Annotated in this window: 57 protein-coding genes (2 of these 57 cut by a window edge); 37 read left to right on the top strand and 20 right to left on the bottom strand. The window is 65.6% G+C overall.

Annotated features, from left to right (window positions below; all coding sequences use genetic code 11):
• The 3 genes from J7396_RS17805 to J7396_RS17795 all read left to right on the top strand — a co-directional run.
• On the top strand, nt 1-193 hold the end of the coding sequence (locus tag J7396_RS17805) for a class III extradiol ring-cleavage dioxygenase (protein WP_208596945.1). It extends 656 nt beyond the left edge of the window; 193 of the gene's 849 nt are visible here — the last part of the coding sequence; the start codon falls outside the window, past its left edge; it ends in the stop codon at nt 191-193.
• Nucleotides 194-399: 206 nt separating this feature from the next.
• A complete protein-coding gene (locus J7396_RS17800; protein WP_008573323.1) occupies nt 400-1,644 on the top strand; it encodes a putative DNA modification/repair radical SAM protein in 1,245 nt (414 codons plus the stop codon).
• Between the two features lie 260 nt (nt 1,645-1,904).
• A complete protein-coding gene (locus J7396_RS17795; RefSeq protein ID WP_209261822.1) occupies nt 1,905-3,341 on the top strand; it encodes a UdgX family uracil-DNA binding protein in 1,437 nt (478 codons plus the stop codon).
• A 517-nt stretch (nt 3,342-3,858) separates the two neighbouring features.
• Here J7396_RS17795 and J7396_RS17790 read toward each other — a convergent pair.
• Nucleotides 3,859-4,416: a fasciclin domain-containing protein gene (locus J7396_RS17790; protein WP_008573326.1), complete on the bottom strand. Its 558-nt coding sequence runs from the start codon at nt 4,414-4,416 to the stop codon at nt 3,859-3,861.
• A gap of 672 nt (nt 4,417-5,088) precedes the next feature.
• Here J7396_RS17790 and J7396_RS17785 point away from each other — a divergent pair.
• From J7396_RS17785 to J7396_RS17775, 3 genes are all read left to right on the top strand, one after another.
• A complete protein-coding gene (locus tag J7396_RS17785; protein WP_008573327.1) occupies nt 5,089-6,765 on the top strand; it encodes a Na+/H+ antiporter in 1,677 nt (558 codons plus the stop codon).
• A gap of 301 nt (nt 6,766-7,066) precedes the next feature.
• On the top strand, nt 7,067-8,011 hold the full coding sequence (locus tag J7396_RS17780; RefSeq protein ID WP_011348695.1) for an ABC transporter ATP-binding protein: 945 nt from the start codon (nt 7,067-7,069) through the stop codon (nt 8,009-8,011).
• The gene (locus J7396_RS17775; protein ID WP_011348694.1) at nt 8,008-8,769 is read left to right on the top strand and encodes an ABC transporter permease; all 762 of its coding nucleotides are present in this window, start codon (nt 8,008-8,010) and stop codon (nt 8,767-8,769) included. The genes J7396_RS17780 and J7396_RS17775 overlap by 4 nt, the downstream gene beginning before the upstream one ends.
• 414 nt (nt 8,770-9,183) lie before the next feature.
• Here J7396_RS17775 and J7396_RS17770 read toward each other — a convergent pair whose 3' ends face one another.
• Nucleotides 9,184-9,450 (bottom strand): DUF3297 family protein, encoded by a 267-nt coding sequence (locus J7396_RS17770; protein ID WP_041469831.1) that lies wholly within the window; start codon nt 9,448-9,450, stop codon nt 9,184-9,186.
• Nucleotides 9,451-9,614: 164 nt separating this feature from the next.
• Between J7396_RS17770 and J7396_RS17765 the strand changes: the two genes are divergently transcribed.
• Nucleotides 9,615-10,166 carry a hypothetical protein gene (locus J7396_RS17765; RefSeq protein WP_005911265.1) on the top strand — a complete coding sequence of 184 codons (552 nt, stop codon included), beginning with the start codon at nt 9,615-9,617 and terminating at the stop codon, nt 10,164-10,166.
• A gap of 432 nt (nt 10,167-10,598) precedes the next feature.
• Here the strand turns inward: J7396_RS17765 and J7396_RS17760 are convergent, their stop codons facing one another.
• The 6 genes from J7396_RS17760 to msrB form a co-directional block, all read right to left on the bottom strand.
• Nucleotides 10,599-10,883 carry a DUF4031 domain-containing protein gene (locus tag J7396_RS17760; protein ID WP_008573332.1) on the bottom strand — a complete coding sequence of 95 codons (285 nt, stop codon included), beginning with the start codon at nt 10,881-10,883 and terminating at the stop codon, nt 10,599-10,601.
• A gap of 8 nt (nt 10,884-10,891) precedes the next feature.
• Nucleotides 10,892-11,476, bottom strand: coding sequence for a hypothetical protein (locus J7396_RS17755; protein WP_057680897.1), 585 nt, complete (start codon nt 11,474-11,476; stop codon nt 10,892-10,894).
• A gap of 240 nt (nt 11,477-11,716) precedes the next feature.
• Nucleotides 11,717-12,874: a flagellar motor protein MotB gene (gene motB / locus J7396_RS17750; RefSeq protein ID WP_109291119.1), complete on the bottom strand. Its 1,158-nt coding sequence runs from the start codon at nt 12,872-12,874 to the stop codon at nt 11,717-11,719.
• 10 nt (nt 12,875-12,884) lie between these two features.
• Nucleotides 12,885-13,739, bottom strand: coding sequence for a flagellar motor stator protein MotA (gene motA / locus J7396_RS17745; RefSeq protein ID WP_008573335.1), 855 nt, complete (start codon nt 13,737-13,739; stop codon nt 12,885-12,887).
• A gap of 97 nt (nt 13,740-13,836) precedes the next feature.
• Nucleotides 13,837-14,325: an MliC family protein gene (locus J7396_RS17740; RefSeq protein WP_209261821.1), complete on the bottom strand. Its 489-nt coding sequence runs from the start codon at nt 14,323-14,325 to the stop codon at nt 13,837-13,839.
• 341 nt (nt 14,326-14,666) lie between these two features.
• On the bottom strand, nt 14,667-15,131 hold the full coding sequence (gene msrB / locus J7396_RS17735; protein WP_011348688.1) for a peptide-methionine (R)-S-oxide reductase MsrB: 465 nt from the start codon (nt 15,129-15,131) through the stop codon (nt 14,667-14,669).
• A gap of 240 nt (nt 15,132-15,371) precedes the next feature.
• On the opposite strand from msrB, the gene J7396_RS17730 reads away from it, so the two are divergent.
• A complete protein-coding gene (locus tag J7396_RS17730) occupies nt 15,372-15,800 on the top strand; it encodes a hypothetical protein (RefSeq protein ID WP_057680898.1) in 429 nt (142 codons plus the stop codon).
• Between the two features lie 140 nt (nt 15,801-15,940).
• On the opposite strand, the gene J7396_RS17725 is transcribed toward J7396_RS17730, so the two are convergent.
• Nucleotides 15,941-16,420, bottom strand: a complete 480-nt coding sequence (locus J7396_RS17725; RefSeq protein ID WP_007963043.1) for an Lrp/AsnC ligand binding domain-containing protein — start codon at nt 16,418-16,420, stop codon at nt 15,941-15,943.
• Nucleotides 16,421-16,568: 148 nt separating this feature from the next.
• Between J7396_RS17725 and J7396_RS17720 the strand changes: the two genes are divergently transcribed.
• Nucleotides 16,569-17,858, top strand: a complete 1,290-nt coding sequence (locus J7396_RS17720; protein WP_209261820.1) for a D-amino acid dehydrogenase — start codon at nt 16,569-16,571, stop codon at nt 17,856-17,858.
• Entirely contained in the window at nt 17,858-18,955 is a 1,098-nt protein-coding gene (gene alr / locus J7396_RS17715) for an alanine racemase (protein WP_209261819.1), read from the top strand. Before J7396_RS17720 ends, alr begins: the two co-directional genes overlap by 1 nt.
• Before the next feature lie 234 nt (nt 18,956-19,189).
• Here the strand turns inward: alr and J7396_RS17710 are convergent, their stop codons facing one another.
• Complete coding sequence (locus tag J7396_RS17710; protein WP_136733221.1) at nt 19,190-19,765, bottom strand: DUF3016 domain-containing protein; 576 nt, start codon at nt 19,763-19,765, stop codon at nt 19,190-19,192.
• A 249-nt stretch (nt 19,766-20,014) separates the two neighbouring features.
• On the opposite strand from J7396_RS17710, the gene J7396_RS17705 reads away from it, so the two are divergent.
• The 5 genes from J7396_RS17705 (at nt 20,015) to J7396_RS17685 (ending at nt 24,946) form a co-directional block, all read left to right on the top strand.
• Nucleotides 20,015-20,461 (top strand): hypothetical protein, encoded by a 447-nt coding sequence (locus J7396_RS17705; protein ID WP_008578031.1) that lies wholly within the window; start codon nt 20,015-20,017, stop codon nt 20,459-20,461.
• Nucleotides 20,448-20,738: a hypothetical protein gene (locus J7396_RS17700; RefSeq protein WP_008578030.1), complete on the top strand. Its 291-nt coding sequence runs from the start codon at nt 20,448-20,450 to the stop codon at nt 20,736-20,738. Before J7396_RS17705 ends, J7396_RS17700 begins: the two co-directional genes overlap by 14 nt.
• Nucleotides 20,739-20,843: 105 nt before the next feature.
• A complete protein-coding gene (locus J7396_RS17695) occupies nt 20,844-22,880 on the top strand; it encodes a PAS domain-containing sensor histidine kinase (protein ID WP_031424987.1) in 2,037 nt (678 codons plus the stop codon).
• Nucleotides 22,881-23,211: 331 nt separating this feature from the next.
• Nucleotides 23,212-23,520, top strand: a complete 309-nt coding sequence (locus J7396_RS17690; protein WP_071117580.1) for a DUF3247 family protein — start codon at nt 23,212-23,214, stop codon at nt 23,518-23,520.
• Nucleotides 23,521-23,608: 88 nt separating this feature from the next.
• Nucleotides 23,609-24,946, top strand: coding sequence for a sorbosone dehydrogenase family protein (locus J7396_RS17685; protein WP_209261818.1), 1,338 nt, complete (start codon nt 23,609-23,611; stop codon nt 24,944-24,946).
• A gap of 463 nt (nt 24,947-25,409) precedes the next feature.
• Here J7396_RS17685 and J7396_RS17680 read toward each other — a convergent pair whose 3' ends face one another.
• Complete coding sequence (locus J7396_RS17680; RefSeq protein WP_074053337.1) at nt 25,410-25,670, bottom strand: hypothetical protein; 261 nt, start codon at nt 25,668-25,670, stop codon at nt 25,410-25,412.
• Between the two features lie 147 nt (nt 25,671-25,817).
• Between J7396_RS17680 and J7396_RS17675 the strand changes: the two genes are divergently transcribed.
• From J7396_RS17675 to J7396_RS17665, 3 genes are read left to right on the top strand one after another with little or no spacing between them, the layout of a single operon-like run.
• Nucleotides 25,818-26,885, top strand: coding sequence for a class I SAM-dependent methyltransferase (locus tag J7396_RS17675; protein WP_065628584.1), 1,068 nt, complete (start codon nt 25,818-25,820; stop codon nt 26,883-26,885).
• The gene (locus J7396_RS17670) at nt 26,882-27,595 is read left to right on the top strand and encodes a pseudouridine synthase (RefSeq protein ID WP_065628585.1); all 714 of its coding nucleotides are present in this window, start codon (nt 26,882-26,884) and stop codon (nt 27,593-27,595) included. Before J7396_RS17675 ends, J7396_RS17670 begins: the two co-directional genes overlap by 4 nt.
• Nucleotides 27,592-28,272: an HAD family phosphatase gene (locus tag J7396_RS17665; protein ID WP_046939792.1), complete on the top strand. Its 681-nt coding sequence runs from the start codon at nt 27,592-27,594 to the stop codon at nt 28,270-28,272. The genes J7396_RS17670 and J7396_RS17665 overlap by 4 nt, the downstream gene beginning before the upstream one ends.
• Nucleotides 28,273-28,361: 89 nt before the next feature.
• Here the strand turns inward: J7396_RS17665 and J7396_RS17660 are convergent, their stop codons facing one another.
• From J7396_RS17660 to J7396_RS17635, 6 genes are all read right to left on the bottom strand, one after another.
• Entirely contained in the window at nt 28,362-29,168 is an 807-nt protein-coding gene (locus J7396_RS17660) for an SDR family oxidoreductase (RefSeq protein WP_014091135.1), read from the bottom strand.
• Nucleotides 29,169-29,571: 403 nt separating this feature from the next.
• Nucleotides 29,572-30,132: a DUF1415 domain-containing protein gene (locus J7396_RS17655; RefSeq protein WP_007962251.1), complete on the bottom strand. Its 561-nt coding sequence runs from the start codon at nt 30,130-30,132 to the stop codon at nt 29,572-29,574.
• A gap of 156 nt (nt 30,133-30,288) precedes the next feature.
• Entirely contained in the window at nt 30,289-31,116 is an 828-nt protein-coding gene (locus tag J7396_RS17650) for an alpha/beta fold hydrolase (protein WP_209261817.1), read from the bottom strand.
• Nucleotides 31,103-32,839: an ATP-binding protein gene (locus tag J7396_RS17645; RefSeq protein WP_039418446.1), complete on the bottom strand. Its 1,737-nt coding sequence runs from the start codon at nt 32,837-32,839 to the stop codon at nt 31,103-31,105. Before J7396_RS17645 ends, J7396_RS17650 begins: the two co-directional genes overlap by 14 nt.
• Nucleotides 32,832-33,293 (bottom strand): hypothetical protein, encoded by a 462-nt coding sequence (locus J7396_RS17640; protein ID WP_008578013.1) that lies wholly within the window; start codon nt 33,291-33,293, stop codon nt 32,832-32,834. Before J7396_RS17640 ends, J7396_RS17645 begins: the two co-directional genes overlap by 8 nt.
• Before the next feature lie 145 nt (nt 33,294-33,438).
• Entirely contained in the window at nt 33,439-33,924 is a 486-nt protein-coding gene (locus J7396_RS17635) for a YajQ family cyclic di-GMP-binding protein (RefSeq protein WP_008578012.1), read from the bottom strand.
• A gap of 107 nt (nt 33,925-34,031) precedes the next feature.
• Here J7396_RS17635 and J7396_RS17630 point away from each other — a divergent pair, with 107 nt between their 5' ends.
• From J7396_RS17630 to J7396_RS17615, 4 genes are all read left to right on the top strand, one after another.
• A complete protein-coding gene (locus J7396_RS17630) occupies nt 34,032-34,928 on the top strand; it encodes a DMT family transporter (protein ID WP_071118094.1) in 897 nt (298 codons plus the stop codon).
• Between the two features lie 197 nt (nt 34,929-35,125).
• Nucleotides 35,126-36,133, top strand: a complete 1,008-nt coding sequence (locus J7396_RS17625) for a methionine ABC transporter ATP-binding protein (RefSeq protein ID WP_008578010.1) — start codon at nt 35,126-35,128, stop codon at nt 36,131-36,133.
• On the top strand, nt 36,130-36,825 hold the full coding sequence (locus J7396_RS17620) for a methionine ABC transporter permease (protein WP_003489185.1): 696 nt from the start codon (nt 36,130-36,132) through the stop codon (nt 36,823-36,825). Before J7396_RS17625 ends, J7396_RS17620 begins: the two co-directional genes overlap by 4 nt.
• Before the next feature lie 146 nt (nt 36,826-36,971).
• Nucleotides 36,972-37,772, top strand: a complete 801-nt coding sequence (locus tag J7396_RS17615; protein ID WP_011348670.1) for a MetQ/NlpA family ABC transporter substrate-binding protein — start codon at nt 36,972-36,974, stop codon at nt 37,770-37,772.
• A 34-nt stretch (nt 37,773-37,806) separates the two neighbouring features.
• On the opposite strand, the gene xopAK is transcribed toward J7396_RS17615, so the two are convergent.
• A complete protein-coding gene (gene xopAK / locus J7396_RS22750; protein ID WP_280515048.1) occupies nt 37,807-38,595 on the bottom strand; it encodes a XopAK family type III secretion system effector in 789 nt (262 codons plus the stop codon).
• 468 nt (nt 38,596-39,063) lie between these two features.
• On the opposite strand from xopAK, the gene J7396_RS17605 reads away from it, so the two are divergent.
• The gene (locus J7396_RS17605; protein WP_057681137.1) at nt 39,064-39,621 is read left to right on the top strand and encodes a hypothetical protein; all 558 of its coding nucleotides are present in this window, start codon (nt 39,064-39,066) and stop codon (nt 39,619-39,621) included.
• Between the two features lie 276 nt (nt 39,622-39,897).
• Here the strand turns inward: J7396_RS17605 and J7396_RS17600 are convergent, their stop codons facing one another.
• Nucleotides 39,898-40,584, bottom strand: a complete 687-nt coding sequence (locus J7396_RS17600; RefSeq protein WP_209261816.1) for an OmpW family outer membrane protein — start codon at nt 40,582-40,584, stop codon at nt 39,898-39,900.
• Nucleotides 40,585-40,724: 140 nt separating this feature from the next.
• Between J7396_RS17600 and J7396_RS17595 the strand changes: the two genes are divergently transcribed.
• From J7396_RS17595 to J7396_RS17570, 6 genes are all read left to right on the top strand, one after another.
• On the top strand, nt 40,725-41,285 hold the full coding sequence (locus tag J7396_RS17595; RefSeq protein WP_011348664.1) for a DNA-deoxyinosine glycosylase: 561 nt from the start codon (nt 40,725-40,727) through the stop codon (nt 41,283-41,285).
• Between the two features lie 223 nt (nt 41,286-41,508).
• Nucleotides 41,509-42,273, top strand: a complete 765-nt coding sequence (locus tag J7396_RS17590) for a DUF2884 family protein (protein WP_209261815.1) — start codon at nt 41,509-41,511, stop codon at nt 42,271-42,273.
• A gap of 129 nt (nt 42,274-42,402) precedes the next feature.
• A complete protein-coding gene (locus J7396_RS17585; RefSeq protein ID WP_209261814.1) occupies nt 42,403-44,175 on the top strand; it encodes a dihydrolipoyllysine-residue acetyltransferase in 1,773 nt (590 codons plus the stop codon).
• Nucleotides 44,172-44,819: a hypothetical protein gene (locus J7396_RS17580; RefSeq protein ID WP_209261813.1), complete on the top strand. Its 648-nt coding sequence runs from the start codon at nt 44,172-44,174 to the stop codon at nt 44,817-44,819. The genes J7396_RS17585 and J7396_RS17580 overlap by 4 nt, the downstream gene beginning before the upstream one ends.
• A 16-nt stretch (nt 44,820-44,835) precedes the next feature.
• Nucleotides 44,836-46,659, top strand: a complete 1,824-nt coding sequence (gene lpdA, locus J7396_RS17575; protein WP_011348660.1) for a dihydrolipoyl dehydrogenase — start codon at nt 44,836-44,838, stop codon at nt 46,657-46,659.
• A 49-nt stretch (nt 46,660-46,708) separates the two neighbouring features.
• On the top strand, nt 46,709-47,008 hold the full coding sequence (locus J7396_RS17570; protein ID WP_127166901.1) for a hypothetical protein: 300 nt from the start codon (nt 46,709-46,711) through the stop codon (nt 47,006-47,008).
• Nucleotides 47,009-47,146: 138 nt separating this feature from the next.
• Here the strand turns inward: J7396_RS17570 and J7396_RS17565 are convergent, their stop codons facing one another.
• Entirely contained in the window at nt 47,147-47,959 is an 813-nt protein-coding gene (locus tag J7396_RS17565; RefSeq protein WP_008571043.1) for a hypothetical protein, read from the bottom strand.
• A gap of 523 nt (nt 47,960-48,482) precedes the next feature.
• Between J7396_RS17565 and J7396_RS17560 the strand changes: the two genes are divergently transcribed.
• The 8 genes from J7396_RS17560 to atpD all read left to right on the top strand — a co-directional run.
• Complete coding sequence (locus J7396_RS17560) at nt 48,483-48,848, top strand: hypothetical protein (protein ID WP_005920882.1); 366 nt, start codon at nt 48,483-48,485, stop codon at nt 48,846-48,848.
• A gap of 25 nt (nt 48,849-48,873) precedes the next feature.
• Nucleotides 48,874-49,674 (top strand): F0F1 ATP synthase subunit A, encoded by an 801-nt coding sequence (gene atpB, locus J7396_RS17555; RefSeq protein ID WP_005914709.1) that lies wholly within the window; start codon nt 48,874-48,876, stop codon nt 49,672-49,674.
• 72 nt (nt 49,675-49,746) lie between these two features.
• Nucleotides 49,747-50,049, top strand: a complete 303-nt coding sequence (gene atpE / locus J7396_RS17550) for a F0F1 ATP synthase subunit C (RefSeq protein WP_002814105.1) — start codon at nt 49,747-49,749, stop codon at nt 50,047-50,049.
• Between the two features lie 114 nt (nt 50,050-50,163).
• On the top strand, nt 50,164-50,634 hold the full coding sequence (locus J7396_RS17545; RefSeq protein ID WP_003483999.1) for a F0F1 ATP synthase subunit B: 471 nt from the start codon (nt 50,164-50,166) through the stop codon (nt 50,632-50,634).
• A gap of 3 nt (nt 50,635-50,637) precedes the next feature.
• The gene (locus J7396_RS17540; RefSeq protein ID WP_008571041.1) at nt 50,638-51,165 is read left to right on the top strand and encodes a F0F1 ATP synthase subunit delta; all 528 of its coding nucleotides are present in this window, start codon (nt 50,638-50,640) and stop codon (nt 51,163-51,165) included.
• Between the two features lie 47 nt (nt 51,166-51,212).
• The gene (atpA, locus tag J7396_RS17535) at nt 51,213-52,760 is read left to right on the top strand and encodes a F0F1 ATP synthase subunit alpha (RefSeq protein WP_003484004.1); all 1,548 of its coding nucleotides are present in this window, start codon (nt 51,213-51,215) and stop codon (nt 52,758-52,760) included.
• A 197-nt stretch (nt 52,761-52,957) separates the two neighbouring features.
• A complete protein-coding gene (atpG, locus tag J7396_RS17530) occupies nt 52,958-53,821 on the top strand; it encodes a F0F1 ATP synthase subunit gamma (RefSeq protein WP_008571039.1) in 864 nt (287 codons plus the stop codon).
• 142 nt (nt 53,822-53,963) lie between these two features.
• Nucleotides 53,964-55,272: the 5' portion of a F0F1 ATP synthase subunit beta gene (atpD, locus tag J7396_RS17525; RefSeq protein WP_209261812.1), read on the top strand. It continues 98 nt past the right edge of the window; the window shows 1,309 of its 1,407 coding nt (coding positions 1-1,309); it begins with the start codon at nt 53,964-53,966; its stop codon lies off the right edge, out of view.

The following is a 55,272-nucleotide window of genomic DNA, read 5'->3' as shown; positions in this document are numbered from 1 at the left end:
CCAGGCGCCGCATGCCGCACGCGCGCATCCCAGCGACGAGCACTGGCTGCCGCTGTACGTGGCGATGGGGGCGGCCGGCGATGACCGGCTTGGTGCGCAGCGCATCGACGCCGGCATCGATGCGGGTTTGATGGCCATGGATCTGTATCGCTTCGATGGCCCTGCAGCGGCGGCGGAGCCGATCGCGGCATAGCGCCGGGGTGCGGACGTGGGCGCATCGGCATGTTTGCGCCAAGTGCTGCAATGCCGATCGGGATGGTGCAATCGCACGGTCGGCAAGGGCGGGGACGCATGCAGTTGCGAGCGCCGGATCGCGCCAACCCGCAGCGCTCTGAAGCATTCACGATCGGGTGCATGCGAGTCTCATAGGCTGAGACGCCACCGCTGCATGCTGCCCGCGTGAAAATCCTCGACAAGCTCGCCGTCCTCGCCGACGCCGCCAAATACGATGCCTCCTGTGCTTCCAGTGGCGCCAACAAGCGCAACTCGCTGGGCACCGGCGGCATCGGCAGCACCGAGGGCATGGGCATCTGCCACTCGTACACGCCCGATGGCAGATGCGTGTCGCTGTTGAAGATCCTGCTGACCAATTTTTGCATCTTCGACTGCGCGTACTGCGTCAATCGCGTGTCCAGCAATGTGCGCCGTGCGCGCTTCACGCCGGAGGAAGTGGTCACGCTCACGCTGGATTTCTACAAGCGCAACTACATCGAAGGCTTGTTTCTCTCCAGCGGCATCATCCGCAACTCCGACTACACCATGGAGCAACTGGTGGAAGTGGCGCGGCAGCTGCGCGAGGTGCACCATTTCGCCGGTTACATCCATCTCAAGACCATCCCGGATGCGGCCCCGGAGTTGCTGGCAGCGGCCGGACGCTATGCCGATCGCTTGAGCATCAATGTGGAGTTGCCCACCGAACAGGGCCTGACGCTGCTGGCGCCGGAAAAAAGCGTGGGCGGCATTCGCTCGGCGATGGGCGAGTTGCGCTGGCGCATCGAAGAAAACCAGCTCGAACGCAAGGCCGAAACGGTGCGCCGCGCCAAGCCGCCACGCTTTGCACCGGCCGGGCAGAGCACGCAGATGATCGTCGGCGCCGACAATGCCAACGACCGCAGCATTCTGGACACCAGCCACAACCTCTACGGCAATTACCGCATGCGCCGGGTGTATTACTCGGCCTTCAGCCCCATCCCGGACGCCTCGTCCAAGCTGCCGTTGCAGGCGCCGCCCCTGCAGCGCGAGCACCGGCTGTACCAGGCCGACTGGTTGCTGCGTTTCTACGAGTTCAGCGTGGAAGACATTGCGCCGGCGCAGTCCAGCGGCATGCTCGACCTGGACGTGGACCCCAAGCTGGCCTGGGCATTGCGCAATCCCGAGCGGTTTCCGGTGGATCTGAATGCGGCACCGCGCGAAATGCTGCTGCGCGTACCTGGCCTGGGCACGCGCAACGTGGAGCGTCTGTTGTTGTCGCGGCGGCATGCGCGCTTGCGGGTTGGGGATCTGGCACGGCTGCGCGTGCCAATGAAGAAGTTGCTGCCGTTTGTGAGTGTGCTGGATCATCATCCGCGTCAACGCTTGGATGATCCTGTGCGGTTGCGGGCGCAATTGGCACCTGCGCCTAGGCAGGCGGGGTTGTTTGATTAGTGCCTCTGCGATAAGGCCGCACCGGTCCCCTGCGCTCCTCGCCACGCGCGGCACGGCGCCCAAACTCGCTACGCTCAAACAAGGGCGCCGCTTCGGCCACGCATGACTGCGGTGCTCGGCTCGCTTTAAGGCGACGGGGTGAAGCAAGATCCACGGCCACGGCCACGGCCACGGCCACGGCCACGGCAATAGCAATAGCAGCGGCGATAGGGTCTTGGTGTTGATGGTGGCGTTAGTCTCTGGGGAGTGCGGTGTGAGCGATGTTCAGCGCTGAGGTGGAGCCGCCGTGGAGCTTTGAGGCGTGGCGCGCGTTGGCGCGGGCGGGCTGGTGCGCGCAGGTGGAGCCGGACGATGTGGCCTGGAATGGCGGGGCGCAGGGCGGCTTGTTGATGGGGCAGGGCCTGTTGGCCTTGCCGGCTGTGGTGCCACCACCACGGGTCTCTGCGGATTTCATGCAGCTGGCGGCCTCGGTGCTGTGTCACCGCGACCCGCAACGGCATGCCGTGTTGTATCGCTTGCTGTGGCGCGTTGCCTCTGGAGAAAAAGCCTTGCTGGAGCGCGCCACCGATGTGGATGTGCACCGGCTACGGCAGTGGCAAAAAGCGGTGCAGCGCGATACGCACAAGATGAAGGCCTTCGTGCGCTTTCGCCGCCTGCCCGGGGAAGAAGAAGACTTCGTGTCCTGGTTCGAGCCCGAGCACTGGATCGTGGATCGCGTGGCGCCGTTTTTTGCGCGCCGGTTTGCCGGCATGCGCTGGGCGATCCTGACCCCGTACCGCAGCGTGCGTTGGGATGGGCAGGCGTTGGCCTTTGGCGAAGGCGCGGTGCGCACCCAGGTCCCGGCCGACGATGCGCAGGAGACGCTCTGGCGCACGTACTACGCGCACATCTTCAACCCGGCGCGGCTCAACCCGACCATGATGCGGCAGGAAATGCCGCAGAAATATTGGAAGAACCTGCCCGAAGCCACGCTGTTGCCGGAGCTGATCCGCGAAGCCGGCGTGCGCGTGCGCGAGATGGCCGAGCGCGCGCCCGAGCCGGTACGGCGACGGGTGCCGGCGGCGCCTGCGCCACTGCCGGACGTGGTCACCCAAAGCCTGGCCCAGTTGCGCACTGCCGCACGCGATTGCCGGCGTTGCGAGCTGTGGCAACCAGCAACGCAAACAGTGTTCGGCGAAGGACCCGACGATGCGTCGGTGATGGTGATCGGCGAGCAGCCTGGCGATGAAGAGGACTTGAGCGGTCGTCCGTTTGTCGGGCCTGCCGGGCGCCTGTTCAACATGGCGTTGGGCGAGCTGGGTGTGGACCGCGAGAAGTTTTACGTCACCAATGCGGTCAAGCATTTCCGTTTCGAGCAGCGCGGCAAACGGCGGCTGCATCGCAATCCGGAGCGCACCCATGTACAGGCCTGTAGCGGGTGGTTGCAGGCCGAACGGGCGCAATTGCGTCCGGCCCAGATCGTCTGCCTGGGCGCGACTGCGGCGCAAGCGGTGTTGGGAAGCAGCTTCCGATTGATGCGCGAGCGCGGGCAATGGCACCGCCTGGACGACGGCACGCCGGTGTTGACCACGGTGCATCCGTCCTGGGTGTTGCGCCAGCCATCGACCGATGCGCGCGAAGAAGGGTATCGCGGATTTGTCGAAGATCTCCGTCGATTGCTGGATCCACCGCCGCCGTCCAGCGATCAGTCGAGATAGGGAAACCGCGCGTCGCACGGGCAAAAAAATACGCGTGCAAGGGCACGCGCACGGTGTCGGAGAATCAGGACACCAAGCGGAGCCACCGGCACGCCGGTCACTCCATCACCGCCGCTTGACAGTTTGATTGCGGTCGCTGGAGGCTGGCTCGCGCGACGCACAGCATGTTGAACGAAGACCTGCCTTCGGTAGGACGTTCGCAGATCCACTGCCCTCCACCGTCGATCGGTGGCTTGGAGTTGCTGATCCACTAGCGACAAACAGAACCCACAGGGCAGCCGTCATGCGGTGCCTCTGGTTGCCCGATACCGCACTAGCCGAGACATCTTGTGTGTCGATGTCGCGTAAGGTCTGCGCTTGCTAAACGGTCGCCTCATCGACGGAAACTTCTTCAAGACAGCGCGTCTGAGGCCATGACGCTGCATGAAAGCGCTGCGCCATCGGCGGAAAAACCACGTTCCGCCGATGGCAGCGTGCCTGCGTCAGCCGCGACGCGTCGCAGTGCGACGGCAGGCCATTACGGCATCAGCACTTTGTCCACCACGTGGATCACGCCATTGCTCTGCATGACGTCGGCAATGGTGACGTTGGCGGTATTGCCCTTGACGTCGGTGATGGTGACCTTTTTGCCATTGAGCTTTGCGGTCAGCGGTTCGCCCTGCACGGTGGTCAGCGTGGCGCTGCCGCCGCCGGCCTTGATCTTGGCGATCAGCGAAGCAGCATCCACCTTGCCCGGCACCACGTGATAGGTCAGCACCTTGGTCAGCGTCGCCTTGGATTCGGGCTTCAGCAAGGTGTCGACGGTGCCGGCCGGCAGTGCCGAGAAGGCCGCATTGGTCGGTGCGAACACGGTGAACGGGCCCGGGCCCTTCAGCGTGTCGACCAGGCCGGCGGCTTTGACGGCAGCGACCAGCGTGGTGTGGTCCTTGGAGTTGACCGCGTTGTCGACAATGTCCTTGGTCGCCAGCATCGGCGCGCCGCCAACGGTCGGATTGGACGCAGCATAGGCGGGAGCCATGGCGCTGCTCAGGGCAATGGCGGTGGCAACGGCAAGCGACTGGAATGAAGTCTTCATGAGGCATCGATCCTTTTGGGTTGGCGATCGCCTGGATGGCAACCGTAACGTCAATACGCGCCTGCGAAACGGCCGGATGCATCACGCTGTTTTGACATTCATCACCACGTTTGGCGTGGTGATGGTGGCGTCACAGGTGGCTGGTGCCCGCGTGGGCCACGACCGACAGCGATACGACAGCGATACGACAGCGGTCGCTGCACCCGCACGCGCTCGCGCGTCATCCGTGGCTATAGCGCGATGGTTCGTGCCCTTCCAAGAAAGCGGCAAGGCGATGCGCAACGCCCTTCGATGCCGTGGGCGCGACATGCCTTCGGCTCGATCGGATCGAGCGTTCATGCACTGCGGCCGACGCAGACGTGCCTGTGTCCAACATGCCGGCTGCGGTTGCGGAAACGCCTGTGCGTCATTGCATCGTTCGTCACCGATCGAGCCGCAGCCGCTCGCCACCGCGTCGCTGCACGATCGGTTTGCCGCAGGGCGCGCACTTGAAGCGCGTCACCGCGCCTGCCTCCATTCGCCAGCGTATCGGACGCCGGCCGATTGAACCGATCCGCAACAACCCTGCCGCATCGCCCAACCTGCCAAGGTGCGAGGCAATGCGGTGGTTTTCATCACCGGGTGCAACACGGTATGGTCCGGTAGGTGCGTTGTTGTGCGTCGCAATATGCGATGCCGCGCGTGCGGCCGTTTCTTCATTCCGGGTTTTTCATGCATTCGATCGATGTCGTCCTCGCCATGTTGCTGGCGGTCGCGGCCAGCGGTTACCTCATCCGCATCCTGCCGTTTTCGCTGCCGCTGCCGTTGGTCCAGATCGCGCTGGGCGCGGTGGTCTCCGGCGTCTTCGATGCCGGGCACGAGCTGGAACCGGAGCTGTTCTTCCTGTTGTTCCTGCCGCCACTGCTGTTTCTGGATGGCTGGCGCATTCCCAAGCAAGGCCTGTTCCGCGACAAGGCGGCCATTCTGGAACTGGCGTTGGGGCTGGTCATCTTCACCGTGATTGGTGCCGGCTTCTTCATCCATTGGCTGATACCGGCGATGCCGCTGGCCGTGGCGTTTGCGCTGGCAGCGATCATTTCGCCGACCGACCCGGTGGCGGTGTCCTCGATCGCCTCCAAGGTGCCGATCCCCAAGCGCCTGATGCACATCCTGGAAGGCGAGTCGCTGCTCAACGACGCCTCGGGCCTGGTGTGTTTCCAGTTCGCGGTGGCGGCGGTGCTGACCGGCACCTTCTCGGTGGCGGCCGCTTCGCTGACCTTTCTGTGGGTGGCGCTGGCCGGCCTGGCCCTGGGCGTGGCGACGACCTTTGGGTTGAGCCGCATCCAGGCCTGGATCTGGCGGCATTTCGGCGAGGAGCCCGGTTCGGCGATCCTGGTCAACCTGCTTACCCCATTTGCGGCGTATCTGCTGGCCGAAGCCTTCCATGCCTCCGGCATCCTGGCCGCAGTGGCCGCCGGCATCACCATGAGCTACGTGGAAATGGCCGGCAACGCCCCGGGCAATATGCGCCTGCAGCGTTCGGCGGTGTGGGACACGGTGCAGTTCACCTTCAACGGCATCATCTTCGTGCTGCTGGGCGAGCAGTTGCCGGGCATCCTGGACGGTGCGGTGCGCAGCGTGCAGGAGGCCGGGCACCTCAATCCCTGGTGGCTGGCGGTGTACGTGGCCACCATCAGTCTCAGCCTGATGGCGTTGCGTTTTGTGTGGGTGTTCCTGTCGTTGCGCTGGAACATCTTCAAGGCGCAGCGACGCGGCGAGGCGCACGTCAGCCCGCCGTGGCGCATCGTGGTGGCGGTGTCGCTGGCCGGCGTGCGCGGTGCGATCACCCTGGCCGGCGTGCTCACGCTGCCGTTGATGCTGGAGGACGGCTCGCCCTTCCCGGCCCGTCAGTTGGCGATCTTCCTGGCGGCCTCGGTCATTCTGGTGTCGTTGCTGGTGGCCAGCGTCGCGTTGCCGCGGCTGTTGCGCGGGCTGGAGTTGCCCGAAGAAGAAGACGAGCAGCTCAAGGAAGACCTGGCCGTCAAAGCCGCTTCGCAGGCGGCGCTGGATGCAGTGGAAAAGCTGCGCCAGCGGCTGGTGGAAGACAGCAAGCATGCCGAGCGCTACAACGCGGCGGCCAACCAGGTGAGCCAGCGCTATCAGCGCAAGCTCGGCGCGGTGGACATGGCCGAGACCGATCCGGAAGAGGCGGTTGCCTACGAAAAGGCGCTGCGCCAGTTTCGCCATGCGGCCTTGGTGGCCGAGCGCAATGAGCTGTTCAAGCTTGCGCGACGACGCGAAATTTCCGACGACCTGTCGCGGCGGCTGGTGCGCAATCTGGATCTGATCGAGTCGCGCAAGCGCGCGTGAGCGCGCTGACGCGCGTGAATCGGGAATCGGGAATCGGGAGTGGGGAATCGCAAGAGCCAAGGCGGTTGCCGTGTTTGGGTAGGAGCGCACCTGGGCGCGATGGGGCGTTGGCGGGAAAGCCCCGTCGCGCTCAGGCGCGCTCCTACATAGAGATACGCCAACACCGAGATGCAGCGTGCGTGCGCAGCCCAGTTCGCTCACGCTCCTGCGCGTGTGTCGGGAGACACCATCCCACTCGCACTGCTGCCATTTTCATGGCGCACGGCCTACCCTGTGGCGCTTATCCTCCCGTGCCAGACCCATGACTTCGATCGTCTCCATCCAGGGCTTGAGCAAGACCTACGCCGGCGGTTTCCAGGCGCTCAAACAGGTGGATCTTGAGATCCGGCGCGGCGAGATCTTCGCGCTGCTCGGCCCCAACGGCGCCGGCAAGACCACCTTGATCAGCATCATCTGCGGCTTGATCAACCCCAGCACCGGCACTGTGCTGGCCGACGGGCACGACATCGTGCGCGACTACCGCGCCGCGCGTGCCAGCATCGGCCTGGTGCCGCAGGAACTGGCCACCGATGCGTTCGAAACGGTGTGGGCCACGGTGCGTTTCAGCCGCGGCCTGTTCGGCAAGCCGGCCAATCCGCAGTACCTGGAAACCATCCTGCGCGAGCTGTCGCTGTGGGAGAAACGCAACAACAAGATTTCCACGCTCTCCGGCGGCATGAAGCGGCGTGTGCTGATCGCCAAGGCGCTCGCCCACGAGCCGCGCATCCTGTTCCTGGACGAGCCCACGGCCGGTGTGGACGTGGAGCTGCGTCACGACATGTGGCAGATGGTGCGGCGGCTGCGCGAGCAGGGCACCACCATCATCCTGACCACCCACTACATCGAAGAGGCCGAAGACATGGCCGACCGCGTCGGTGTCATCAATCGCGGCGAGCTGGTGCTGGTGGAAGACAAGCACACGCTGATGCGCAAGCTGGGCAAGAAACAGCTCACGTTGAGCCTGCAGGCGCCGTTGCAGGCGCTGCCCGCCGCGCTGGCCGACCTGCCGCTGGAGTTGGCCGCCGAAGGCAACGCCTTGATCTACACTTTCGATACCCAGGCCGAGCAGACCGGCATCGGTGCGCTGCTGCGCCGGCTCAACGAGCAGGGCATCGACTTCAAGGACCTGCATTCCAGCGAGAGTTCGCTGGAAGAGATCTTCGTCAACCTGGTGCATGGCGCACGTCAGCAGGAGGTGCGCGCATGAACCTGCATGCGATTGCGGCGATCTACCGCTTCGAAATGGCGCGCGCCTTCCGCACGCTGACCCAGTCGATCGCCTCGCCGGTGTTGTCGACCTCGCTGTACTTCGTGGTGTTCGGCGCGGCGATCGGTTCGCGCATGGGCGATATCGACGGCATCAGCTACGGCGCCTTCATCATTCCCGGCCTGGTGATGTTGTCGCTGCTCAACGAGAGCATCTCCAATGCTTCGTTCGGCATCTACATGCCGCGCTGGGCCGGCACCATCTACGAGGTGCTGTCCGCGCCGGTGGCGTGGTGGGAAATCGTGATCGGCTACGTGGGCGCGGCGGCGACCAAATCGGTGATGCTGGGCTTGTTGATCCTGCTGACCGCACGGCTGTTCGTGCCATACGAGATCGCGCACCCGGTGTGGATGCTGGGCTTTCTGGTGCTCACCGCGCTGACCTTCAGCCTGTTCGGTTTCATCATCGGCATCTGGGCCGATGGCTTCGAAAAACTGCAGGTGATTCCGCTGATGGTGGTGACGCCGCTGACCTTCCTGGGCGGCAGTTTCTATTCGATCAACATGCTGCCGCCGTTGTGGCAGAAGGTCACCCTGTTCAACCCGGTGGTGTATCTGATCAGCGGCTTTCGCTGGAGTTTCTACGGCAAGGCCGATGTGCATATCGCGGTGAGCACCGGCATGACGTTCCTGTTCCTGCTGGTGTGCCTGGGCGTGGTGGCGGCGATCTTCCGCAGCGGCTATCGGCTCAAGGCGTGAGTGGTGAAGGCAGTGGTGTTTGTCGCTGCAGTTTGGCGGATGCGGCCAGAGGTCCGGGTCGAACGGTGAGCGAGGCGAGGGCGCGGTGCCCTCGCCGCTCGCGGGACACGCCGCAAGTACGTCCATGTAGGCTCGGTGGCGGCATCCATGCCGCCACACGGTCCCGCAAGCGACAAGGGCACCGCGCTAGAAAGTTGGTCGATTGCTTTGCTTGAACCCTGCGGACCGACACTCTCGACAGGTGCTTGCCCGCCTACCGTCGCCGGACCTTACACGGCATGGATGCCGAGTAAGAGCTTGTAGGGACGTACTTGCAGCGTGTCCGGCGATGGTGGGCGGGTAAGCAGCCTGCAGCAAACTCGCCGCTCAGCATCTCTGCAATGGAACAGCGTGAAGTCGTTTGGTCAGCCGCTCTTACTCGGCAGCTGGTTTGGCGCCGTCTTTGGTGTCCAGGTAATAGGCCACCACATCGCCCTTGATCTTCATCGTCATCGGGTTGCCGCGACGGTCGCGTGCCTTGCCGACCTGCACCTTGATCCAGCCTTCGCTGACCGAGTATTCCTCCACGTTGTCGCGTTCGATACCGTTGAAGCGCACGCCGACGCCGCGGTTGAGGGCATCGGCGTTGTGGAACGGACTGCGTGCGTCGATGGCCAGGTGATCGGGAGGGGTATCGCTCATGGGAAAGGCGTCATGGCGGCCGGGATAGCCGTCTTCGGCCGCACAGGATACGGGCCTGCGCCGGGAAGACCAGCCCCGGCGACGCAGCGACGTGCGCCATCGGTTTGCTTGCGCGCCGTCAGGCCTCACACTTTATGCCCTGCACTCCAGCAAACGAGACCGCAATGCCTGACAACAGTGCCGACTACGAAGACGACGAAGGCCTGCAGCCCGAGGGCGACGAAGACGATGTGGATGACCATCCGGCGCGGGTGTGGAACCTGCTGGTGCTGATCAACCCCGGCGACGAGGACACCGCGCTGGCCCAGTTCGACGCCTGGCGCGAAACGCAGGCCGAGACCGATGGCGACGACGGCGACGATGCCTGGTTGTGGGCGCTGAAGGACGTGATCGATTGGCGCTCGGGTTTCTATGTGGACTGGAAGGACGCCGATGCGTTCATCGCCGCCATCGACGAACTCAGTGCGCGCTGGAACCTGCGCATCGATTGGGGCGGCGACCTGGACGACGAAGACTTCGCCGGCAACCTGGAGGTCCCCGATTTGATGGCGGTGGCATTCGATCGCCTGCGCGAGCACGGCTACTCGCTGTGGAACTGGAACACCGGTGGCGACGCCTACGCCGGCTGGATTGCGCTCAGCCGCGACGACGACGCCATGCTGGCGCTGACCTCGTTGCTGGGGGTGGAAGTGCGGCTGGGGAATGAGGCGTTCTGAGGGTTGGGATTGGGGATTTGGCATTCGGGATTCGCAGGGGCGGTCCCGTGCTTGCTGTCGCGTGAGTCGATCTTTGCGCGCGCTGAATTGCGACAAACGTAAAGCCGCACTCATCAGGCTGTGCGGACGCCGAGCGAGTGCGGCTGTTGCTCGGAATCGGTGGACCACCGCGGCGTTCGCATCCGCCTGACGGCTGTTCACAACGTTTTGTTCGCCACGCTGATGCGCGCACTGGCTGGTCGGAAAGTTTGGGCAAGCGGCAGCAAGACAGATGCGCTGCTTGGTTGGGAGCACGCTTGCCGGCATGACGCGTGATGGAAATGGCCTTGCTCGTGCGTTCAAATCAGGCCTCCCGATGTGCTTATGCGCACGTGATCGACGCAATCGCCCGGCACTTGCGAATCCCGAATCTCCACTCCCCAATCCCGGTTCTCAAGGCGCCTGGCCGCGCGCCTGCGCCCGCGCATTGGCGATCAAGCCCTTGAGCAGTGCGCGGTCGGTGTGGCGGGAGATGGGAATGGCGCCCAGGGCAATGGCCTCAAGGCGCAGCGGCGCGGGCACGTCGTAGTGCGCACCGCTGAGTTTGTTCTGGAAGGCGCGGCGGGGAATGCCCAGCCGCGCCGCCATGGCATGCAGCTCGTCCAGCGTATCGCCGAGCAGGTGCGCCCAGCGCTGGTCGCGCCACAGGTGCACCGCATCGTCGACGTAGACGGCCATCGGCCGGGTCAGGCCTTCTTGGACTTCTTCGGCTTCTTGCCGGCGCTGTCGCCGTCGGGCGCGTCCGCTGCAGCGTCGGAAGCCTGGTCGCTGGCATCTGCAGCACTGTCGGTGGCGCTGGCAGTGTCGTCTTCAGCCGCGTCGTCAGCACCGGCCTCGGTGCCGGCGTCCTGTGCTGCGTCTTCCGCCTCGCCGTCTTCATCCGCATCGGCGTTCTGGAACTCGGACACCAGCTTGGTCAGGTATTCCTCGGCGGTCTGGCCTTCGTCGGCGGCCAGGTCGTCGATCATCTGCTGCAGCTGGGTCGAATATTCCAGCGAAATGGTCTTGCCTTCGGCTTCCTGCAGGTTGGCCAGGTGCTTGAGCATGGCCAGCATCGGGACCGGGTTGTCGGCGCTGCCCATGGTCTGGCCGCCGATCGACAGCATCCACTCGCTGCCACCCTGCAGGCCGATCGCGGCGACCACGCGGCCATCGGCGTCCTGCAGCACGGCATGGTTGGTGACCTGGGGCGCCTGGCCCAGACGGACGAAGGGGCGCTTGGGCTGCTGCTTCTTGCGCTTGTCGCGCTTGGCCTTGGAATTACGGGACACGGTGTTCTCGACGCTGGGAATGGCCGGCCATTCTAGAGCGTGCGCCGCACGATGCGATGCGTAGCGGAGTTGGCCCGTGGATGCGAACCGGCCGCCGGGGGGCACCGTCTCCGCAGGCACCGACCTGAGAGCCGCCACCAGGACGCCCCAAGCCCGAACCGCCGCAGGCCATCTCCCGGTGTCGAGTGCCTGGCGAATCCGGAAAATCCCGGCCCGCGCCACCAAGCCTGCCGGCCTGCGTTACCGCTTCTCCACCGCCGCTTCGGCCGCTTTGGCGAGCGCCGTGGCAGAGGCCACCTGCGCGCTGGACGACATGCGTGGTCCTGCCGGACGCGCAGCAGCAGTTCCTGCCGATGCCAGGGCCGGAGCCGGGGTCGCAGCCGCGGCGGCGGCGACTGGCGGGGCCGCGGCCGGTTTTGCGCTTTCGGCAGGCGTCCCCACGGTGGCGGTGCCGGCGGCCGCGGCGCCGCTCAGATCCGGCACCTGGGTGTCGGCATCGTGCAGCGACTTGCCCAGTGCCACGCCCTGGTCTGCGCCGGCCAGCGCTGCGTTTTCGGCGTCCTGGGTCATCACCACGATACTGATGCGGCGGTTGATCGGGTTCTGCGGATCGGTCTTGTCGAACAGCACCGACGAGGACAGCCCCACCACACGCGTCACCTTGGCATCGGACATGCCCCCGGCCACCAGGGCGCGGCGCGCGGCATTGGCGCGGTCGGCGCTGAGTTCCCAGTTGGTGTAGCCGGCATCGCTGCTGTAGGCGGTGGTGTCGGTATGGCCGGTGATGCTGATGTGGTTGGGCACCTGGTTGATGAAGCTGGACAGCTCGCGCAGGATCGCCACCGTATACGGCTTGAGCTGGTCGCGGCCGATGTCGAACATCGGGCGGTTCTGCTTGTCCACGATCTGGATGCGCAGGCCATCGGGCGTGAGGTCCAGCAGCAGCTGGTCCTTGAACGGCTCCAGCGCCTGGCTCTTGTCGATGGCCTCCTTCAGGTCCTGCATCAGCGCTTCCAGGCGCCTCTTGTCCTTGGCGCGGCTGTCCACGTCGGTATCGGCCGCGTTGTCGCGCTTGCGGCCCATTTCGTCCTTCTGTCCCTTGGCCATGTCGGCGGTACCGCCGAGCTTGATCATCGAGGTGCTGGCGCCGCCGGGTCCGTTCATGCCGGGCGAAGGCGCCGGCGACTTGCCGGACAGCGGGCTGGGGTTGCGGAAGTATTCGGAGATCGCCGCGCGCTGTTCCTTGGTGGTGGCCGCCATCAGCCACAGCACCAGGAAGAAGGCCATCATCGCGGTCACGAAGTCGGCAAACGCCACCTTCCAGGCGCCGCCGTGATGGCCGCCACCTTGTACCTTCTTGACCCGTCGGATGATGACGGTGGATTTGGCCTCGGCCATGACCGCTGCCCTACTTGATCGTCTTCAGGTGCGTTTCGAAATCGCCGAAGCTCGGACGCACGTTGGAGGGCAGGGTCTTGCGTGCGAATTCCAGCGCGATCTTCGGGTTATAGCCACGCAGGCAGGCCAGCAGCGCGGTCTTGACCGCTTCGTAGATGCGCCCGTCCTGCTCGGCCCGCGCTTCCATCGCCGCCGACAACGGCGAGACGAAGCCGTAGGCCAGCAGGATGCCGAGGAAGGTGCCGACCAGCGCGGCGCCGACGTGGTGGCCGATCTCCTCGATCGGCCCGCCGATCGAGCCCATGGTGATCACGATGCCGAGCACCGCCGCCACGATGCCGAAGCCGGGCAGGCCGTCGGAGACCTTGCTCAGCGCATGCGACGGCGCCAGGGCTTCGTGGTGGTGTTTTTCCAGTTCCAGTTCGAGCAGCGGTTCCAGCTCGTGCGGCTCGATGTTGCTGCCGATCATCAGGCGTAGGCAGTCGGTGATGAAATCCAGCAGGTGATGGTCGGCCACTACCTTGGGGTAGTTGCCGAAGATGGTGCTGTCCTGCGGCTTTTCGACGTGGTCTTCCAGCGCCATGAAGCCGTCGCGGCGCGCCTTGTTCAGCAGTTCGTAGATCAGGCTCAGGGTGTCCTTGTAGTCCTCGGACTTGTACTGCGGGCCCTTGAACACGCCCATGATGCCGCTGAGGGTTTCCTTGACGATCTTGCCCGGCGTGCTGACCAGGAACGCGCCCAGCGCTGCGCCACCGATGATCATCAGCTCGTACGGCTGCCACAGCGCGCCCAGCTTTCCGTGCGACAGCACGTAGCCGCCGAGGACGCTGACGATGACGACGATGAAGCCAACGATGATGAGCATGGCGCAGCCGGAAGCAAACTGGGGTTGCTAGTGGTTTCGGCTTGCGCGGCCGATTCTTGAAGCGCGTGGCGTGAAGACGTGCGCTGTAGCTGAATGTCTAACCGATTGTGGTGGCGGTCTCATGCACGCATCTGATCGCCTCGCCGCCTGCCAGCGACAGTGTCACTTCGCCGGCGTGTTCCCAGAATTGGTTGCCCTGTGCATCGGCAAAGCGCGCCCCGGATGCTGCCTGGGCACTGAGCAGGATCAGCCTGCGGTCGTCGAGGGTCAGCTGCAGGGCATCGGTGGCCGCATCGAAACGTGTCGCGACCGTGCGCGGGCCGCAGCGCCAGGCCACCGTCTGCGCGGGAAGCGCGGGGTCGGCCGCCGCCGCCACTGGAGCGGGCATCTTGGCCGGACGCGGCAGCGGGCCGGTCACGCTGGCGTCGGTGCCGGTGGCAAGCGGGCGGGCATCGGCTTGGACACTGGCTGGCTGGGCGTGTGCGGGCTTGCCCGCCTGCGCTGTCGGGGGCGGGCTACCTGCGCTGCAGCCGGCGAGTGCGGCCGCCAGCAGACCGGTGAGCATCAGGGATGAGGACGTGTGCATCTGCGTACTCCTGCCTGGTTTGGATTGCCGCCGTTTCTGCGGCGGTTGGGACCTGGGCGCCGGCCCGGCGCCCCAAGGGCGTGCATCTTGCGCGCCGGGGCCGGAAGGCCTGCCTATGACTGAACACGCGACCGCTTTACCGCTGGGACCTAGCCTGCATGTGGCCGGCCGTATGGAAATCAAGCCGTATCTGGGTCTCTCGCCGGCGACCGATCTGCACATCGTCATTGCCGGCTCGAGCCGCGTGCAGGCGGTGCCTGTCATGGCGCGCAAAGCGCAGGCAGGCGTTGTTTACTTCCTCTCGGGCACTGCAACGGCGGTGGCCCACAAACGCGGCGCCATCAGGCCGGTTGCGCCTCGGCGCCTTGGCGCTGCAGCGGGTTCGGCAGGGCCTGGCCGTTTTCGGTGAAGCCCAGCGAGACCGAGTTCAGGCAGTGGCGCTCGCCGGTGGGCGGCGGGCCGTCCGGGAACACATGGCCCAGGTGGCTATCGCAGCGCGCGCAGACGATTTCGGTGCGGATCATGCCGTAGCTGGTGTCGCGGATCTCGCGCACATGGGCCGGGTCGTAAGGCGCAAAGAAGCTCGGCCAGCCGGTGCCGGACTCGAATTTGGCGCTGGAACGGAACAGCGGCAGCCCGCACAGCCGGCAGGTGTAGACACCGTCCAGCTTGTTGTCCAGAAACACCCCGCAGAATGGCGCCTCGGTGCCATGGTGCAGCAGCACGCGCTGTTCCTCGTCGCTGAGCCCGGCGATCAGGGCATCGCGTTGGGCGGGGGAGGGAGGGGTCAGATCGAACTGGCTCATGGGGCTCTCGCATGCGCTCGCCAGCGGGGTGCCGGCGCCTGCTTCCGTGATGTGGGCAGTGTCGGGGTGGTTCAACCGGTGAGACGCAGCCAGCGGCCCGCCACTGCGGCGGAGGGGCAGCCCTTCTTCGCACCGCAACCACCTTGCGAAAGCGTTCATCCCCTGGCCGGTCGCATGCATTGCCGCAGCGTCCTTGCGCCCCAATCACTGCATGACCCTCGAACACACAAGGTGCCTGTCATGGCGATCCACGCATCAAGCCGCCGCGTTCTGCTATGCGTTCTACTGGCGCTGACCGGCGCGGTGGCGGCGCAGTCGGCCACCACCACGCGCTCATCCACGACCTTGCAACCCATCACCACGCCGACGCCCGTCCCGCCCACGGTAACGCCGCCGCGCGCGCTGCAGCCGGCGCCTTCGGCCGCACCGGTGCCTTCGCAACTGGGGCAACGCCCGGTCGCGCCGAGCATCCCCACGCATGGGCCGGCACAAATGCCGGTCGCGCCTGCCGGCAGCCAGGTGGCGCCGACCAAGCCGATGGTCTACGACCGCAACGGCCGCCTGCTGCAGGGCATGCAGCCGGCCGGCGCCAACCGGGTGCTGGATACCAAGACCGGCCGCTACTACGACGCGGTGCCGGCGGGCGATGGCATGCGCGTGGTGCGCTGACAGCAGCAGCGCGATCTGATGCGCCAACCGCCAACCGCCAACCGCCAACCGCCAATCGCCAATCGCCAATCGCCAATCGCCAATCCCGAATCCCGAATCCCGAATCCCGAATCCCGAATCCCGAATTCCGAATCCCCGCCTCAATCGGCGATCGGCAACGCCAGCGTCTCCTTGACCTCTTCCATCACGATGTAGCTCTTGGATTCGCGCACATGCGGCATGGTCAGCAAGGTGCTGCCGAGCAACTTGCGGTAGGACGCCATCTCGCTGATGCGCGCCTTGAGCAGGTAGTCGAAGTCTCCGGAGACCAAGTGGCACTCCAGCACGTTGGGCAGCTTCAGCGCGGCGCGGCGGAATTCTTCGAAGATGTCGCCGGACTTGTAGGCCAGGCTGATCTCCACGAACACCAGCAGGCTGGCCTTGAGATAGTGCGGGTCCAGCCGCGCGTAATAGCCGGTGATGGCGCCGTCGCGCTCCAGCCGGCGCACGCGCTCGGTGCACGGCGTGGTCGACAGGCCGACCCGCTCGCCCAGTTCGGTGAACGAAATCCGCCCCTCCTGCTGCAGGATGCGCAGGATCTTGCGGTCGATCTTGTCCAGCTCGCGGGCGCGGGTGCTCATGGGGTTTGTCTGCGCAGGGTTTGGCAGGAAGTTTCACTGCAAAGCCGTGCCGATTCCAGAAATGGCACTGCCTGGCTCGCAATATACTGCGTCTAACTGTCCCCCTCGGCGTGTGGTTGTGGGGGAATGCCCTTTCCAGGAGAACGACATGCGTGTGCTCATTCTCGGCAGCGGCGTCATCGGCGTGACCAGTGCGTGGTACCTGGCGCAGGCCGGTTGCGAAGTGACCGTGGTCGACCGCCAGCCGGCAGCGGCGCTGGAGACCAGCTACGCCAACGCCGGCCAGCTGTCGTTCGGCTACACCTCGCCGTGGGCGGCGCCCGGCGTTCCCGGCAAGGCGGTGAAGTGGCTGTTCGAGCAGCACGCACCGCTGTCGATCCGCCCCACCCGCGACCTGCGCCAGCTGGCCTGGCTGAGCCAGATGCTGCGCAACTGCACCGCCGAACGCTATGCGGTGAACAAGGCGCGCATGGTGCGCATGTCCGACTACAGCCGCGATTGCCTCAACGCCCTGCGCGCCGAGACCGGCATCGAATTCGAAGGCCGCCAGCTTGGCACCACGCAGTTGTTCCGCACCCAGCAGCAGCTGGATGCGGCCGCGCAGGACATCGAGGTGCTGGCCCAGTACGGCGTACCGTACGAGCTGCTGAGCCCGGCGCAGATCGCGCAGTTCGAACCCGGCCTGGCCGGCGGCGGCGCGCAGATGGCCGGCGCGCTGCGCCTGCCCGAAGACCAGACCGGCGACTGCCGGCTGTTTACCCAGCGCCTGGCCGAACTGGCTGCGCAGGCGGGGGTCACGTTCCGCTACGGGCAACAGATCGAGCGGCTGGAGCACGGCGGCGGCCAGGTCAGCGGCGTGCAGATCGATGGCCGCATGGAAACGGCCGACCGCTACGTGCTGGCGCTGGGCAGCTATTCGGCCGATTTGCTGCTCTCGCTCGGCCTGCACCTGCCGGTGTACCCGCTCAAAGGCTATTCGCTCACCATCCCGATCGTCGATGCGCAACGCGCGCCGACCTCCACCGTGCTGGACGAGAGCTACAAGATCGCGCTCACCCGTTTCGACGACCGCATCCGCGTCGGCGGCATGGCCGAGGTGGCTGGCTTCGATCTGTCGTTGAATCCGCGTCGTCGCGCCACCCTGGAAATGGTCGTCAACGACCTGTTCCCCGGCGGCGGCGATCTGGCCCAGGCCGAGTTCTGGACCGGCTTGCGCCCGGCCACCCCGGATGGCACCCCGGTGGTGGGCGCCACGCCCTATGCCAACCTGTTCCTCAACACCGGGCATGGCACGCTGGGCTGGACCATGGCCTGCGGCTCCGGACGCTACTTGGCCGACCTCATGCAGGGCCGCACGCCCGAGATCGATACCGAAGGCCTGGACGTGTTCCGCTACCTGTCGTCGCGCAGCGCGCGCGCGCAGCGGGAGGCCGCGTAGTGCGTCCTGCGCAAGCGTCGATCGATCTGGAGGCGTTGCGCCACAACTACCGCCTGGCCAGGCGCCTGGGCGGCAGCAAGGCGCTGGCGGTGGTCAAGGCCGACGCGTACGGGCATGGTGCAGTGCGCTGTGCGCAGGCGCTGGAGCCGGAAGCCGATGGCTTTGCAGTGGCCTGCATCGAAGAGGCGCTGGAACTGCGCCAGGCCGGCATCCGTGCGCCGATTCTGTTGCTGGAGGGATTTTTCGAACACGACGAGTTGCGCCTGATCGCCGAGCACGATCTGTGGACGGTGGCGGCCACGCCGCAGCAAGTGCGCGCGCTGGCCGAGTTCCAGAGCCCGCGGCCGTTGCGGGTGTGGTTGAAGATGGACAGCGGCATGCATCGGCTGGGCCTGTCGCCGGAGGATTTCCGCGCCGCCTGGTTGCGCCTGCGCGGGCTACCGCAGATCGCCTCGCTGGTGCTGATGACCCACCTGGCACGTGCCGACGAGCTGGACTGCAGCCGCACCGACGAGCAGGCGGTGGCCTTTGCGCTCACCGCCGGCGGCATGCGCGCAGAAACCAGCCTGCGCAATTCGCCCGGCCTGCTTGGCTGGCCGGCGCTGCGCAACGACTGGTCGCGCCCCGGGTTGATGTTGTACGGCGCCAACCCGTTCCCGCAGCACACCGAAAACACCGCGCAGCTGCGTCCGGTGATGACGCTGCGCTCGCGCATCATTTCGGTGCGCGAGTTGCCGGCCGGCGAGCCGGTGGGCTACGGCGCCCGCTTCGTTGCCGAACGACCCACGCGTGTCGGCGTGGTGGCGATGGGCTATGCCGACGGCTATCCGCAGTTCGCGCCCAACGGCACCCCGGTGCTGGTGGACGGGCAGATCTGCCCGTTGATCGGTCGCGTCTCGATGGACATGCTCACCGTGGACCTCACCGACCACCCGCAGGCCGACATCGGCACGCCGGTGCAGCTGTGGGGCGACGCACCGCAGGTCAGCGCGCTGGCAGCGCAATGCAACGTCAGCGCCTACCAGCTGCTTTGCGGGCTCAAGCGGGTACCGCGGATCTATGTGGGTGAGGCGGAAGTAAGCAAACTTTCAGCGTAGGTGCATCCCTTCTCCCCCCCAGGGAGAAGGTGGCGCGTAGCGCCTGATGAGGGTGCGAGCGAAGCTGCGTGCAGTTTGAATGCCAGGCGTGCTGCGCGCGGTACCTTCTCCCCCAACCCCCCCCGCTCCGCGCGCCGGCCTGCGCCAGCGGCGCAGTCGTACCAAGGCACGCGCGCCAGTGGCGCGCAAGCTGTGCCGTGGCGCCCCGACGGGAGGGGGGCTTCCAGCGGCAACTCACAACCCGGCGGTACTGCGATCGCCATGGAACTGCTTGCGCACCCAATCGTCGATCATCGCCTTTTCGAAGCGCAGCGGATCGCTGTCGGTCAGGCGCGGTCCGCTCATCAGAAAAGCCGAATCCACCAGCTTGCGTTCGCCCTGGTCGATCACGCGGCCATCGGCGCCGGTAAGCGTGTAGGTGAAGCTCAGGCGCGGCGGGTAGATGTCCTTGACCACGCGCACGTCCTGCATGCGCGGCCCGTGCCAGGGCTCGTACTGGCCGGCGCGGCGGATGTCGGTAATGGTCACGCTCAGATGCTGGCCATCGGGCAACTGGCGCGCTGCGCTCTTCTGAAAGTGGGTGGCCAGCTGGGTCACCCAATCGCCGCGTTGCGCCTCCCAACGGTTGCCGCTGAAGCGCATCTCGGAGAACTGCGCAGGGTCGGTCCAGCGCACGTCCACCTTGCCGTCGCTGCCAAGCGCGCGCGGCGCATCGGGGTCGGTGACGTTGCGCACCCCGGCCTGCGCACCGGTCGCGGCAAGCACACCCGCCAGCAGCAGGCTGGCGCCGGAAAGATTGGAAAGTTTCATCGAAAGCCTCCAAGCGGAAGGTACGGTGTGTACCGGCTATTTTCGCAGTGTGGGGGCGCCTCGGAACGCCCGCAACGCGCTGCACGCCTGGGTTCGTCACCACGTTGCCGCGCGGTTAATCCGCTTGCGGAACACCATGACGGCGGGTTCACTGCGCCTGCGCCCGCGCTTCACGGCACAGCCCGGAAGATCGCCAGCATGGACACCCACACTTTCCGCACAAAATCAGCGTCTTCGGCGCCGGCTCACATGCCGTCGGATGTGCGTTTGCAATTCATCGACTGGGCCAAGCAGCACGGGCACAACCCCGCCTCCGGCGCGGCCGCCTTCGTGGCACTGCAGAGCGAGGTCGACCTGGACCTGGCCACACGCGCGCTGCAGCTGGAGCCCGGTGCCGATTCGCGCGCGGCGCTTCGCGAGCATCTGGCTGCACTGGCGCGCCAGGTGGATGTGGCCGTGCAGTTCCCGCCGGTCTACACCTATACCGCGGCCAATGGCCTGGATTACCGCTACTCGCTGATGCTGGTCATTGCCGAAGATTGCGTGGAGTGGACCGGCCGGGTCTGGCACGACCTGGACTATCAGGGAATGCTCACCGGCCGTGGGCAGGGTCCGCGTGCTAACTACACCCAGCTGGCGCGCATGGCGCTGGAACATGAGCTTGATCAGGAGCGTCCCCGTTATGTCCAGGCATGAACTCGAACTGCAATTGCCGGTGGGCGCGCAGATTGCCGGTGGGGAAGACGGCTTCAGCCAGCGCTGCCGCGAGGAATGCGCGCAGATGGGGGTGGCGCGGGTCCGCCTGTTGCTGCTGGATTCCGATTACGCACGGTCCACTGCCTGGCGCGAGGAAGCGCAACGCTGGATGGACGAACAGCTGCGTCGCGAGGGCGAATGGGTGTTCCGCGGCGTGATCGCCGGCATCGTGGTGCTGGCAACCTGCATCGGATTCGCCGCCACCACCTTGTGGTGAACACGGGGCTGGGCGAGGAAAGCGTGAACTTGCCCAGCCCCACGTGCACCCGCTGACGACATCAGGCATGGTTTCATCTGCCCGTCATCCGCTCCGGCAGCATCCGTGGTTTCCGATTTGAGCACTCCTTCTTCCAGCCCCACGCTGGCTGCCGCACTGCCGGCCGCCATCGCCGAGCCGTTTCTGGACCCGGCGATGTATCACGAGATTTTCCACAACATCGATGCCGGGTTTTGCGTCATCGACATGGTGTTCGACGGCGAGCAGGCGGTGGACTATGTGATCCGCACCACCAATGGTGCCTTCGAGCGCTACACCGGCCTGTCGCCCAACGCACTGAACGTCTCCATCCGCAACCTGCTCCCCGAGCACGAGCAGGAATGGTTCGACCGCTACGGCCACGTCGCGCGCACCGGCAACCGCATCCACTTCGAAATGCAGGCCAAGGCGCTCAAGCGCTGGTATTCGGTGGATGCGTTCCGGGTCGGGCAGCCAGAGCAGGCACGGGTGGCGATCCTGTTCATGGACATCACCGAGCGCAAACGCGTCGAGCGCGAGCTGGCCGAGAGCGAGGCGCGCTTCAGTGCGCTGGCCGACGGCTTGCCGATGCCGGTCTGGGTGCTGGACGCGCAGGGCGTGGTGCGCTTCGTCAACAGTGCGTATGGCGAATTTTTTGGCCTGGATATTTCCAGCGGTACGGTGTCGGCGTGGAGCGAACTGCTGCATCCGGACGACTTGCCGACGTTCCAGTTCGAGTTGGCCGCATCGCTGCAGGAACAGCGCGGCCTGCGCGCGCTGGTGCGTGCGCGCCGCCATGATGGGCAGTGGCGCTGGATCGAAATGACCGCAACCCCGCGCTATTCGGCCGACGGCCGCTTCATCGGGCTGGCCGGCAGCAGCCCGGACGTGACCGAGCAGCGCGAGATCGAACTGGCGCGCGAACAATTGCTGGAATCCGAGCGCAGCGCGCGCAACGAGGCCGAAAGCATGGCGCGGTTGAAGGACGAGTTCCTGGCCACGCTGTCGCACGAACTGCGTACCCCGCTGACCACCATCCTGGGCTGGAGCGAGTTGCTGCTGCAGCGGGTCGAAGAAGGCCAGCCGTACTACAAGGGGCTGTCGGTGATCGCCAGCAGCGCACGCGCGCAGAAGCGGCTGATTTCCGACATGCTCGATCTCAGCAGCATGTTGCTGGGCAAGGTGCAGCTGGAAGTCGAATCGCTGGATCTGGTCGAGCAGGTGCGCGAAGCCTTGAACACCCAGGAACTGGCTGCCGAAGGCAAGGACCAGGTCCTGGAGCTGCACGTGCCGCCCTCGCCCTGCCTGGTGCTTGGCGATGCCACGCGCCTGCAGCAGGTGTTGTGGAACCTGCTGTCCAACGCAATCAAGTTCACCCCGGCACATGGTCGTATCGACGTCAAAATCGAGCGCGACGATGGGCATCTGGTGGTCTCGGTCTGCGATTCCGGCGATGGCATTGCAGCCGAATTCCTGCCGCACCTGTTCGGTCGTTTCCGCCAGGCCGACGGCACCACCACGCGCCAGCATGGCGGGCTGGGTCTGGGCCTGGCGATCGTGCAGCAGCTGGTGGAAATGCACGGCGGACAGGTCGGCGCCACCAGTGGCGGCCGTGGCAAGGGCGCGACCTTCACCGTGCGGCTGCCGGAACATATTCCCGACCAGGCCAAGCGCCCACGCCGCGAGCTGCGGCGGCGTCTGATGTCCGAACAGATCGTCGAAGCGCGCGCGCTCAATGGCTTGCGCCTGCTGGCGGTCGAAGACCAACCGGACATGCTCGATTATCTGCGGCGTCTGCTCGAAGAGCAGGGCGCCGAAGTGGTGGTCGCCGGCAGCGCCACCGATGCGCTGGCATTGATCGATCATCGTGGCCACGCGCGCTTCGATTTGATGCTGACCGATATCGGCATGCCGGGCATGGACGGTTACGGCTTGATCCGTACCGTGCGCGAAAACCTCGGGCTGGATGCCACCGCGTTGCCGGCCGTGGCAGTCACCGCGCTGGCCCGCGAAGACGACCGCAAGCGCGCGCTGGAGTCCGGGTTTCAGGAACATCTGGCCAAGCCCTACAGCGTGGCGCAACTGGTCACGGCCGTGCGTGCCGCGCGCCAGGCGGTGGAGTAACCGGCGCGCAGCGCACAGCCGCGCAGCGGGTCACCGCAAGGTGGTGAGGCGACGCGTTGGATGCGCAGTAGCGTGTGTGTGGCTTGCGTACCTGGCGTCTTTCCATGAGGCGCCGATCTACCCCAGAACAACCGATCGTCATGCGACGCACAGGTGGTTTCGTGGATGAGCCTTTCACCACCGTTGCAGCATGGCCGCGCTGGAAGACGGATGCGTGCGCATGCGTGGCGACAATGCCGCGCCAATGCCGAGCACCGGCACACGACACGTTTTCTGCCTCTTTCACGCATGCTGGCCTAGCGTGGTGCGCTCAGCTCACGGAGATCGCGCAATGCCCAAGTATGCCCCGCACGTGTATTCCGAACAGGTCCAGATCGCCACGCTCGAACATTGGGTGTCCCTGCTCGATGGTCAGGAGCGTGTGCGCATCGAACTCGACGACGGCAGCATGATCAGCGGCACGGTTGCCGTGCGCCCAAGCCTGCAGACCTATCTGGACGAACACGACAACGAGGGATTGAACGGTCAGCTGCGGCTGGACCAGCTGGATGCATCGCAAGAGCCGCAATGGATCTGGATGGACCGGATCGTGGCGGTGCACCCGTTGTTGCTGGGCGCCGATCCGCAAGTCATGCCGTGACGGTGGTGTGTTGACGGTGTGTTTACTTCTCGCCGACGCGTTGGCGGCATGATCGCTGGCTGACGCAACCGTCCAGGATTTGCCCGCAATGAATGCATCCCGATTGAAGTTCGCTCGCTGGCCGCTGTCGTTGATGGCGCTGGCCGTCCTCGCCGCGTGCGGCGACACGGCAACGTTGGCGATCGAACAGGGAACCGGGCCGGACCCGCAATTGCCCGAGCCGGTGAAGCGTCTGATTCCCACCGTCAAGGTGGCGCCGGTCAAACGCTGGGCAGCCAATGCAAAGCCCATCGCGGCCGACGATCTGCAGGTTGCTGCGTTTGCGCGCGATCTGGATCACCCGCGCTGGATCTACGTGCTGCCCAATGGCGATGTATTGGTGGCCGAAACGGCCGAGCCGCCCAAGCCCGAGGATGCCGAAGCAGGTGGTGGGCTGCGCAAGAAAGTGCAGGGCGCGATGATGAAAAAGGCCGGCGCGGCGGTGGCGAGCGCCAATCGCATCACCTTGCTGCGCGATGCCGACGGCGACGGCGTGGCAGAAGTGCGCACGCAGTTCGTCAGCGGGCTGTTTTCGCCGTTCGGCATGGCGCTGATCGGCGACCGCTTCTATGTCGCCAATGCCGATGCGCTGGTGAGTTTTCCGTACAAGCCCGGCGACACGCATCTCACCGCCAAGCCGACTTTCGTGGCCAATCTGCCCGGTGGCATCAACCATCATTGGACCAAGTCGCTACTGGCCAGCCCGGACGGCAGCAAGCTCTATGTCGGCGTCGGTTCCAACAGCAACGTGGCCGAAAATGGCATGGAAGCCGAGCTCAATCGTGCGGCGATCCTGGAAATCGACCCGGCCACCGGCAGCAGCCGCATCTTCGCCGGCGGCTTGCGCAACCCGGTGGGCACCGCATGGGAGCCGCAGAGCAAATCGCTGTGGGTGGTGGTCAACGAGCGCGACGAAATCGGCAGCGACCTGGTGCCGGACTACCTCACCTCGGTGCGCGACGGCGGTTTCTACGGCTGGCCGTACAGCTACTACGGCCAGCATGTCGACGAGCGGGTCAAACCGCAGAATGCCGAACTGGTGGCCAAGGCGATCAAGCCCGATTACGCGCTCGGTCCGCATACCGCATCGCTCGGCCTGAGCTTCGCCAGCGGTACCTTGTTGCCCGAGCGTTTCCGCCAGGGCGCCTTCATCGGCCAGCACGGCTCGTGGAATCGCGACCCGCCCAGCGGCTACAAGGTGTTGTTTGTCCCGTTCGCCGATGGCAAGCCCAACGGCCCGCCGATCACGGTGCTGGATGGATTCCTGGATGCCGAAGGCAATGCGCAGGGCCGCCCGGTGGGTGTGGCCTCGGACAGTCGTGGCGCACTGCTGGTGGCCGACGATGTGGGCAATGTGATCTGGCGGGTGACGCCGAAGGCGCGTTGAGCCGGGCACGTCGATCACTTGCGCACACCAGCGGGCACTACCAGTTGGTTGCGGGAGACGCACGGCCCCCAAAGGATCACCCTCCGTCTCTCACTAGGAGGGCGGCCCGAAGGTGGACGAAGGCGATGTGCGCAGCCTGGGTGTACACCGTGTAGAAAACGGTTTGTCGCAGCGCTGCTGACATGCGCCGCAGGCAGCAATTGGAAACACGCGGCTGGAAACACGCGGCAATTCGAGAGTGCACCCTCGGTTTTTTGCCGGAAAATGCGAAGGTCCGCGAGCTTACCGATGTTAGCGGTCGGACGAACTGCGTCCGATCGGCAAAATCAGGGCAAGAACCCGGTCCAGCCTCGCGCAGCGTGTCGGTTGTGAACTGTGCGCTGCAGTCGAGGGCGCCTGACGTATGCTTCATCGCATGCGGCAGGGAAGGGTTCCAGGCGCCCGCATCAACTACCTCGTTCCCTTAACGTGGCGCTTCCGGCGAGGCACTGAAGCGGCGGGCATAGCCACGCTCTTCGGTAATGCGGGTGATGTCCTCGTCTGCCATTTCCGGGGCGCCGTACACCGCGTAGGCCACCGTGCCGTCGCCGCGTTCGCCGATCTGGTGCAGACGGTAGCGGGGTCTGCCGGCGCCTGTGTTTTCGGGGTAGTGCATCGGTGGCGGGGTGTCGTCCAGATCCATTTCGCTGTTGTCGACAACTCCTCCTACGAACAAGGCTCGCATCGTGTCTCTCCGTGTGGGCTTGGACCCCAGCCTAGGCGGGCGAATGTTGCGCGCGCATCAATGGTCCGTATACACAATGGAAGGCGCGCGGCGGGCAGCTGGCACACGTCCCTTACAATGACGGCCTGTTCCTGACCCGATGATCCGATGGCTGGCCCGCACGACGCCCCGCTTCAAGCCCTGTTCCTGCCTTTTGCCCAAGGCGCGCTGCCATGGTCGGAAGGACCGGTGTTGTTCCTGCGCGCGCGCGACGGTTTTCCGCTGCGCGAGCAGGCAAGCCCCCAAACGCTGACCTGCGAGCAGAGCTTCCGTCCGTTTGCCGAAGCGCTGGAGCGCAATGGGTGGACCGTGCGCGAAGAAAGCGAGATCGAGGCCGACAGTACGCGCTATGCCCTGGTGCTGGTGCTGCCTCCGCGGCAGCGCGAGGAGGCGCGCGCGCTGTTCGCACGTGCGGTGGCGCTGACTGCGCCCGGTGGCCGTGTGGTGGCCTGCCAGTCCAACAACGAAGGCGCACGCTCGGGGGAAGCCGATCTGCGCCAGCTCACCGGGCTGGCCGGCAGCCTGACCAAGTACCACTGCCGCACCTATTGGAGCGCGCCGCTGCCGGCCGACACCGATGCCGCGCTGCAGGCGCGCTGGGCCGCGCTGGATGCGCCACGCAAGATTCTGGACGGCCGCTTTGTCAGCCGTCCCGGCGTCTTCGCCTGGGATCGCATCGACCCGGCGTCCGCGCTGCTGGTCGAGCATCTGCCGACCACGCTGGCCGGCCATGGCGCCGATCTGGGCGCGGGTTTCGGTTATCTGTCGGCCGAAGTGCTGGCGCGTTGTCCCAAGGTCACCGCGCTGGATCTGTACGAAGCCGAGGCGCGCGCATTGACGCTGGCGCGGCGCAACCTGCAGGACATCGCGCATCCGGCGCAGCTGCACTACCACTGGCGCGATGTCACCGCCGGGCTGGTGGCGCAATACGATTTCATCGTCAGCAACCCGCCGTTCCATACGCCGTCGCGTGCCGACCGCCCGGACATCGGACAGCGCTTCATTGCGGTGGCCGCACAGGCACTGCGCCCGGGCGGGCAATTGATGCTGGTCGCCAACCGGCACCTGCCTTACGAACAGGTGCTCAACGACAGTTTCGGACAGGTCCGCGTGGCTGCCGAACGCGATGGGTTCAAGCTGATCGCGGCGATCCGCGGCCGCGGAGCGCGCCCATGAAGCTGGTCAAACACATCGCCAATCTCGGCTACGGCAGCCGCAAGCAGGTCACCCAGCTGTTCCGGCAGGGCGCGATCACCGATGCGCAAGGCGAGGTGCTGTATGCCGACGACCAGGTGGAGCACGACGCCATCCGCATCGATGGCGAACCGCTCGATCCGCCAGCGGGCTTGAGCCTGTTGCTGCATAAACCCAGCGGCTACACCTGCTCGACCAAGGACACCGGCCGGCTGATCTACGAATTGCTGCCGCCACGTTTCCGCCTGCGCGCGCCGGTGTTGGCGCCAGTGGGTCGGTTGGACCGCGAGACCAGCGGCATGCTGTTGATGACCGACGACGGCGCGCTGCTGCACCGGATCATTTCGCCCAAATCGGCCCTGGACAAGGTGTATGACATCACCCTGGCCGAGGACCTGCGTGGCGAGGAGGCCGCGCTGTTCGCCAGCGGCAGCTTGCTGTTGGACGGCGAAACCAAGCCGCTGCTGCCGGCCGAGCTGGAGGTGCTTGGCCCACGCCAGGCGCGGCTGACCTTGCACGAAGGCCGCTATCACCAGGTGCGGCGCATGTTCGCTGCCGCCGGTAACCACGTGGTCGCGCTGCACCGCAGCCGCATCGGCGGCCTGTCGCTGGATGGATTGTCGTCGGGGCAATGGCGTGCGCTGGAAGCGAACGATCTTGAGGTGTTGTTCGGCCGCGGCGCTCCGGCATGACCCACAGTGCAGCGCTGCCGTTTCGCCCGCAGGCGGTGATCTTCGACATGGATGGCTTGATGCTCGATAGCGAGCGCGCCATCACGGCCTGTCTGGCGCAGGCCGCCGACGACCAGGGTCTGCAGATCGAACCGGCCTTCTGGTTGCGCATGGTGGGCACCGGCGATGCGGCCTGCCGCCGGCTGCTCGGCGAACGGATCGGCGAGGCCGCGGCCGACACCATGCTGGCGCATGCGCAACGGCTGTATGCCGCTGCGGTCGAGCGCGGCATCCCGCATCGGCCCGGCATCGTTGCGCTGTTGGACTATCTGGCAGCCCAGCGCATGCCGCGCGCGGTGGCCACCTCCACCCAGCGCCCGCTGGCGCTGCGCAAGCTGGAAGCGGCCGATCTGTTGTGGCGCTTCGATGCCGTGTGCACGGCCAGCGATGTGGTCCATCCGAAACCTGCGCCGGATATCTACCTGCTGGCTGCGCGCACCTTGGCGGTAGACCCTGCGCACTGCCTGGTGCTGGAAGACTCGCCCACCGGCGTGCGTGCAGCATTGGCGGCCGGCATGACACCGATCCAGATTCCGGACCTGCTCGAGCCCGACGCCACCGTGCGCGCGCTCGGCCACCGCATCCTGCCCTCGCTGGGTGATGCGCAACGCTTGCTGGAAGCACGCTTGTCGGGGTGACGGGCTCGGGTGGATACGTCGCGGGGCCAGTTCATGCGCCAACCCGGCTGTGATCACGCAGGTACTGCCGACCGCCTCGCTGCGCTGCTCTACGCGTAGTGCATCTTGCGCGACATGCCACCGTCGACGATGAAATCCTGCCCGGTGACGAAACCGGACAGCTGCGGCGCAAGCAGATACACCGCCAGCTGCGCAATGTCTTCGGGCGTGCCCACGCGCCCGGCCGGGTGCTGTGCATGGTCGCGACGCGACAATTTCGGCGCCCGCCGGCGCTGCGGCGCGCGCCACGCGTCGGTGCTGATCCACCCCGGGCTGATGCTGTTGACGCGCACATGCGGTCCTTCGCTCAGCGCCAGCGCGTGGGTAAAGGCCACCAGGCCGCCCTTGGCTGCGGCGTACGCTTCGCTGTGCGGCTCCGATTGCCAGGCGCGGGTGGAGGCGATGTTGACGATCGCCCCACCGGCTGGCGCCTGCCTGAGCGCGGGCAGCGCCTGCTTGCTGCACAGGAAGGCGCCGTGCAGGCTGGACAGCCGGCTGTTCCAGGTGTCCCAGTCCAGTTGCGGCAGTGCTGCGATATGCGGATCGGGCACGCCGGCATTGTTGACCAGCCCATCGATGCGCCCGAAGCGCTTGAGCGCTGTGGCGACCAGGCGCGTGGCCTGCGCCTGGCGCGCGGCATCGCAGCGGACGAAAGCGCTACGGCGCGGCAGTGCCCACTCCTGCAGGCAGGCCTTGCCGGCATCGGCATCCAGATCGCCAATCACCACGCTGCCGCCCGCGCCCAGCACCGCCTGGGCAATGCCGCGGCCGATACCTTGCGCCCCACCGGTGATCACCACCACGCGGTCCTGCAGCGGCGACGGGTTCCATGCGGAAATTGCGGGGATCAAGGCCATGGCATGCGGCACGGGTGAGGGTGGCGGCACTGTAGCGCGCGGGCTGTCGTCGTCGCAGCAACGTGGAGCGCGGATGAGGATTGGGGCGCACGTGCCACGCGTGCGCTCGATGTCATCCACATTGAACCTGACGGATGCAGGCTGATCCGGGCAGCTGCCCGGATCGCGTGCGTTCCGCAATGTCCCGGTGCCGCCGGTGCTGCTGCGCTTGCACTCAATCACACGATTGCCCGGTACCACGCGTGTGCAGCGTGCCCGGCGGCATGCGGCGCTCGACCAGTTCGACGCTGAGCACGCGATCCGCATGCGGCTGAAGAACTTCCGCCCTGTTTTATGCCAACAACCTGCGGGCGCAGGTGGCGAAAATCGCACTCGCTGCAGTCCCGGACGGCAGGTGCAGCACTCAGTGCTCTGCACCGTTGAGCACGCGCTCCCAGCCATCGCTGCCCAGGCGTTCGAGCGTCTGGATATTGCGTTCCACAATCACATCCGGATCCGGGAACGCCGCCACCGCACGCTCCACGCTGTCTTCGCGCAACAGGTGCAAGGTGGGGAAGGGCGAGCGGTTGGTGAAGTTGGCCACATCGTCCAGCGCCGCGCCTGCGAACTGGTAATCCGGATGGAAGCTGGCCACCTGCAACACGCCTTGCAGGTCCAGCGCTTCCACCGCCGCATCGGCGTTGTCGAGAAAGTCGTTGTAGTCCAGGAAGTCGGTGAGCACGTCCGGATGCACGATCAGCGTGGTGTCGATCTGTTCGGCCGGCGTATCGCGCAGCAGCACCAGTTCCTCGGCCAGTTGTTCCAGCAAGGCTTCGGGCGTGCTGGCATCGCTGAGCACCAGCCGCACCTGTTCCTTGACGTACACCGCCTTGGCGAACGGGCACAGGTTCAATCCGATCACCGCACGTTCGATCCATTTGCGGGTGTCGGCGATCGGATCGGAGGTTGCGGGCGTGGTGGTCATCGTGGCGGCAGCGGGCTGGCGCGCCAGTGTATGCGATCGCCATGCAGCGGACCGCGCGCGTGGTTGCGGGTGGCAGCGGGCGCTAGCGGGGCACCATCGCGACACTGCCAGCGAGGCGGCAGGTTTCTTCCGCCGCGCGCGCAGACCAGCTTGCGCTCACGCATTTAGGCCGTGCGGCGCAGCACGGAGCTGCGCCTGCAAGAACGCGATGGACGCCTGCGCGACGGCGCCGGCCAGCGGGGTCTTGTGCGGCGACCCGATCGCATGCGCGCCGGTGTCGAAGGCCAGCGCATGCCTGTGTGCCGGCGCAGTGCCCAACGCTGCAAACATCTGCAGCATCGCCGGCACCGAGGCCACGCCGTCTTCGCGGCCGTCGGCAGCGCGGTAATAGCCTAGAAACACCGGGCAGCGCACGCGTGGCCACGGCGGGTCGGCGGCGATGAGCGCAAACAGGTCACGCAAGGCGCGAAACCCGTCCGGATGGATCGTCTCCGACCAGAACGCACGCGCGGCAGGCGTGCGCGTGCGCGGGTCGATCAACGGCGCCTGCGCGGCGCAGATCTGTTCGAGCAATGCCGGGTCGGCTGGCCGGATGCCGGGTGACCAGGCAACCACGCCGGCCACCGCGTCCGGGTACCGCGCGGCCAGCCACAAACCCAGTGTCGCGCCCATCGACGAGCCGACAATCGCAACCCGCTCGCCCATGCGTTGCGCCTGGGCCAGTGCCTCCAGCGCCGAGGCCTGCAACACCGCCGGTGTAAGCCCCTGCATTGCATCGGCGGCGGTGAGCCCGTGCCCGGGCCAGCGATGCACGTAACCGTTGGCGCCCAGCGCATCGGCCATCTGTTCGGGTAGCGCGCCTGCTTCGCCCGGGCTGGCGCTGAAGCCGTGCAGGTACAGCACCGCCAGCGGCGTGCCGGCGTGCGCGGCATGCTGCCAGTAGGCGCGTGCGGCGTTGCCCGGCTTGAGCTCAGGGGCGTGCATGGCTGGCGTGCCGGGCGAGCAGTGCCAGCAATTCGTGCGCATTGATCGGCTTGGGCAGATAGCCGGCCACGCCCGCCGCGCTGGCGTCGCGCATCGAATCGGTCCGCGTGTCGGCGGTCAGCACGATGATCGGCGGCAGCGCCGACATCGCGTCGCGCGCCTGCCGCAGCGCATCCCAGCCGGACGTGCCCGGCATGTGCAGATCCAGGAACACCAGGTCCGGCGCTGCCTCGCGGATGCGCTGCACCGCGTCGGTGCCATCGACCTGGAAGCTCACCCGATGCCCGGCGCGGGTCAGCAGATTGCCGATCACCAGACGATTGGTATCCATGTCTTCAAAGACCAGGCAATGCAGGGAGGGCACGTTTTCTGCGTGCTGGGCCAGCGCATCGCGCAGCGCGAGCGTATGGCTGCCGGCCGCGGCGCCGGGCAGTTCGAACATCCAGCGGAAGATGCTGCCACCGGCGGGGTTGTCGCTCACGGTCAGGCTGCCGCCCATCGCATCGGAAACGGAAAGCGCGATGTACAGCCCCAGGCCCACGCCGCCTTCGACGCGACTGAAGCCGGTACTGAGCTGAGTGAACGGAGTGAAGATGTAGGCCTTCTGATCGTCCGGTACGCCGATACCGGTGTCGGTGACGGTCACCGCGATGCTCCAGCGCTCCTGCACCTGGGTCGCGTCGATCAGCAGATCCACCGTGCCGCCGGCCGGGGTGAACTTGATCGCGTTGATCACCAGGTTGCTGATCACCTGTTCGATGCGGCCTTCGTCGCCCATCACGTGCGGCGCTTGCGGGCTATCGACACGCACATCGAGCGTGACGCCCTTGCTGGACGCCGCGGTGGCGCAGACCGCTTTCACTGTGGTGACCACGTCCAGCAGGTTCAAGGGCTTGCGATGCAGCTGCAGGCGTCCGCCATCGATGCTGGCCACATCCAGCACCTCGTTGACACGATGGCGCAGCGCGGTCGCATTGACGGTCACCGAGTGCAGCAACTCGCGTTGCTGTGCCGGCATTTGCTCGGTTTCGATCAATTGGGCGCAGTTGATCACCGCATTCAGCGGCGTGCGCAATTCGTGACTCATGGTGCTGATGAAACGGCTTTGCGCATCGCGCGAGGCCAGTGCCTGCAGTGCCACTTCCTGCATCGCAAGCACGATCCGCGCCACCAGCAACGGCAGCACGATGATCAGCGCCACGGCATAGACGAAATACGCCGGACGCGACAGCCAATAGCCTGACGGTGCGGTCAACAGCATCAGCACGAAGGTGCTGAGCAACACCGGAAATATCGCGCGTTGCCCGTAACGCGCCACCGCCGCGATGGTGATGAACGGCAAAAATGCATTCAACGACATCAACAGGATGAAGGCCAGGTAGGTCTGGATGCCGATGAACAGCAGGTTCATCGCAAAGCCCATCGCATCGAGCCATTCGCTGGGCGCAATGACACGGCGACGTACCAGCAGCATCCACACCACCGACAGCACCCACAGGCCGACCGCGGTGGGAAAGACATGGTGCGCGTCGGCCACCAGCACCGGTTGCGGCCCGTACAGCCAGCCCAGGCACCACGCGGTGACGATGCTCTGCACGATCACGCGGCCGACGCAGGCGCGATATTCCAGGAACGACTCGAACAGCCGCACCAGTCTGTCGTTGCGCAACTGCCTGGCGGCCAGGATCAGGCCGGGCGCTGCGCGATTGGGAGTGCTACGCATGAGGGTCCGCGTCGTCGGAGGGAAGGGTACGCCGGTACTGCTTGACCAGCAGGCCAGCCGCGTTCGCCACCGCAGTGAAACGCTGCGCAAGCGTTTCGCCCAGCGCGCCATGGCTTGCGGTGTCGCGCAACTGGTCGCAGGCCTTCAGCAGCTGCTGCGAGCCGGTCAGCGAGATGGTGTTTTTCAACGAATGGATCTGCTGCAGCGCCTGCGCCTGCGGCGTGCCGGCATCGCCGAGCGTGCAGGTGGCAATGGCATGTTCGATCTCCACCAGGAAGGCATCGGCAAATGCCGCTGCCGCCACCGGATCCAGGCCGGCCATGGTGTGCAGCGTCGAGCCGGTCTCGATGCGTGGTTGCGCATGGGCGGCGGCGTGCCTGGCATGTTCGCCCGCTGCGTTCGCCGGCCCGTGCATGCGCAGGCGTTGCAACAGGCTGGCGAACAGGTCGCGCATGCTCGCAGGCTAGGCCAGTGCGGCCAAGTGACGGGCGCAACCGCGCCGCGTGCCGCGCGCAGGCCGCAGGCGCCACTCCGGCTCACCCGGCTGCACTGCACGCACGCGCAGCGCCGTCCCGATCGTTGCGGTCACCCCGCCGCACTCAATCGCGGAAGTTGTCGAACTGCAGCGGCAGTTCGAAGTCGGCCTTTTTGAGCAGCGCGATCGCATCCTGCAGATCGTCGCGCTTCTTCCCGGTGACGCGCAGCTTGTCGCCATTGATCTGCGCTTCGACCTTGAGCTTGGCTTCCTTCAACTTGGCCACCAGCTGCTTGGCCTGCTTCTGCTCGATGCCTTGCTTGACGGTCACTTTCTGCCGCGCGCCGGCCAGGTTGGTTTCCACCTCGCCAAACTCCAGGCAGCGGATGTCGATGCCGCGCGCCAGCAACCGCGCGCGCAGGATGTCGGTCATCTGCTTGATCTGGAAATCGCTGGGCGCGGACTGGTTGATCACCTTGCCGTCTTCCAGCTCGAACTTGGCCTGGACTCCCTTGAAGTCGAAACGTGTGTCCAGCTCGCGGTTGGCCTGATCCACCGCATTGGTCAGTTCGTGCTTGTCTACTTCGGACACAACGTCGAAGGAAGGCATGCAAAGCTCCTGCAATTGAAAAACAGCCGCCATTCTAGGCCATCGTGCCGGCCCGGCCGTCATGTGGGCCTTGGCGGGCGTGCCAGTGCCGCGGCGATAATGCGTGCATGCCCACCACCCGCTCCCCGCTTCCCGCCATCGCCTGGATGGTGGCCGCCGTGGCCTGTTTCTCGCTGATGGACGCGGGAATGAAGCTGCTGTCGGCGCATTACCCGCCGCTGCAGGTCACCTTGTTGCGCGGCGCCGCCTCGTTGCCGTTCGTGCTGGTGTGGGTGTTCGCCACTGCCGGGCCGCGCGCGATCGTGCCGGTGCGCTGGGGCCTGCACCTGCTGCGCGGGGTGCTGGGCATGGTGATGATCGGCTGCTTCGTCTTCGGCATCAAACGCATGCCGTTGTCCACCGCCTACACGCTGTATTTCGTGGCGCCGCTGCTGGTGGCCGCGCTGTCGGTACCGCTGCTGGGCGAGCACGTCGGCCCGCGCCGCTGGACCGCGATCGGCATTGGCCTGGTCGGGGTGATCGTGGTGCTGCGCCCGGGCGTGGACGGGCTGATCTCGCTGCCCGGGCTGATGGTGCTGCTGGCCGCCACCGCCTATGCCGTCGCGGCCATCACCGTGAGCCTGCTGACCCGCACCGACACCCCGCAGGCCATGGTGGTGTGGTTTTTGCTGTTCATGGCGATCGGCGCCGGGTTGCTGGCCATCCCCGGCTGGGTGCCCCTTCAGGCCGGGCATGCCGGGCTGATTGCCGGCATGGGCCTGGCCGGTGCGCTGGGCCAGGTTGCGCTGACCCAGGCCTTCATGCGCGGCGAGGCCTCGATGATCGCCCCGCTGGAATACACCGGTCTGGTCTGGGTGATCGGCTGGGATTGGCTGCTGTGGCAGACCCTGCCCGACAGCTGGACCTGGACCGGCGCCGGCATCATCGTCGCCAGCGGGCTGTATTTGTTGCGCCGGGAGCGGATACGCCAGGCGGACAGGCCGTTGCCGCTTGAGAGGCCGTGAGGACGGGATTTGGGATTCGGGATTCGGGATTCGGGATTCGCAACAGCCGAAGCGCCGTGGCCTTTGCGAATCCCTGGCGGCCGTGATTCGGGATTCGCGATTCGGGATTGGCAACAGCGGGGCCGCCGTGGCCTTTGCCAATCCCCAATCCCCAATCCCGATGGTAGGCTTCACGACCCCCCAACCGGCCACGCGCGGTGATCCAGTTTCAGCGCCTGCACAAGTCCTATTCCGTCGACGGTCGCCAGATCGTGGCGCTGCATCCGCTCGATCTGCGGATCGGCCCGGGTGAGGTGTTCGGCATCATCGGCCATTCCGGTGCGGGCAAATCCACGCTGATCCGGCTGATCAACCGGCTGGAAGAGCCCAGCGGCGGTCGTCTGCTGATCGGCGACGAGGACGTGACCGCGCTGGACGGCCAGGGCCTGCGCGCCTTGCGCCGCCGCATCGGCATGATTTTCCAGCACTTCAACCTGCTGTCCTCGCGCACCGTGGCCGGCAATGTCGCCTTCCCGCTGGAACTGGCCGGCACGCCGCGTGCCGAGATCGATGCGCGCGTGGCCGAGCTGCTGGCCCGGGTCGGGCTGCAGGAGCACGCCAACAAGTATCCGGCGCAACTATCGGGCGGGCAGAAGCAGCGCGTAGGCATTGCGCGCGCGCTGGCCACCCGCCCGCAGATCCTGCTGTGCGACGAGGCCACCAGCGCGCTGGACCCGCAGACCACCGCCTCGGTGCTGCAGCTGCTGGCGCAGATCAATCGCGAGCTCGGCCTGACCATCGTGCTGATCACCCACGAGATGGATGTGATCCGCCGTGTCTGCGACCGCGTCGCGGTGCTGGACGCCGGCAAGCTGGTGGAAACCGGCCCGGTGACCGAGGTGTTCCTGCATCCCAAACACGCCACCACCCGGCGCTTCGTTTCCGAAGCCGAACATGTGGACGAAGCCGAGCTGCATCGCGATTTCGCCGCAGTCGGCGGACGCATCGTGCGGCTGACCTTCCTGGGCAACGGTACCTACGAACCAGTTCTGGGCCGCATCGCTCGCGAAACCGGGGTGGACTACAACATCCTGTCCGGGCGGGTGGATCGCATCAAGGACACGCCCTACGGCCAGCTCATCGTCGCCCTGACCGGCGGCGACCAGAACGCTGCACGCGCCGGTTTCGTCGCCGCCGGCGTGCAGGTGGAGGATCTGCGCGTATGACCCCAATCGTTGCTGCCGCCGGTGGTTTCTTCCGTAATCTCGATGCCGCCAAGTGGGGCGACATCGGCCAGGCCACCCTCGATACCTTGCTGATGCTGGCCGGTGCGTTGCCGCTGACATTGCTGATCGGCCTGCCGCTGGGCGTTGCGCTGTTCCTGTGCGGCGCGCCGCAGTTGCGCCGGCGCCCGGTGCTGTACGGCGCGCTCGCGGCGCTGATCAACCTGCTGCGCTCGGTGCCCTTCATCATTTTGATGATCGCGATGATCCCGCTTACGCTGATGCTGATGGGCACTTCGCTGGGCGTGCGCGGTGCGATCCTGCCGCTGGTGGTCGGCGCCGCGCCGTTTTACGCACGCCTGGTGGAAACCGCGCTGCGCGAAGTCGACCGCGGGATCATCGAAGCCAGCCAGGCAATGGGCGCCACTACCCGGCAACTGGTGCTGCGGGTGCTGTTGCCCGAAGCGCGCCCCGGCCTGATCGCCGGCGCCACCGTGACCACCATCGCGCTGATCGGCTTCACCGCGATGGGCGGTGCGATCGGTTCCGGCGGCCTGGGCGATGTGGCCTATCGCGAGGGCTACCTGCGCTCGCACTCGGACGTGGCACTGATCACCGTCATCGCCTTACTAGTACTGGTGCAGGTGCTGCAGATGCTGGGCGACCGCCTGGTGGCGCATTACAGCCGGCGCTGAGCCGGTGCGCGGCCGTTGGGGCGCACGTGACCCAACAGCTGCATCGCCGCCCCGTTCGCACCGCGCGGTGCATCGCTGCCACACGCCGCGTCTGGTAGGTTGAGCGCCTGCGGCAGGTCCGCATTCCTCCTCCCACGGATCCCTACATGAGCACATTCGCGTTTCGTTCCCTCCTGGCGGCAGCCACGCTGGCATTGGCGTCCTGTGGTGGCGGTGGCGGCAGCGGCGGCGACACCCTGACCGTGGCCGCCACGGCCGTGCCGCATGCCGAAATCCTGGAAGTGGTCGAACCGCTGCTGGCCAAGCAGGGCGTCAAGCTCGATGTACGGGTGTTCAACGACTACGTGCAGCCCAACGACCAGGTCGTGCAGAAGCAGATCGACGTCAACTACTTCCAGACCGAGCCCTATCTGGATGCGTACAACCGCGACCGCAAGAGCCAGCTGGTCACCGTCGTCGGCGTGCATATCGAGCCCTTCGGTGCCTATTCGCGCCGCTTCAAGGCGCTGGCCGAGCTACCCACCGGCGCCGATGTGGTGATCCCCAACGACCCGAGCAACAACAGCCGCGCGCTGATCCTGCTCGACAAGGCCGGGGTGATCAAACTCAAGGACCCGAGCAACGCCCTGTCCAGCCAGCGCGACATCGTCGAAAACCCCAAGCAACTCAAATTTCGCGAACTCGATTCGGCCATGCTGCCGCGCGTCCTGGACCAGGTCGATCTGGCGCTGATCAACACCAATTACGCGCTCGACGCCGGGCTTAATCCCACCCGCGATGCGCTGGCGATCGAAAGCAAGGACTCGCCGTACGTCAACTTCCTGGTGGCGCGCGCCGACAATAAGGACGATGCGCGCGTGCAGAAACTGGCCAAAGCGCTGACCAGCCCGGAAGTGAAAGCCTTTATCGAGCAGAAGTACAAGGGGGCGGTGCTGCCGGCGTTTTGAGTGCGGTCAGCGGCGCTTTTACACCCAGGCGTCTTCACCACGACTTGTAGTAATAGATGCCATCGGCCGTCATGACCAGGTTGATGGCATTCTCCTCGCCGTTGCGATCGCTCATGCTGGGGTGCAGCTTGGCGCCTACGATATTGAAGTCGTGCCCGAGCGCCAGCAGGTCTCTCTCGATTTCGAAGCTGCCCAGCTCGTCTTGGTTGGAGATCATGCCGCGTACCAGGAATATGTCGGGCTTACGCACGCCTTCTTCGCGCATATCGTCGCGGATTTCGGAAAGTGCATCTTGTGCATCCTGTATCCCCGAATAATGCAGCAGGCCCAGGATGTCGTGGCCGCGAGGATTTTTTCCTTTTGCACAAATGCAGACGCATGAAGACAAACCGTGCGTGCCGATCGAATCAAATCCATCTTGCGCAAGATTGATGACGACACATGCGTCCATATCCACATCCATTGTCCGGCTGGCTTGGATATCGCGTACAGACCGGACGGCGCGGATGTGGGGCGTGCAAAAGAGTGCGGCGTATTGTCGTTCCAGATCGTGAAATGGCTGGATCTGCTCCCGGGTAAAGCCGTCCGGGATGGCGAATGCGTCGCTGCCGTAGGGGCGCGCACGGCTGCCGGCCCGTGCGCCATCGCCATCGCCCGCGGTGTCGGCAACACGCTTTCTGGGTCGTTGGCGCGGCAACCCCTGGCAGTCGGGGTGGGGCGCAGGCCATTGCGCAATCCCGTCGGCTGGATCGGCCGACGGCGGCGGCTCCGCGGTGTAAGCGGTGCTGGTGGATGTGTCGGGTCTGATGGAAGCCGGCTTCATGGAGTCAGGACCGCCCGCGATACACGTCTGGATCCTCGCATCGCCCCTGCACGAGGGCACGCCCGCTGCCGAACCGATGGGGCTGGAAAACGAAGTGTTCTGCTTGGACGAAAGCGGATGCGCGAGGCCTGCTTCTTCGAACATCGCGTCTTGATCGCCTGGAAGCGCGCCGGTACCTGGATCAACAGCCCAACGATCCAGTTGCAGCTCGCCAGGCGGGTGTCCCGTTCTTGCCAAACGGGGCGCCCAGCTCGCAGCTCTGCGACAACGTTGCCGAGGATGTCTCCGTGGTCGCTGCCGATCTTCGGCAGGACGCGCTCGATCCTTCCCAATACGTATCACGTTGGCGCGTTCGCCCCGAGCCGAGCGCGTTCGCCGTGCTGCAGATGGGCGCAATTGGCACCGAACACGCGCTGCTGCACGTATACGTAGCAGCGTCATCGGCCATCTTTCTACGGCAGTCTCCCGATGCCTTTGCTGCTTGCCATTCCGCTGGCTGTGATCATTGCCCTGGCAGTGTTCGTGGTGGTGTTCCCGTTGTCGCTGCTGCAGCGCTTCCGCATGGGTACTGCACGTCGTCAGGCACGTGGATGGCTGCTGCTGATCAACCTGGTGTCGGCGGGCATCTCCAGCGTGCTGTTTGTGATCTTCAGCTTGATCGCGGCGGCGTTCTGGCCCGGCGCGATCAGCCACGCCGCATTCGGCTGGGCCTGCGGGTTGGCGCTGGGTGCGTTGGCGTTGCGCCTGACCCGTTTCGAACGCACCACGCAAGGCCTGTTTTACCGGCCCAACCTGTGGCTGGTGCTGGGCTTGACTGCGTTGGTCGTGGTCCGGGTGATCGCCGGGATGGTGCAGGGCTGGCGTAGCGCCTGGCAGGGGGTGGCCTGGCCAACCGACGGGTGGCTCAGTCATGCCAGCCTGCTCGGCGCTGCGGGCGTCTTGCTCGGTTATGCGCTCGCCTATGCCACCTTGCTGTGGTGGCGCTGGCGCAGCGCACGTTTGCGCGGCAGCGTTTATTGGCGGTGAGGGCGTTTGAAAGCGCGCGCCAGGCGATTGTGTTCGACGCATGCACGGGGGTGTCGACGCATGCAGGTGCACGGAGTTGCAGACGCATTGGAAGCGATGAAGCAGAGTCGGAGGCAAATAGTCACGCCACTATTCGCATTCGTACCGGAGAGCTGACACGGCACCTCAGGCCTCGGTCGTAACGGCCCGCACCCCACATCTCACGCCACACACAAAAAAAACGGGCCTTTCGGCCCGTTTTTTCTTCAACCAACGCCCTGGTGGGCAGTGGTCTGCTTAGAAGCGCGCACCGATGCCGAAGCCAACGGTCCACGGATCCAGTTCCAGCTCGCTGCCGGTACCCTGGCCACCCACGCGCAGTTCCGGACGCGAACGCATGTAGCGGGCGTCGGCACGTGCGAACCAGGTGGAGTTGATGTTCATGTCCACACCAACGGTGCCGATGACGCCCTTGGCGGTGCTCAGGCCCACGTGGTCGCCGGTGCTCGACGCCGCGTCGATCTTTTCGTTGCTGAAGTTGGACTCGTAGTAGCCCACGCCCACGAACGGACGGAACACGTTGTCCGCTTCGCCGAAGTGATACTGACCGCTGATGGCGATAGGCTGCTGCTCGACGGTACCGACCTTGCCCACGCCATCGGCGTTGACGCGGTGGTTGAACTTGTCGGCGGCGCCCCACAGTTCAACGGCCCAGTTGTCGTTGATGTAGTAGCTGGCGCTCAGCGTCGGTGCCGGGCCGCCATCGACGTCCAGGCCCGGCGCCGGGTTGTTCTTGGGGTTCAGCAGCGCCACGCCACCGACCACGGCCCAATGCTTGCCAGAAGCGGTATCGCCGCTGGTGGACATCGTGCTGGAAGAAGTCGAGGAGGTGTTGCCGGTATAGGTGGTGTCCTGCGCGAACGCGGACGGTGCAATCGCAAGTGCAGATACAGCAGCCAGGCTCAGGATGGAAATGGAACGCATGAGGGTCTCCTCGTCTTGTTGTTGGGCCCGTGGAGTGGGCCGCGCCAAAACTATTCCTAAAAATCTGAATCCACGCCCACCTGCGGCCCGCTAAAATTTCGTTTGTTCAGGAATTCCCCCAAGAAGGCCGTCGTTACGTCATGCAGTCTGAAAAAGACATTCACGCAGATGCGATTGCCGTGACGAAAAAACACCTCAGCCAAGGCTTGCCAGCGCACGTTCGCAGCGATTGCAGGGTGTTGCTGCTTGGTTCGATGCCCGGTGTCGCGTCACTGGAAGCCGCGCGTTACTACGCGCATCCACGCAATCGTTTCTGGCCGCTGATGCATGCCCTATTGGGCATTGATGCGGCCGCAAGCTATGCATTGCGCTTGCAAGCATTGCTCGACCATCGCGTGGGCCTGTGGGACGTCATCGGCCAATGCGAGCGGCGCGGCAGTCTGGATACGTCCATTGTGGCGGCGAGCATCGTGGTCAATCCGCTGCCCGCGTTGCTGGCCACGCTGCCGCAGCTGCGCATGGTGGCCTGCAATGGCGCTGCGGCAGCACAGGCCTGGCGCCGGCATGTACAGCCGCGGCTATCGGCGCAGCTTTGCGCGCTGCCAGTCGTCGCGTTGCCATCCACCAGCCCGGCCAATGCGGCCTGGTCGCTGCCGCGGCTGGCCGCGGCCTGGCAGCCGCTGTGCGATGCGCTGCGCTAGCCAAGGTGAGATGCCGCGAGGTCGATATGGAATGCCAGCGTCGCAGTGACCGCGCCGCCGTCGCGGTGCCCCCGCACTGATCGTTGACGCACGCTGCCTGCCTGCGGTCGACACCGCGCTGCGCGCGTGGCAGTCATTGGCCAGAAGTCATGCCAGCCTCCGGCACAGGTCTGCGTGCCACAGGCGCAGGCATGCTGCAGCCGGTCCGCAACGGAGTGGCGAGATGGCGATCAAACACGCAATCACGATGGCAGCAGCTGCGCTGTTCGGGCTGTTGAGCGGCGCAGGGGTGGCCGCTGCCAAGGACCAGGACCTGCACTGCGAGGTCAGCAGCGATTACGACCTCACGCTCAACGCCCGCAGCCTGATCCTGATCCGCGAATCCGGCACGCCGCAGCGGCTGGTGATGCGCCAGGGCGCCCTGTTCGTCGACGACCGCTGGGTGGCATTGAGCGCAGACGATCGCGCCCGCCTGGTCCAGTTCGAGCGCCAGACCCGCGAGGTGGTGCCGCTGGCGCAGGCAGTCGGGCGCGAAGCGGCCGATATCGCAGTCACTGCATTGGGCGAGGTGGCCGCCGGCTTCAGTCGCAGCCCCGACGCCACGCGCGCGCAGTTGGCAAACGTGCGCGAGAAGATCGATGTGCGCTTGAAGCAGAGCTTCAGCAAGAGCCAGCTGACCCCGATCGATATCGACGACGACATCGGCGCGCTGGTGGCCGAGCTGCTGCCGCAGCTGATCGGCGATGTGGTGGCCGGCGCGGTGCAGTCCGCGATCACCGGGAATGACGTGCAGCTGCGTTCGCTCGATGGCATGGAGGCGCGCATCGAGCGCCTGGTCGAGCCGCAGGCGCGTGCATTGCGGCCACGCGCGCACCAGTTGTGCCAGCGCCTGGAAGCGCTCGATGCGCTGGACAATGCGCTAGCGTATCGTTTGCCGTCGGGCGAGCCACTGCAACTGTTGCGGGTCGATCGGCGCGCGGCGAAATGATCGGCGTACGCACGCATGCGGACGCTGCATCTCGCCGGGCGCGCGATTTTTTGCACGGCAATGGTTGGCGCTGCGGCCCGCAGCCGGCCACAATAGGGGTTTCCCCATTCTGTTGCCGGAGTTCCCCGTATGGCCGAAATCAAGGAAGCACTTGTCCCCGATATCGGTGACTACAGCGACGTCCCGGTAATCGAGGTGCTGGTGTCCGTCGGCGATACGGTCAGCAAGGACCAGAGCCTGGTCACGCTGGAATCTGACAAGGCCACCATGGAAGTGCCTTCGTCGGTGGCGGGCGTGGTCAAGGAACTCAAGGTCAAGGTCGGCGATTCGCTCTCGCAGGGCGCGCTGGTGGCGTTGATCGAAGTGGCCGATGCCGGCGCCGAGACCGCCAAGCCCGCCGCCGCCGCGCCCGCCGCACCGGCCAAGGCGGCGCCCGCCGCCGCCCCGGCACCGGCCGCCAAGGCCGAATCTGCTGCGCCTGCGGCCTCCTCGGAAGGCGGCCTGATCGAAGCGCGCGTGCCCGATATCGGCGACTACACCGACATCCCGGTGATCGAGGTGCTGGTGGCCGTGGGCGATACCGTCGCCAAGGACCAGAGCCTGGTCACGCTGGAATCGGACAAGGCCACGATGGAAGTCCCGTCCTCGGCCGCCGGTGTGGTCAAGGAACTCAAGGTCAAGGTCGGCGACACGCTCTCGCAGGGCAATGTGGTGGCGATCATCGCGGCCAGCGATGGCGGCACCGGTGCGGCGCAGTCGCCGGCCAAGCCCACCACCGACACCGCCGAAACCGCGGGCAAGGTCGAGCCGGTTGCCGTCCCGGCCGAGCCGGACAAGCTGGCCCAGCGCGAAATCGCGCAGGTGCAGGGCGCGCGTTCCGGCGCCGGCACGCAGGCAGCGCAAGGCGGCCAGCCGTCCGCGGGCAACCCGAGCAGCCCGCCGGTGACCTTCGATGCCGACAGCGTGCTGCCGTCCAAGGTGCCGTACGCCAGCCCGGTGGTGCGCGTGTTCGCACGCGAACTGGGCGTGGACCTGAACCAGCTCAAGGGCAGCGAAAAGGGCGGCCGCATCACCCGTGAAGACGTGCAGCGGTATGTGAAGGCTGCACTCAGCGGTGGCGCACCGGCCGCAGCCGGCGCTGCGCCGGCCGGTGGCGGCAACGGCCTGAACCTGCTGGCCTGGCCCAAGGTGGACTTCAGCAAGTTCGGCGAGACCGAAACCCAGCCGCTGTCGCGCATCAAGAAGATTTCCGGTGCCAACCTGGCGCGCAACTGGGCCATGATTCCGCACGTCACCCAGTTCGAGTCGGCCGACATCACCGACCTGGAAGCCCTGCGCGTGGCGCTCAACAAGGAAAACGAGAAGGCCGGCATCAAGCTGACCATGCTCGCCTTCCTGGTCAAGGCCAGCGCCGCGGCGCTGAAGAAGTTCCCCGAGTTCAACGCCTCGCTGGACGCGGCCGGCGAGAACCTCACCCTGAAGAAGTACTTCCACATCGGGTTTGCGGCCGATACGCCCAACGGCCTGGTGGTGCCGGTGATTCGCGATGTCGACAAGAAGGGCGTGCTGCAGATCGCGCAGGAAAGCGGCGAGCTGGCCAAGAAGGCGCGCGACGGCAAGCTGGGCCCGGCCGACATGAGCGGCGGCTGCTTCTCGATCAGCTCGCTCGGCGGTATCGGCGGCACCGCGTTCACCCCGATCATCAATGCGCCGGAAGTGGCGATCCTGGGCGTGTCCAAGTCGGCGATGCAGCCGGTGTGGAACGGCAAGGAGTTCGCGCCGAAGCTGATGCTGCCGTTGTCGCTGAGCTACGACCACCGCGTCATCGACGGCGCCCTGGCAGCCCGTTTCACCACCTACCTCAGCCAGGTGCTGGCCGACATGCGTCGCGTCCTGCTGTGAGGGCCGCGCTGCTGACCATCGCCGCGCTCGGCGTGCTGCCGTGGGCAAACGCGGCCGCACGCGAATGCGAGAGCACGCTCGGCCGCGGCTGGCCGCCGGCCGTGGGCAACTACGGCACTGCCGTGACCACGTTGCTGGATGGCGGCACCAAGCCGGCCTTGTCGTTGCTGACGCTGCCCACACGTGGGGTAGAGAGCGCGGTGTCGCTGGTGCCGGGCAAGGAAGGCGCCGACTGGACCCTGCGGCATAGCCGCGCCGACGAGCGCGTCTACAGCTGGGTCAGCCAGACCGACCGCGGCAGCGTGCAGTTCCGCACCGAGCAGACCCCGGAAACGGTCGAGGTCTCGATCCCGGCGCCGTTGGCCAAGCGCCTGGTCAGCAACTGGACCAACACGCTGACCCAGCTCGCACCGAACGGACGCACCGCGCCGGTGAGCGAGGGCGAAGTGCTCTCGTTCCAGGTCGATGGCGTGCGCTACAGCGGCGCGCGCCCCAGCTGCGGTGCCGGCGAGTTGCTGCTGAAACAGGCCGCGCTGCTGATCGAAGCCAGCGAAGGCAAGGAAAAGAAGCGCGACAAGCGCTGGACCCAAATCGAATCGTCGCTGGATGAACTCCAGCAGACGCTTGCCGGCACGGCCGGTTGAGCTACAGGAGAAGCAAATGGCGGTCATTGAAATCAAGGTTCCCGACATCGGCGATTACAGCGATGTCCCCGTCATCGAAGTGCTGGTCGCCGTTGGCGACAGCGTGGCCAAGGACCAGGGCCTGGTAACGCTGGAATCGGACAAGGCCACGCTGGAAGTGCCGTCCTCGGCGGCCGGTGTGGTCAAGGAACTCAAGGTCAAGGTCGGCGACACCCTGTCCGAAGGCGCGCTCGTGCTGCTGCTCGAAACCGAAGGCGAGGCTGCCGCGCCGGCCAAGGCCGAACCCAAGGCTGCCCCGGCCGCTGCAGCGCCTGCCGCCGCACCGGGCAGCAAGCCGCCGGTGACGCCGTCGCACCGTGCCCCGGCCGAGCCGGCCGCGCCCAAGCCGGCGCTGGCCAGCGGCAAGCCGGCCGACATCGAATGCAAGATGGTGGTGCTCGGCGCCGGCCCCGGCGGCTACACCGCTGCCTTCCGCGCGGCCGATCTGGGCCTGGAGACGGTGCTGATCGAGCGCTACGCCAGCCTGGGCGGTGTCTGTCTCAACGTCGGCTGCATCCCGTCCAAGGCGCTGCTGCATGCCGCCGCGGTGATCGATGAAGTGGCCCATGCCGGCGACTTCGGCGTGGACTTCGGCCAGCCCAAGATCGCCCTGGACAAGCTGCGCGAGTACAAGGAAAAAGTGGTCGGCAAGCTCACCGGCGGCCTGGCCAGCATGGCCAAGCAGCGCAAGGTGCGCACCGTCACCGGCGTGGCCAGCTTCGTCTCGCCCAACGAGCTGGAAATCGTCGGCGACGACGGCAAGACCCAACTGCTGCGCTTTGAGCACTGCATCATCGCCGCCGGCTCGCAGGCGGTGAAGCTGCCCAACTTCCCATGGGACGACAAGCGCGTGATGGACTCCACCGACGCGCTGGAGTTGCACGACATTCCCAAGACCCTGCTGGTGGTCGGCGGCGGCATCATCGGCCTGGAAATGGCCACGGTGTACAGCGCGCTCGGCAGCAAGGTCACCGTGGTGGAGTTCATGGACCAGCTGATGCCGGGCGCCGACAAGGACCTGGTCAAGCCGCTGGCCGATCGCCTGAAAAAGCAGGGCGTCGAGGTTCATCTCAAGACCAAGGCCACCGACGTCAAGGCCGACAAGGCCGGCATCACCGTGTCCTTCGAAGCGGCTGTGGAAGGCGAAAAGCCCGGCCTGCAGGCCACCACGTACGACCGCGTGCTGGTTGCCGTGGGCCGTAGCCCGAACGGCAAGAAGATCGGTGCGGAAAAGGCCGGCGTCACCGTCACCGAGCGCGGCTTCATTCCGGTCGATCGGCAGATGCGCACCAACGTGCCGCACATCTTCGCCATCGGCGACATCGTCGGTAACCCGATGCTGGCGCACAAGGCCACCCACGAAGGCAAGCTGGCTGCCGAAGTGGCTGCCGGCGAGAAGAAGGAATGGGTGGCGCGGGTGATCCCGTCGGTGGCCTACACCAACCCGGAAATCGCCTGGGTCGGCGTCACCGAGACCGAAGCCAAGGCCAAGGGCCTGAAGGTGGGCGTGGCCAAGTTCCCGTGGGCCGCCAGCGGCCGCGCGATCGGCATCGGCCGTACCGAAGGTTTCACCAAGTTGATCTTCGATGAACAGACGCATCGCGTGATCGGTGGCGCCATCGTCGGCGTGCATGCCGGCGACCTGCTGGCTGAAATTGGCCTGGCGATCGAAATGGGTGCCGAGGCCGAAGACATCGGCCACACCATCCACGCGCACCCGACCCTGAGCGAGTCGGTCGGCATGGCCGCCGAGGTCTACGACGGCACCATCACCGATCTGTACATCCCCAAGAAGAAGTGACGCCGCTCCGCACGACCGTGCCGCCACGTGTGGCACGGTCGCCGCGGCGGTGACGCCACGCACGGAGGTCGCCGTGGGGCAGGGCAATCTGTGTCCCGAACTGCAGGCGCTGCTGCAGCGCGAATTGGCCGGCGGCAACCGTATCGCCGAGCCGCCGCGGAGGACCGACTGGCCCCATCCGGGCTCGGTGTTCGTCTCGCTGAAGCGCGACTTGCGCAGCGACGTGGCGTCGCTGCCGGCGACGGTGCAGCATGCGATCTGCACCGATCCGCACTACGGGTGGCACGACGAGTGCTACTGCATCACGCACCAGCATCTGTTGGTAGCGGGCGCGACCAAGCCGCCCTGAGCCTGTGTCCGCCGCTGCCCTGTGGCCGGCGCCGCGTCGGTGACGTGCCACGCATCCGTCAAACGACAGAACCCCGCATCGCTGCGGGGTTCTGCATGAAGCTGCTTTTCGGGTCCCGGGTCCCGGGGCCCGAGAGGATCAGAACGCGAACGTCACGCCTGCCACCGGGCCCTTGAACTCCTGCTTCAGGCCGACCAGGCCGTCGCTGCCCTCGCGGTCCACGTCCAGCTTGAACCAGTCGTAGCCGGCGAAAATGCCGAAGTTCTTGGTGAAGCGGTATTCGGCAATCGCGTTGGCGCGGCTCAGGTCGCCATCGTAGTCGCCGAAGTCGCCCCAACTGGTGTTGAGGTACTGGCCCTGCACATTGAACAGCCAGTGTTCGCTGGGACGCGCGGTGAAGCGGATACCGACGACCGGCGCAACGCCGTCTTCGCTTTCGTCCAAGACGTCGCCACTGAACAGCGTGCCCAGATCGGCGTAGGCATTGGCCTCGACCTTGGCGTACTCGGCACCAATCTGCAGGCCCAGGCTGAATTCCGGAGAATCGATCACCGAGTAGTCGTACACGAAAGTGGCGACCTGGTACTTCAGCTCGCCCTTGATGAAGCTGCCGGACGGCACGGTCACGCCGCCGGCGCTCAGATCCTGGCTCAGGGTCTCGCGGCGATCCTTGTCGTACTTGAAGTAGTCGAAGATCAGGCGCTGGCGGGTGCTGATGCGGAACACGCCATCCACGCGCGGCTCCCATTCCTTGCCGCCCAACTTGAAATCTTCGTTGACCGAGACATTGTTGCCGGCCAGCAGGGTGTTGCCGCGCAGGGTGTTGTCGTTGTCGACATTCATCGCGCCAAGGCGGAGCTGGAAGCGATCATCGGTGTCTTCGGCGTGTGCGGGCGCGACATAGGCGACGGCCAGGACGCACGGGATCGCCAGTGCGAGGAGGTGTTTCATGGGGGCTCCGAATTCTTGGAATGGTCAGGCGGTTCGGCCTGTGCAGCGCATAGTCGATAAGCGCGCGTCTTTCAAAAGTGAAGGGGCCGTCCAGTGGGCGTGAAGGCGGCCGTAGCAATCGGACAAAACGGTCCGCTTTGCTAATTCTTTGGTGGAGTCACGGAACACGTGCAGCGGCGCTGCCAAGGGTCGTTCGGAGGCAACGCAAACCAGGAAATCGATTGGACCGCCGATGGGAAGGTCGCAGGGTGCGACAAAATGCGTACAAAAGCAGGAGCCCCGGTCTCCCAGGGCTCCCAGACGCGGCCTGCGGCGCTACCTTTCGACGAGGATGTGCAGGCCTCGCAAGTTCTGACCGCTGGTTTGTGGCAAAGTTCCCACCCGCGACGGGGGCAGCCATGTGGTGCGTTGCAGCAAGCGATGACCTCTGCCGGTTGTCTCGCAATTTGTCCCATTGCTATACTTTCGCGGCTCGACGAGGCGCAGCTGCGCTTCCCACTCATTCACACGTAAGGTAACCGTAGTGCTGAACTCCGTTGACGCGGGTCGGCGGTTGATGCTGCGCGCTGCGGTATATCCGCTTGCCGCCGTAGCTATAACCAGTCTGGGGTTGCTGTTGGTCGGTCCCCGTTACGCTGCCGGTCTGGCATTGACCGGATTTGCGACGGTGCTGGGCGGTTGGGTTGCGGCACGTACCGCGCTAGGTGGCGGTATCCAGGCAGCGGGCATCGCCATGGTGCGGCTGATCCTGGCGATGGTGCTGAAGTGGGTGTTGGTTTTCGTGGCGCTGGCGCTGGGCTTCGGCCTGTGGCGGCTGCCTCCTCTGGCTTTGTTGGCGGGTATCGCCATCGGGCTGATTTTTCAGGTTCTGGCTCTGGCCAGGCGTTGATTCGAACTTAAAGGGCTCCGGACACATGGCGGGCGAGGCAGCAACACCTACCTCCTATATCCAGCATCACTTGCAGAACCTGATCGTTCCGGTTCGCGATGGTGGCGGCACGTTTTGGACCATCCACCTCGACACCCTGATCATGGCGGTGTTGATGGGCCTGGTCATGGTCCTGGCGTTCTGGACGGCGACCCGCAATGCCACGGCCGGCGTGCCGGGCAAGTGGCAGGCGTTCGTGGAAATCTGCCTGGAGTTCGTCGACCGCCAGGCCAAGGACACCTACCACGGCAGCAGCAAGCTGGTGACGCCGATCGCGATCACCATCTTCTTCTGGATCCTGTTGATGAACCTCATCAAGATGATCCCGGCCGATTTCATCGCCATTCCGCTGGGTTGGGCCGGCGTGCACGCCTGGAAGCCGGTGCCGACCGCCGACGTCAACGCCACCTTGGGCATGTCGATCAGCGTGTTCTTCCTGATGATCGTGTTCTCGCTGCGCTCCAAGGGCGTGGGCGGCATGACCAAGGAATTCCTGACGGCGCCGTTTGGCAAGTGGATGATGCCGTTCAACCTGCTTTTGAACATCGTCGAGTGGCTGAGCAAGCCGATTTCGTTGGCGATGCGACTGTTCGGCAACATGTTCGGCGGCGAGATCGTCTTCCTGCTGATCTGGGTGCTGGGCGGTGCAGGCATCGCCGGCATGGTTGCTGGCGGCGCATTCGGCCTGGGCTGGATGCTGTTCCACCTGCTGGTGATTCCGCTGCAGGCCTTCATTTTCATGATGCTGTCGATCGTGTACCTGAGCCTGGCTGAAGACAGTCACTGAGTTTGCGTCACCCTTCATCTGCTTTATTCCGCTTCATCCATCACCCTTAGAAACTTTCGTTCGGAGATCACCATGTACCTCGCCGTCCTGACCAACCTCGCTCAAGTCCAGAGCTCCACCGTCCTCGCCGTCGGCATCATGATCGGCCTGGCCGCGCTGGGTGCCGGCCTCGGTCTGGCCATCATGGCTGGCAAGTTCCTGGAATCGGCTGCGCGCCAGCCGGAACTGATCCCGGTGCTGCAGGTTCGTATGTTCATCACCGCCGGCCTGATCGACGCCGCGTTCATCATCAGCGTCGCCGTCGGCCTGCTGTTCGCCTTCGCCAACCCGCTGGCCCAGGTGTTCATCGAGCGTCTGTCGCAGGCTGCCGGCTGATCCAGCGGTAGCAGGATGTGGATGCGGCCCTTGGCGGTTGCATCCGCGGATGAAGGTCGGAAAGCGCCGCCCGCGCGGTGGCGCTTTCACCCCTAAACAGCGATTGAGCGACCCATGGATATCACCCTTACCATCTTTGCCCAGGCGCTGGCCTTCGCCGGTCTGATCTGGATCGTCGCGACCAAGATCTGGCCGCCGCTGCTGCAGGCGATCGAAGAGCGTCAGCAAAAGATTGCTGAAGGTCTGGCTGCGGCCGACCGCAGTCAGAAGGACCTGGCGCAGGCGCAGGAAAAGGTCAACGAAGCACTGAAGGACGCACGCACCAAGGCCAACGAGATCATCGATCAGGCCCATGCGCGCGCCAACCAGATCATCGAAGCGGCCAAGCTGGAGGCAATTGCCGAAGCCAACCGTCAGAAGGATCTGGCGCAGACCGAAATCGACGCATCCGCCACGCGTGCCCGCGAGGAGCTGCGCAAGCAGGTCTCGGTGCTGGCCGTCAGCGGTGCAGAAAAGCTGCTCAAGCGCGAAATCGATGCCAACGCCCACAAGGCGCTGCTCGACGAGCTGGCGGCGGAGATTTAAGCGATGAGTCAGGCCCTCACCCTTGCCCGTCCCTACGGCCGTGCCGCGTTTGCGATCGCGCGTGAGGGCGGCAACTTCGCGCCCTGGTCCGATGCGCTGGCGTTTTCGGCGCAGGTGGCCGGCGACCCGCGCGTGGCCGCATTGCTGCTCAACCCGGCCCTTGGCCAGGAACAGGCAGTGACGCTGCTGGCCCCGCCGCAGGCGGGCGAGGACTATCTGCGTTTCCTCGGCGTGCTTGCCGATGCGCAGCGGCTGTCGCTGCTGCCGGAAGTGGCAGGCTTGTACGAACAACTGCGTGCCGAGGCCGAACATGTCGTCAAGGCGACGGTGACCTCGGCCGCTGCAATGAGCCAGACCGAACTCGACACGATCGCTGCTGCGCTGAAGAAGCGCTTCGGCCGCGACGTGGACATCACCACCGCAGTCGATGCGTCGCTGATCGGCGGCGCGGTGATCGACACCGGCGACGTGGTCATCGACGGCTCGCTGAAGGGCAAGCTTGCGCGTCTGCAAAGCTCGCTCGCCCACTGAATTCACATAAACGCACGGCCCTCGCGGCCGGCACCTAGGACTGAACGATGGCAACCACGCTCAACCCCTCCGAAATCAGCGACCTGATCAAGACCCGCATCGAAGCGGTCAAGCTGTCCGCAGAGTCGCGCAACGAAGGCTCCGTGACCAGCGTGTCCGACGGCATCGTGCGCATCTTCGGCCTGGCCGACGTGATGCAGGGCGAAATGATCGAACTGCCGAACAACACCTTCGCGCTGGCACTGAACCTGGAGCGCGATTCTGTCGGCGCCGTGGTGCTGGGCGACTACGAAAGCCTGCGCGAAGGCGACGTGGCCAAGACCACCGGCCGCATCCTGGAAGTGCCGGTGGGTCCGGAACTGCTGGGTCGCGTGGTCAACGCACTGGGCGAGCCGATCGACGGCAAGGGCCCGCTGGGCGCCACCCAGACCGCACCGGTGGAGCGCGTTGCGCCCGGCGTGATCTGGCGCAAGTCGGTCGACCAGCCGGTGCAGACCGGTTACAAGTCGGTCGATGCGATGATTCCGATCGGCCGTGGCCAGCGCGAGCTGGTCATCGGTGACCGTCAGACCGGCAAGACCGCGCTGGCGATCGACGCGGTGATCAACCAGAAGGGCACCGGCATCAAGTGCGTGTACGTGGCGATCGGCCAGAAGGCCTCGACCGTTGCCAACATCGTGCGCAAGCTGGAAGAAAACGGCGCGCTGGCGCACACCGTGGTGGTGGCTGCTACCGCGTCCGAATCGGCCGCGATGCAATACATCAGCCCCTACGCCGGTTGCACCATGGGCGAGTACTTCATGGACCGCGGCGAAGACGCGCTGATCGTGTACGACGATCTGTCCAAGCAGGCCGTGGCCTACCGCCAGATCTCGCTGCTGCTCAAGCGCCCGCCGGGTCGCGAAGCCTATCCGGGCGACGTGTTCTATCTGCACTCCCGCCTGCTCGAGCGCGCCGCGCGCGTGTCCGAGGAATACGTGGAGAAGTTCACCAACGGTGCGGTGACCGGCAAGACCGGCTCGCTGACTGCGCTGCCGATCATCGAAACCCAGGCCGGCGACGTGTCCGCGTTCGTGCCGACCAACGTGATCTCGATCACCGACGGCCAGATCTTCCTGGAAACCGACCTGTTCAATGCCGGTATCCGTCCGGCCGTCAACGCCGGTATCTCGGTGTCGCGCGTCGGTGGCGCCGCCCAGACCAAGATCATCAAGAAGCTGTCCGGCGGCATCCGTATATCGCTGGCGCAGTACCGCGAGCTGGCGGCGTTCGCGCAGTTCGCCTCGGACCTGGACGAAGCTACCCGCAAGCAGCTCGAGCGCGGTCAGCGCGTCACCGAGCTGATGAAGCAGAAGCAGTACGCGCCGATGTCCATCGCCAACCAGGCGCTGTCGATCTACGCCGTCAACGAGGGTTACCTGGACGACGTGCCGGTCAACAAGCTGCTGGCGTTCGAGGAAGGCCTGCACGCGCACTTCGCCAACACCCAGGGCGAGCTGGTCTCCAAGATCAACAGCACCGGCGGTTGGGACAACGACATCGAAGCCAGCTTCAAGAAGGGCATCGAAGAGTTCAAGACCACGGGCAGCTGGTAAGCCAGTCGCCGGGATTTGGGATTGGGCATTCGGGATTCGTAGGAGCGATGGTTCGGGGCGTTGGCCGATTTCGAATCGTTGTTCCCATATCCCAGAAGTTAGGCATCCGGGGTTCGCGGAAGCGGTGAGGTAGGGAGGCTGTTGCCAATCCCCAATCCCGATTCCCGAATCTCACTAAGCGAGCGAAGCGAGCGAGTATGGCAGGCGGACGCGAAATCAAAACCAAGATCAAGAGCGTGCAGAACACCCGCAAGGTGACGCGCGCGCTCGAAATGGTCTCGGCCTCCAAGATCCGCAAGGCGCAGGAGCGCATGAAGACCTCGCGTCCGTATGCGCAGGCGATGAAGCAGGTGATCGGGCATCTGGCGCAGGCCAGCACCGATTTCCAGCATCCGTTTCTGGTCGAGCGCGAACAGGTCAAGCGGGTCGGCTATATCGTGATCTCGTCCGACCGTGGCCTGGCCGGCGGTCTGAACAACAACCTGTTCCGCAAGATGCTGGGCGAAGTACGCCCGTGGCAGGACACCGGTGCCGAGATCGACGTGGTGACCATCGGCCAGAAGGCCTCGGCGTTCTTCCGTCGCATCAAGGTCAACATGGTCGGCAGCGTGACCCACCTGGGCGACAGCCCGCAGGTGGAGCAGCTGATCGGCGTGATCAAGGTGATGATCGATGCCTTCATCGAAGGCAAGGTGGACCGCGTCTACCTGGTCTACAACCGCTTCGTGAACACCATGACGCAGAAGGCCAGCTTCGATCAGCTGCTGCCGCTGCCGGCCGCCGAACACAAGGTGGCGCACCACGATTGGGACTACCTGTACGAACCCGATGCCGCCACCGTGCTGGAGCACGTGATGACGCGCTACATCGAGTCGCTGGTGTACCAGGCCGTGCTGGAAAACGTTGCGTCCGAACATGCCGCGCGGATGGTGGCGATGAAGGCCGCCAGCGACAACGCCAACAAGATGATCGGCACCTTGCAACTGGTCTACAACAAGGCACGTCAGGCGGCGATTACCCAGGAAATTTCGGAAATCGTCAGCGGCGCAGCGGCTGTATAAGTACGCCGGGATTGGGGATTCGGGATTGGTTGGAGCGCAGCGAAGTGCGCCCTTGCGAATCCCCAATCACGAATCCCAAATCACAAATTCCACGAGATGGCATCGGCCACTCGGACAGAACAAAGCTAACCGGAGCAGCAAAATGAGTCAGGGCAAGATCGTTCAGATCATCGGCGCGGTCGTCGACGTCGAATTCCCGCGCAATGAAGTGCCGAAGGTGTATCACGCGCTGAAGGTCGACGGCACCGAAATCACCCTGGAAGTGCAGCAGCAGCTCGGCGACGGCGTGGTGCGCACGATTGCGCTCGGCTCCACCGACGGCCTGAAGCGCAACCTGGTCGCCACCAACACCGAACGCGCCATCTCGGTGCCGGTCGGTGCCGGTACGCTGGGTCGCATCATGGACGTGCTGGGTCGCCCGATCGACGAAGCCGGCGACGTGCAGGCCTCGGACCGCTGGGAAATCCATCGCGGCGCACCGTCGTATGAAGACCAGTCCTCCAGCACCGAATTGCTGGAAACCGGCATCAAGGTGATCGACCTGATGTGCCCGTTCGCCAAGGGCGGCAAGGTCGGCCTGTTCGGCGGCGCCGGCGTCGGCAAGACCGTCAACATGATGGAACTGATCAACAACATCGCCAAGGCGCACTCGGGTTTGTCCGTGTTCGCCGGCGTGGGCGAGCGTACCCGCGAGGGCAACGACTTCTACCACGAGATGAAGGACTCCAACGTCCTGGACAAGGTGGCGATGGTGTACGGCCAGATGAACGAGCCGCCGGGCAACCGTCTGCGCGTGGCGTTGACCGGCCTGACCATGGCCGAGTACTTCCGCGACGAGAAGGATGCCAGCGGCAAGGGCAAGGACGTGCTGTTGTTCGTGGACAACATCTACCGCTACACGCTGGCCGGCACCGAAGTGTCCGCGCTGCTCGGCCGCATGCCGTCGGCGGTGGGCTACCAGCCGACCCTGGCCGAGGAAATGGGCGTGCTGCAGGAGCGCATCACCTCGACCAAGAGCGGTTCGATCACCTCGATCCAGGCGGTGTACGTGCCTGCGGACGACCTGACCGACCCGTCGCCGGCGACCACCTTCGCCCACCTGGACTCGACCGTCACGCTGAGCCGTAACATCGCCTCGCTGGGTATCTACCCGGCGGTGGATCCGCTGGACTCCACCAGCCGCCAGATGGATCCGCTGGTGATCGGCCACGAGCATTACGACACCGCCCAGCGCGTCCAGCAGACCTTGCAGAAGTACAAGGAACTGAAGGACATCATCGCCATCCTGGGCATGGACGAGCTGAGCGAAGAAGACAAGCAGTCGGTGTCGCGCGCGCGCAAGATCGAGCGCTTCTTCAGCCAGCCCTTCCACGTGGCCGAAGTGTTCACCGGTTCGCCGGGCAAGTACGTGTCGCTGAAGGACACCATCCGCGGCTTCAAGGCGATCTGCG

This window comes from Xanthomonas sp. A1809, assembly GCF_017746015.1.
Classification (GTDB): domain Bacteria; phylum Pseudomonadota; class Gammaproteobacteria; order Xanthomonadales; family Xanthomonadaceae; genus Xanthomonas; species Xanthomonas euvesicatoria.
Note: the sequence above shows the minus strand (reverse complement) of the source record. Positions and strands in the feature narration are given on the sequence as shown.

Excerpts from the sequence above, each read along its gene's own strand:
- J7396_RS17710 (WP_136733221.1), bottom strand. The coding sequence starts at position 19,765 with ATGAAACTTTCCAATCTTTCCGGCGCCAGCCTGCTGCTGGCGGGTGTG.
- J7396_RS17670 (WP_065628585.1), top strand. The coding sequence starts at position 26,882 with ATGAAGCTGGTCAAACACATCGCCAATCTCGGCTACGGCAGCCGCAAG.
- J7396_RS17705 (WP_008578031.1), top strand. The coding sequence starts at position 20,015 with ATGCCGTCGGATGTGCGTTTGCAATTCATCGACTGGGCCAAGCAGCAC.
- J7396_RS17700 (WP_008578030.1), top strand. The coding sequence starts at position 20,448 with ATGTCCAGGCATGAACTCGAACTGCAATTGCCGGTGGGCGCGCAGATT.
- J7396_RS17725 (WP_007963043.1), bottom strand. The coding sequence starts at position 16,420 with ATGAGCACCCGCGCCCGCGAGCTGGACAAGATCGACCGCAAGATCCTG.
- J7396_RS17775 (WP_011348694.1), top strand. The coding sequence starts at position 8,008 with ATGAACCTGCATGCGATTGCGGCGATCTACCGCTTCGAAATGGCGCGC.
- J7396_RS17620 (WP_003489185.1), top strand. The coding sequence starts at position 36,130 with ATGACCCCAATCGTTGCTGCCGCCGGTGGTTTCTTCCGTAATCTCGAT.
- J7396_RS17675 (WP_065628584.1), top strand. The coding sequence starts at position 25,818 with ATGGCTGGCCCGCACGACGCCCCGCTTCAAGCCCTGTTCCTGCCTTTT.
- J7396_RS17600 (WP_209261816.1), bottom strand. The coding sequence starts at position 40,584 with ATGCGTTCCATTTCCATCCTGAGCCTGGCTGCTGTATCTGCACTTGCG.
- motB (WP_109291119.1), bottom strand. The coding sequence starts at position 12,874 with ATGGCCGAGGCCAAATCCACCGTCATCATCCGACGGGTCAAGAAGGTA.
- J7396_RS17720 (WP_209261820.1), top strand. The coding sequence starts at position 16,569 with ATGCGTGTGCTCATTCTCGGCAGCGGCGTCATCGGCGTGACCAGTGCG.
- J7396_RS17630 (WP_071118094.1), top strand. The coding sequence starts at position 34,032 with ATGCCCACCACCCGCTCCCCGCTTCCCGCCATCGCCTGGATGGTGGCC.
- lpdA (WP_011348660.1), top strand. The coding sequence starts at position 44,836 with ATGGCGGTCATTGAAATCAAGGTTCCCGACATCGGCGATTACAGCGAT.
- J7396_RS17640 (WP_008578013.1), bottom strand. The coding sequence starts at position 33,293 with ATGCGCGACCTGTTCGCCAGCCTGTTGCAACGCCTGCGCATGCACGGG.
- J7396_RS17605 (WP_057681137.1), top strand. The coding sequence starts at position 39,064 with ATGCCTTTGCTGCTTGCCATTCCGCTGGCTGTGATCATTGCCCTGGCA.
- J7396_RS17615 (WP_011348670.1), top strand. The coding sequence starts at position 36,972 with ATGAGCACATTCGCGTTTCGTTCCCTCCTGGCGGCAGCCACGCTGGCA.
- J7396_RS17680 (WP_074053337.1), bottom strand. The coding sequence starts at position 25,670 with ATGCGAGCCTTGTTCGTAGGAGGAGTTGTCGACAACAGCGAAATGGAT.
- J7396_RS17780 (WP_011348695.1), top strand. The coding sequence starts at position 7,067 with ATGACTTCGATCGTCTCCATCCAGGGCTTGAGCAAGACCTACGCCGGC.
- J7396_RS17595 (WP_011348664.1), top strand. The coding sequence starts at position 40,725 with ATGCAGTCTGAAAAAGACATTCACGCAGATGCGATTGCCGTGACGAAA.
- J7396_RS17590 (WP_209261815.1), top strand. The coding sequence starts at position 41,509 with ATGGCGATCAAACACGCAATCACGATGGCAGCAGCTGCGCTGTTCGGG.
- J7396_RS17690 (WP_071117580.1), top strand. The coding sequence starts at position 23,212 with ATGCCCAAGTATGCCCCGCACGTGTATTCCGAACAGGTCCAGATCGCC.
- J7396_RS17645 (WP_039418446.1), bottom strand. The coding sequence starts at position 32,839 with ATGCGTAGCACTCCCAATCGCGCAGCGCCCGGCCTGATCCTGGCCGCC.
- J7396_RS17795 (WP_209261822.1), top strand. The coding sequence starts at position 1,905 with ATGTTCAGCGCTGAGGTGGAGCCGCCGTGGAGCTTTGAGGCGTGGCGC.
- J7396_RS17650 (WP_209261817.1), bottom strand. The coding sequence starts at position 31,116 with ATGCACGCCCCTGAGCTCAAGCCGGGCAACGCCGCACGCGCCTACTGG.
- J7396_RS17765 (WP_005911265.1), top strand. The coding sequence starts at position 9,615 with ATGCCTGACAACAGTGCCGACTACGAAGACGACGAAGGCCTGCAGCCC.
- J7396_RS17770 (WP_041469831.1), bottom strand. The coding sequence starts at position 9,450 with ATGAGCGATACCCCTCCCGATCACCTGGCCATCGACGCACGCAGTCCG.
- J7396_RS17585 (WP_209261814.1), top strand. The coding sequence starts at position 42,403 with ATGGCCGAAATCAAGGAAGCACTTGTCCCCGATATCGGTGACTACAGC.
- J7396_RS17785 (WP_008573327.1), top strand. The coding sequence starts at position 5,089 with ATGCCGCGCGTGCGGCCGTTTCTTCATTCCGGGTTTTTCATGCATTCG.
- msrB (WP_011348688.1), bottom strand. The coding sequence starts at position 15,131 with ATGAGCCAGTTCGATCTGACCCCTCCCTCCCCCGCCCAACGCGATGCC.
- J7396_RS17665 (WP_046939792.1), top strand. The coding sequence starts at position 27,592 with ATGACCCACAGTGCAGCGCTGCCGTTTCGCCCGCAGGCGGTGATCTTC.
- atpA (WP_003484004.1), top strand. The coding sequence starts at position 51,213 with ATGGCAACCACGCTCAACCCCTCCGAAATCAGCGACCTGATCAAGACC.
- J7396_RS17565 (WP_008571043.1), bottom strand. The coding sequence starts at position 47,959 with ATGAAACACCTCCTCGCACTGGCGATCCCGTGCGTCCTGGCCGTCGCC.
- J7396_RS17545 (WP_003483999.1), top strand. The coding sequence starts at position 50,164 with ATGGATATCACCCTTACCATCTTTGCCCAGGCGCTGGCCTTCGCCGGT.
- J7396_RS17635 (WP_008578012.1), bottom strand. The coding sequence starts at position 33,924 with ATGCCTTCCTTCGACGTTGTGTCCGAAGTAGACAAGCACGAACTGACC.
- J7396_RS17740 (WP_209261821.1), bottom strand. The coding sequence starts at position 14,325 with ATGCACACGTCCTCATCCCTGATGCTCACCGGTCTGCTGGCGGCCGCA.
- atpE (WP_002814105.1), top strand. The coding sequence starts at position 49,747 with ATGTACCTCGCCGTCCTGACCAACCTCGCTCAAGTCCAGAGCTCCACC.
- motA (WP_008573335.1), bottom strand. The coding sequence starts at position 13,739 with ATGCTCATCATCGTTGGCTTCATCGTCGTCATCGTCAGCGTCCTCGGC.
- J7396_RS17790 (WP_008573326.1), bottom strand. The coding sequence starts at position 4,416 with ATGAAGACTTCATTCCAGTCGCTTGCCGTTGCCACCGCCATTGCCCTG.
- J7396_RS17660 (WP_014091135.1), bottom strand. The coding sequence starts at position 29,168 with ATGGCCTTGATCCCCGCAATTTCCGCATGGAACCCGTCGCCGCTGCAG.
- J7396_RS17760 (WP_008573332.1), bottom strand. The coding sequence starts at position 10,883 with ATGGCCGTCTACGTCGACGATGCGGTGCACCTGTGGCGCGACCAGCGC.
- atpG (WP_008571039.1), top strand. The coding sequence starts at position 52,958 with ATGGCAGGCGGACGCGAAATCAAAACCAAGATCAAGAGCGTGCAGAAC.
- J7396_RS17540 (WP_008571041.1), top strand. The coding sequence starts at position 50,638 with ATGAGTCAGGCCCTCACCCTTGCCCGTCCCTACGGCCGTGCCGCGTTT.
- atpB (WP_005914709.1), top strand. The coding sequence starts at position 48,874 with ATGGCGGGCGAGGCAGCAACACCTACCTCCTATATCCAGCATCACTTG.
- J7396_RS17655 (WP_007962251.1), bottom strand. The coding sequence starts at position 30,132 with ATGACCACCACGCCCGCAACCTCCGATCCGATCGCCGACACCCGCAAA.
- J7396_RS17685 (WP_209261818.1), top strand. The coding sequence starts at position 23,609 with ATGAATGCATCCCGATTGAAGTTCGCTCGCTGGCCGCTGTCGTTGATG.
- xopAK (WP_280515048.1), bottom strand. The coding sequence starts at position 38,595 with ATGAAGCCGGCTTCCATCAGACCCGACACATCCACCAGCACCGCTTAC.
- J7396_RS17730 (WP_057680898.1), top strand. The coding sequence starts at position 15,372 with ATGGCGATCCACGCATCAAGCCGCCGCGTTCTGCTATGCGTTCTACTG.